The 48262-nt window shown below is 60.6% G+C and carries 36 protein-coding genes, 2 tRNA genes and 1 riboswitch; of the genes, 22 read left to right on the forward strand and 16 right to left on the reverse strand.

Translation table 11 applies throughout. From position 1 onward, the window contains the following. Nucleotides 1–156: 156 nt before the first annotated feature. Nucleotides 157–232 (reverse strand) — tRNA-Asn (locus tag HK439_RS23720). 297 nt (nucleotides 233–529) lie between these two features. After that, nucleotides 530–761, forward strand: a riboswitch (cobalamin riboswitch). A gap of 38 nt (nucleotides 762–799) precedes the next feature. Here HK439_RS23720 and HK439_RS23725 point away from each other — a divergent pair. From HK439_RS23725 to HK439_RS23760, 9 genes are all read left to right on the forward strand, one after another. After that, nucleotides 800–1003, forward strand: a complete 204-nt coding sequence (locus HK439_RS23725; RefSeq protein ID WP_190293976.1) for a CbtB domain-containing protein — start codon at nucleotides 800–802, stop codon at nucleotides 1001–1003. A 27-nt stretch (nucleotides 1004–1030) separates the two neighbouring features. After that, on the forward strand, nucleotides 1031–1783 hold the full coding sequence (locus HK439_RS27010; RefSeq protein WP_268956963.1) for a CbtA family protein: 753 nt from the start codon (nucleotides 1031–1033) through the stop codon (nucleotides 1781–1783). 1 nt (nucleotide 1784) lies between these two features. Further along, a complete protein-coding gene (gene cobU, locus HK439_RS23730) occupies nucleotides 1785–2333 on the forward strand; it encodes a bifunctional adenosylcobinamide kinase/adenosylcobinamide-phosphate guanylyltransferase (RefSeq protein ID WP_328804232.1) in 549 nt (182 codons plus the stop codon). Continuing rightward, nucleotides 2330–3424 carry a cobalamin biosynthesis protein CobW gene (gene cobW / locus HK439_RS23735; RefSeq protein WP_190293978.1) on the forward strand — a complete coding sequence of 365 codons (1095 nt, stop codon included), beginning with the start codon at nucleotides 2330–2332 and terminating at the stop codon, nucleotides 3422–3424. The genes cobU and cobW overlap by 4 nt, the downstream gene beginning before the upstream one ends. A gap of 4 nt (nucleotides 3425–3428) precedes the next feature. Then, nucleotides 3429–7181: a cobaltochelatase subunit CobN gene (gene cobN / locus HK439_RS23740; protein ID WP_190293979.1), complete on the forward strand. Its 3753-nt coding sequence runs from the start codon at nucleotides 3429–3431 to the stop codon at nucleotides 7179–7181. A gap of 33 nt (nucleotides 7182–7214) precedes the next feature. Then, entirely contained in the window at nucleotides 7215–7826 is a 612-nt protein-coding gene (gene cobO, locus HK439_RS23745; RefSeq protein ID WP_190294008.1) for a cob(I)yrinic acid a,c-diamide adenosyltransferase, read from the forward strand. Between the two features lie 24 nt (nucleotides 7827–7850). Then, nucleotides 7851–8153, forward strand: coding sequence for a YrhK family protein (locus tag HK439_RS23750; protein WP_190293980.1), 303 nt, complete (start codon nucleotides 7851–7853; stop codon nucleotides 8151–8153). A gap of 29 nt (nucleotides 8154–8182) precedes the next feature. Continuing rightward, complete coding sequence (locus tag HK439_RS23755) at nucleotides 8183–9634, forward strand: cobyric acid synthase (protein ID WP_190294009.1); 1452 nt, start codon at nucleotides 8183–8185, stop codon at nucleotides 9632–9634. A gap of 116 nt (nucleotides 9635–9750) precedes the next feature. Further along, nucleotides 9751–10188: a dual specificity protein phosphatase family protein gene (locus HK439_RS23760; RefSeq protein ID WP_190293981.1), complete on the forward strand. Its 438-nt coding sequence runs from the start codon at nucleotides 9751–9753 to the stop codon at nucleotides 10186–10188. Nucleotides 10189–10210: 22 nt separating this feature from the next. Here the strand turns inward: HK439_RS23760 and HK439_RS23765 are convergent, their stop codons facing one another. The 4 genes from HK439_RS23765 to cobD form a co-directional block, all read right to left on the reverse strand. Next, nucleotides 10211–11293 (reverse strand): class I SAM-dependent methyltransferase, encoded by a 1083-nt coding sequence (locus HK439_RS23765; RefSeq protein WP_190293982.1) that lies wholly within the window; start codon nucleotides 11291–11293, stop codon nucleotides 10211–10213. A gap of 96 nt (nucleotides 11294–11389) precedes the next feature. Next, complete coding sequence (locus HK439_RS23770; RefSeq protein ID WP_190293983.1) at nucleotides 11390–12004, reverse strand: DUF938 domain-containing protein; 615 nt, start codon at nucleotides 12002–12004, stop codon at nucleotides 11390–11392. 13 nt (nucleotides 12005–12017) lie between these two features. Further along, the gene (cbiB, locus tag HK439_RS23775; RefSeq protein WP_190293984.1) at nucleotides 12018–13016 is read right to left on the reverse strand and encodes an adenosylcobinamide-phosphate synthase CbiB; all 999 of its coding nucleotides are present in this window, start codon (nucleotides 13014–13016) and stop codon (nucleotides 12018–12020) included. A gap of 9 nt (nucleotides 13017–13025) precedes the next feature. Then, on the reverse strand, nucleotides 13026–14027 hold the full coding sequence (gene cobD, locus HK439_RS23780; RefSeq protein WP_190293985.1) for a threonine-phosphate decarboxylase CobD: 1002 nt from the start codon (nucleotides 14025–14027) through the stop codon (nucleotides 13026–13028). A 597-nt stretch (nucleotides 14028–14624) separates the two neighbouring features. Between cobD and HK439_RS23785 the strand changes: the two genes are divergently transcribed. After that, on the forward strand, nucleotides 14625–15878 hold the full coding sequence (locus HK439_RS23785; protein WP_190293986.1) for a hypothetical protein: 1254 nt from the start codon (nucleotides 14625–14627) through the stop codon (nucleotides 15876–15878). Then, the gene (locus tag HK439_RS23790) at nucleotides 15871–16053 is read left to right on the forward strand and encodes a hypothetical protein (protein ID WP_190293987.1); all 183 of its coding nucleotides are present in this window, start codon (nucleotides 15871–15873) and stop codon (nucleotides 16051–16053) included. The genes HK439_RS23785 and HK439_RS23790 overlap by 8 nt, the downstream gene beginning before the upstream one ends. Nucleotides 16054–16281: 228 nt before the next feature. Here HK439_RS23790 and HK439_RS23795 read toward each other — a convergent pair. After that, nucleotides 16282–16355: transfer RNA gene (locus tag HK439_RS23795), tRNA-Cys, on the reverse strand. A 273-nt stretch (nucleotides 16356–16628) separates the two neighbouring features. Here HK439_RS23795 and HK439_RS23800 point away from each other — a divergent pair. The 5 genes from HK439_RS23800 (at nucleotide 16629) to HK439_RS23820 (ending at nucleotide 23920) form a co-directional block, all read left to right on the forward strand. Next, on the forward strand, nucleotides 16629–17291 hold the full coding sequence (locus HK439_RS23800) for a protein-L-isoaspartate O-methyltransferase family protein (protein WP_190293988.1): 663 nt from the start codon (nucleotides 16629–16631) through the stop codon (nucleotides 17289–17291). Nucleotides 17292–17794: 503 nt separating this feature from the next. Then, complete coding sequence (locus tag HK439_RS23805; protein WP_328804233.1) at nucleotides 17795–19168, forward strand: TolC family outer membrane protein; 1374 nt, start codon at nucleotides 17795–17797, stop codon at nucleotides 19166–19168. A gap of 273 nt (nucleotides 19169–19441) precedes the next feature. Beyond that, entirely contained in the window at nucleotides 19442–20194 is a 753-nt protein-coding gene (locus HK439_RS23810; protein WP_190293989.1) for a PopZ family protein, read from the forward strand. A gap of 175 nt (nucleotides 20195–20369) precedes the next feature. Then, nucleotides 20370–23225 (forward strand): valine--tRNA ligase, encoded by a 2856-nt coding sequence (locus HK439_RS23815; protein WP_190293990.1) that lies wholly within the window; start codon nucleotides 20370–20372, stop codon nucleotides 23223–23225. Nucleotides 23226–23437: 212 nt separating this feature from the next. After that, the gene (locus HK439_RS23820) at nucleotides 23438–23920 is read left to right on the forward strand and encodes a DUF2155 domain-containing protein (RefSeq protein ID WP_235988088.1); all 483 of its coding nucleotides are present in this window, start codon (nucleotides 23438–23440) and stop codon (nucleotides 23918–23920) included. A 63-nt stretch (nucleotides 23921–23983) separates the two neighbouring features. Here HK439_RS23820 and aat read toward each other — a convergent pair whose 3' ends face one another. The 5 genes from aat to HK439_RS23845 form a co-directional block, all read right to left on the reverse strand. Then, on the reverse strand, nucleotides 23984–24664 hold the full coding sequence (aat, locus tag HK439_RS23825) for a leucyl/phenylalanyl-tRNA--protein transferase (RefSeq protein ID WP_190293992.1): 681 nt from the start codon (nucleotides 24662–24664) through the stop codon (nucleotides 23984–23986). A 36-nt stretch (nucleotides 24665–24700) separates the two neighbouring features. Then, the gene (gene accC / locus HK439_RS23830; protein WP_190293993.1) at nucleotides 24701–26047 is read right to left on the reverse strand and encodes an acetyl-CoA carboxylase biotin carboxylase subunit; all 1347 of its coding nucleotides are present in this window, start codon (nucleotides 26045–26047) and stop codon (nucleotides 24701–24703) included. Between the two features lie 13 nt (nucleotides 26048–26060). Next, the gene (accB, locus tag HK439_RS23835; RefSeq protein ID WP_190293994.1) at nucleotides 26061–26531 is read right to left on the reverse strand and encodes an acetyl-CoA carboxylase biotin carboxyl carrier protein; all 471 of its coding nucleotides are present in this window, start codon (nucleotides 26529–26531) and stop codon (nucleotides 26061–26063) included. Between the two features lie 227 nt (nucleotides 26532–26758). Beyond that, a complete protein-coding gene (locus tag HK439_RS23840) occupies nucleotides 26759–27574 on the reverse strand; it encodes a DsbA family protein (protein WP_190293995.1) in 816 nt (271 codons plus the stop codon). 76 nt (nucleotides 27575–27650) lie between these two features. Continuing rightward, entirely contained in the window at nucleotides 27651–29102 is a 1452-nt protein-coding gene (locus HK439_RS23845; RefSeq protein WP_190293996.1) for a M48 family metalloprotease, read from the reverse strand. Between the two features lie 175 nt (nucleotides 29103–29277). Here HK439_RS23845 and HK439_RS23850 point away from each other — a divergent pair, with 175 nt between their 5' ends. After that, nucleotides 29278–30441 carry a pyridoxal phosphate-dependent aminotransferase gene (locus HK439_RS23850; RefSeq protein WP_190293997.1) on the forward strand — a complete coding sequence of 388 codons (1164 nt, stop codon included), beginning with the start codon at nucleotides 29278–29280 and terminating at the stop codon, nucleotides 30439–30441. Between the two features lie 70 nt (nucleotides 30442–30511). Here HK439_RS23850 and HK439_RS23855 read toward each other — a convergent pair whose 3' ends face one another. Further along, on the reverse strand, nucleotides 30512–33100 hold the full coding sequence (locus HK439_RS23855; RefSeq protein WP_190293998.1) for an Rne/Rng family ribonuclease: 2589 nt from the start codon (nucleotides 33098–33100) through the stop codon (nucleotides 30512–30514). Nucleotides 33101–33835: 735 nt separating this feature from the next. On the opposite strand from HK439_RS23855, the gene HK439_RS23860 reads away from it, so the two are divergent. The 3 genes from HK439_RS23860 (at nucleotide 33836) to prfB (ending at nucleotide 39011) form a co-directional block, all read left to right on the forward strand. After that, nucleotides 33836–35071: an N-acetylmuramoyl-L-alanine amidase gene (locus HK439_RS23860; protein ID WP_190293999.1), complete on the forward strand. Its 1236-nt coding sequence runs from the start codon at nucleotides 33836–33838 to the stop codon at nucleotides 35069–35071. Between the two features lie 235 nt (nucleotides 35072–35306). Beyond that, on the forward strand, nucleotides 35307–37751 hold the full coding sequence (locus HK439_RS23865; RefSeq protein WP_209012039.1) for a penicillin-binding protein 1A: 2445 nt from the start codon (nucleotides 35307–35309) through the stop codon (nucleotides 37749–37751). Between the two features lie 128 nt (nucleotides 37752–37879). Then, nucleotides 37880–39011, forward strand: a protein-coding gene (prfB, locus tag HK439_RS23870) for a peptide chain release factor 2 (RefSeq protein ID WP_190294001.1) whose coding sequence is annotated in 2 segments (ribosomal slippage) — nucleotides 37880–37948 and nucleotides 37950–39011 — 1131 coding nt in all. Because the reading frame shifts where the segments join, the coding sequence is not laid out codon by codon here. A 75-nt stretch (nucleotides 39012–39086) separates the two neighbouring features. Here the strand turns inward: prfB and HK439_RS23875 are convergent. The 3 genes from HK439_RS23875 to bcp form a co-directional block, all read right to left on the reverse strand. Further along, nucleotides 39087–40313, reverse strand: a complete 1227-nt coding sequence (locus HK439_RS23875) for a M23 family metallopeptidase (RefSeq protein ID WP_190294002.1) — start codon at nucleotides 40311–40313, stop codon at nucleotides 39087–39089. A 180-nt stretch (nucleotides 40314–40493) separates the two neighbouring features. Next, entirely contained in the window at nucleotides 40494–41330 is an 837-nt protein-coding gene (locus HK439_RS23880) for a ferritin-like domain-containing protein (protein ID WP_190294003.1), read from the reverse strand. A 21-nt stretch (nucleotides 41331–41351) separates the two neighbouring features. Continuing rightward, nucleotides 41352–41819, reverse strand: a complete 468-nt coding sequence (gene bcp, locus HK439_RS23885; protein ID WP_190294004.1) for a thioredoxin-dependent thiol peroxidase — start codon at nucleotides 41817–41819, stop codon at nucleotides 41352–41354. A 372-nt stretch (nucleotides 41820–42191) separates the two neighbouring features. Between bcp and HK439_RS23890 the strand changes: the two genes are divergently transcribed. Continuing rightward, entirely contained in the window at nucleotides 42192–45323 is a 3132-nt protein-coding gene (locus HK439_RS23890; RefSeq protein WP_190294005.1) for an AsmA-like C-terminal domain-containing protein, read from the forward strand. Nucleotides 45324–45387: 64 nt separating this feature from the next. On the opposite strand, the gene tyrS is transcribed toward HK439_RS23890, so the two are convergent. Next, nucleotides 45388–46641 carry a tyrosine--tRNA ligase gene (gene tyrS / locus HK439_RS23895; protein WP_190294006.1) on the reverse strand — a complete coding sequence of 418 codons (1254 nt, stop codon included), beginning with the start codon at nucleotides 46639–46641 and terminating at the stop codon, nucleotides 45388–45390. A gap of 209 nt (nucleotides 46642–46850) precedes the next feature. Here tyrS and HK439_RS23900 point away from each other — a divergent pair, with 209 nt between their 5' ends. After that, nucleotides 46851–48062 (forward strand): hypothetical protein, encoded by a 1212-nt coding sequence (locus HK439_RS23900; RefSeq protein WP_190294007.1) that lies wholly within the window; start codon nucleotides 46851–46853, stop codon nucleotides 48060–48062. The last annotated feature ends 200 nt before the right edge of the window (nucleotides 48063–48262 follow it).

The following is a 48262-nucleotide window of genomic DNA, read 5'->3' on the forward strand; positions in this document are numbered from 1 at the left end:
AATTTGGCTGATCAGCTTCATGAGCTATGATCTGGGATACATCGACCTGGAGCAGAGAACACTACAGACAATCGACAACCCGTTCGGCACGAGGTTGTAACCCATGTCTCCGGTACAAACTGTTACCCATGTCTCCGGGTCGGACAGAAGGGCGGGTGGCTCCCCAGGCCGGACTCGAACCAGCGACCCAGCGATTAACAGTCGCTTGCTCTACCAACTGAGCTACTGGGGATCACCACCGGACGGTGGACTTGCGTCCGCCGCGTCAGTGGGCATGCGTATATCAAAGGCTTTGGGCGTTTGCCAAGCCCTCTGTGAAGATATTTTTGCCGAAAACAGGAACCAATCCCGGCCGGTGTGGAAAACTTTCGTCATTACAATGATCTAGCCGTTAAGCCGGCTGATCGCGGGACGTGTTGAACAGACCCTTTCGGGCTGCGGTCCCGGGACATCTCTCCCGGCGGTGACGCGGCGATTTCTTTCCGCAAGGAAGCGCGCAACTGCTCCTTGTTTGCCGGGGAACAAAAGGCTAAAGTCTTCGGGTCACGGTTCCCCGAAACGGGCAAAGCCCAAGGGGATCAAACGGGAATAGGGTGCGGGACGACTCAAACAGAGGTCCTTACTCCCTAGCTGCCCCCGCAACTGTAAGCGGCGAGTTCCGTCGCCATTGTGCCACTGGACAGACTTTTAGTCTTCCGGGAAGGCGCGGCGAGAACCAGGACCCGCAAGCCAGGAAACCGGCCGGACACGGACTGATGATACTCGAACAGCCGTCGGGTGGACGGCAGGGAGACTGACCATGAAGACTTATTCCAAGCCGGCCGCTACCGCTGCATCCGTTCAGGCTGTCAACGTGTCCGACAGGGCCGCGGCTCTGCCTGTGATCCTGACCACGGCTCTTCTGGGCGCCTTTGTGATTTTCGGTGTGGGCTTCGCCCATTCCAATGTCCTGCACAACGCGGCCCATGACACGCGCCACGCGACAGGCTTTCCCTGCCACTGAGCGGGGAAACGCTTCTGAACAATTCGGATGTTCGGCCGGATCATGTGGCCAGCCCTCGGTGCGGGATGTGCCGCGGGCGTGGTCTTTGCCGTGTTGCAGATCTTCCTGACGACACCTCTCATCCTGCATGCGGAGCGCTATGAAGCCTCGCTGAGCGGGTCTCATTATGCACAGGTCGTTCCCTCCGTTCTGAAAAGCGGTACCGCGGATGGTGCGCAGCTTTGGCAGGTGCACGGGGATGCGCATACGGAGCAAGCCTGGGAACCTGAAGACGGCCTTGAACGCATGGCCTATACGGCGCTGACAGCCGTGTTGACGGGCGTTGGCTACGGCCTCCTGCTTGTCTCGGCAATGGCCTTGAAGGGCGGGGCTATTTCTCCGCGGTCGGGTCTGGCCTGGGGAGTGGCGGGTTTCATCGCGTTCGCAATGGCGCCTGCCATGGGCCTGCCGCCGGAGTTGCCCGGCAGCGCGGCGGCGGATCTCATGTCCCGTCAGATCTGGTGGGCGGGAACGGTCATCGCCACAGTCATCGGAATCGCCGGTCTCGTCTTTGCCCGGAACCCGGTCTGGAGTGCAGCGTCGGTCGTCCTGATCGCGATCCCCCACATCGTCGGCGCGCCGGAAGCGGGCGGCTATGTGTCGGATGCGCCGGCGGAGCTCGCAGCGGAATTCGTGTCGGTTTCGCTGGGGGCCTCTCTTGTGTTCTGGGCCGTGCTTGGCTCTGTTGCCGCGCTCCTGTGGACGCGGGGAGAGCCAGGCCGCAGTCCGGTCGGGGCATAGCGTGTCCGGAAAGCACACATACGGAAGCCTTGTTCTCGGCGGCGCCCGGTCGGGCAAGAGCCGGTTCGCAGAGGATCTGGCAATCCGGTCCGGCCTTGCCCGGGTCTATGTGGCGACGGGTACCGCCTTCGACGGTGAAATGGAAAGGCGGATCGAGGTTCACAAGGACCGTCGCGGTACCGGCTGGCGCACGGTGGAGGAGCAGACGGACCTTGCCGGGGTTCTTAGCCAGGAAGCCAGGCGCGACACGGTGCTGCTCGTTGACTGCCTGACGCTGTGGCTCAACAATCTGATGATGGCGGACAGGGATTTGGCCACAGAAAGTGCGCGGCTGTGTGACGCGGTCTCCACGCTTGCCGGCCCTTGCATCTTCGTCTCCAACGAGGTCGGCATGGGCATTGTCCCGGATAACCGCCTGTCGCGGGAGTTCCGCGATGCCCAGGGGCGTCTCAATCAGGATATGGCGGCGGCCTGCGGCAAGGTGATTTTCGTTGCCGCCGGCCAGCCGATTCTTCTCAAACCGAATCAACAACCGGATATAACTCTATGAAACCCGGACAGAAAATTCCCGCGACCATCGTTACCGGCTTTCTCGGCGCCGGCAAGACGACCCTGATCCGCAACCTGCTGCAGAACGCGGCGGGCAAGAAGATCGCCCTGATCGTCAACGAGTTCGGCGACATGGGCTTCGACGGCTCGCTGGTCAACGGCTGCGCCGATCCGGATTGCGCGGCGGAAGAAGTGGTCGAACTGACCAACGGCTGTATCTGCTGCACGGTGGCCGACGATTTCCTGCCGACGATGGAAATGCTTCTCGCCCGCGACGAGCCGCCGGAGCATATCGTCATCGAGACGTCCGGACTGGCGTTGCCGCAGCCGCTGGTCCGCGCCTTTTCCTGGCCGAGCGTCAAGCCGAAGGTGACGGTGGACGGCGTAGTAACGGTGCTGGATGCGGCAGCGCTTGCCGAAGGCCGGATCGCGCTCGACGAAGAGGCGCTTCAAGCCCAGCGGGCTGCCGACGAGGCGCTCGATCACGACAGCCCGGTGGAGGAGTTGTTCCACGACCAGCTCGCCTGCGCCGATCTGGTCGTGCTCAACAAGGCGGATCTGATTTCCGAAGAGGCGCTCGCTGACATTCAGCAAAAGATCGGCGCGGACGTGCGCCCGAACGTGCACATCGTGGCGTCGGAGAAAGGCACGCTGCCGATCGAGGTGCTGCTGGGGCGGGGCTCGGCGGCCGAGGACGATATCCATAACCGGCACGAGCATCACCATCATCACCACGATCACGATGACGATCATGATCATGACGACCACGACGATCATGATCACCACCATGACCATCATCACCACGACGATTTCGAAAGCCACGTGCTGCCGGTCGCTGGTTTTGCCAGCCTGAAGGATGTCGAGGCCAGGGTGCTTGAGGCAATGGCGCTGAAAGGGGTGCTGCGCATCAAGGGCGCGGTCGCCATCGACGGCAAGGCGGCGCCCGCGATGGTGCAGGCCGTAGGCCCCCGGGTGGAAACCTGGTTTGCCGCAGGCGCCGAAAGCGCTGGCAAGCTGGTGGTGATCGGCTTGAAGGGGCTGGATCTGGGTCAGGTGCGCTCTGTCCTCGACAGGGCAGAGGCTGCAGCCTGACATCATGCATATCCTCGCCAGCCAGACCCGCAGGATCGATGACGGGGGAGATGCGGTCGATCTCGGCCAGTCGCCTGCCGATATCGTGTTTCTGTCGGCGGCCGATACCGAGCTCGGGTCCTTTGCGGCCGCCCATCATGGTCTGGGCGAAGGCCGGGCGAGCCTCAGGCTGGCGAGCATCATGGCGCTCGGCCATCCCTATTCGGTCGATCTTTATGCCGAACAGACCGTGGCCCACTCGAAGCTGGTGGCGGTGCGCCTGCTCGGTGGCATCGAGTACTGGCGCTACGGCGTCGAGCGGCTGGAAGAGGAAGCGCGCGCCTCGGGCGTGAAGCTGATCCTCGTTCCCGGCGACGACAAGTGGGACGAGGCGCTGGCGTCGCGCTCGACCGTGCCGCTGGAGGACGCCCGCCGCTTCTGGCGCTATTGCGTCGAGGGCGGCAGCGGCAATTACGCGAATGCGCTTCGGTTCCTCGGGTTTCTGGCAGGCAAAGCGGAAGACCCTCTGCCGCCCGTACCCCTGCCGCGGGCTGGCATCTATCTGCCGGGCATGACGGCGCCCGACATCAAAACGCTGAAACAGACCTGGACCGATCCGGCGCGGCCGGTTGCGGCGATCACCTTTTACCGGGCGCTGGTGCAGGGCGCGCAGACCGCGCCGGTCGATGCGCTGGTGGCCGCGCTCGACCGAGCCGGGATCAATGCCTTGCCCGTCTTCGTTTCCAGCCTGAAGGAAGCCGAATCCGCGGCCGTGCTGGAAAGCCTGTTTGAGGCGGCAAAACCGGATGTGGTCATCAACGCCACGGCCTTTGCGGTTTCCAAGGCGGGCGTGGCCCATGAAACGACGCCGCTCGACGCGCCGGGCAAGCCGGTGCTGCAGGTGGTGTTTTCCTCGTCCTCCAAGGAGGGCTGGGAGGAGAGCGACCAGGGCCTGTCGATCCGCGATCTCGCCATGCATGTGGTGCTGCCGGAGGTGGATGGCCGTATCCTGAGCCGCGCCGTCTCCTTCAAGGAGGAGGGCGCCTACGACGAGGCGACCCAGTCGACGCCGGTGCGCTTCACGCCCGTGCCCGACCGGATCGATTTCGTTGCCGGGCTTGCTGCCAACTGGGCAAAGCTGGGGCATATCGGGGCTGCGGACAAGAAGACCGCGCTGATCCTTGCCAATTACCCGAACAAGGACGGGCGGCTTGCCAACGGCGTCGGTCTCGATACCCCGGCGTCCTGTGCCGGTCTTCTGCAGGCGATGGGGCAGGCGGGCTACGAAGTCGGCGAGGCTCCGGCGACGTCAAAGGCTCTGATGGATGTACTAACCTCCGGGGTGACCAATGCCCTGGAATACCGTCAAGACCGGACCGCTTATCAGAGCCTGAGCCTGGCCGACTATGAGGTGGCCTTCGCGGGTTTGCCGAAACGCCTCCGTGAGCAGGTGAGCGAGCGCTGGGGCGCTCCGGTCGACGATCCGCATGTGATCGACGGTTCCTTCCGCCTCGCGCTGCACCGGTTCGGCAATCAGGTGGTCGGGATCCAGCCCGCGCGCGGTTACAACATCGATCCCAAGGAAACCTATCACGATCCGGACCTTGTGCCGCCGCACCACTATTTCGCCTTCTACATCTGGCTGCGGGAAGTGTTCGGCGCCGATGCGGTCGTTCATCTGGGCAAGCACGGCAATCTGGAATGGCTGCCGGGCAAGGCGCTGGCCCTGTCGGAAGGCTGTTATCCGGAAGCCGTGCTCGGGCCGGTGCCGAATATCTATCCCTTCATCGTCAACGATCCGGGCGAGGGCGCCCAGGCCAAACGCCGGACGGCTGCGGTTATCGTCGATCACCTGACGCCGCCGCTGACCCGGGCCGAAAGTCACGGCGTCTCCGGCGAACTGGAAACTCTGCTCGACGAATATTATCTAGCCTCCGGCGTCGATCCGCGCCGGCTGAAGGCGCTGACCCGCGATATTCTCGATGTCGCCGCCCGGCACGGCCTCGACAAGGACATTGGCCTCACAGCCGACATGGACGAGTCGACGCGCCTTGCCCGGCTCGACGCCCATCTGTGCGATCTGAAGGAACTGCAGATCCGCGACGGGCTGCATATCCTGGGCGAGAGCCCGGAGGGCGGATTGCTGAGCGACCTGCTGGTCGCGCTCGCCCGTGTGCCCCGCGGAGCCGAACCGCGACAGGCCAGCCTGCAGCGAGCGCTCGCAAGAGATCTCGGCTTCGACGGGTTCGACCCGCTCGATTGCGATTTTTCGGCTGCGTGGGCGGACGCTAGGCCTACGGTTCTGGCGGATCTTTCCAGCGATCCGTGGCGGTCCGCGGGCGACACGGTGGAACGGATCGAGCTTCTGGCACAGAAGCTGGTGAGCGGAGAGCGCGCACCCGACGATGACTGGGCTGCGACCCAAGCCGTTTTGGAGGAAATCGAGACTCATCTTAAGCCGGCGGTCACCTGCTCCGGCCCTGCCGAAACGCAGGCCGTGCTGACCGCACTTGCCGGCGGGTTCGTCGTACCTGGGCCTTCCGGTGCGCCGACACGGGGCCGTCCGGACGTGCTGCCGACGGGCAGGAATTTCTACTCCGTCGATGTGCGCGCGGTGCCGACCGAAACCGCGTGGCGGCTTGGGCGGCAGTCGGCATCCCTTGTTGCCGAACGCTATTTCCAGGAAGAGGGCGAGTGGCCGACGGCGCTGGTGCTGACCTGCTGGGGGACTGCCAACATGCGCACCGGCGGCGACGACATCGCCCAGGCGCTGGCGCTGATCGGCGCGCGTCCGGTCTGGGAAGCAGGCTCCGGCCGGGTCACCGGGTTCGAGATCCTGTCGCTTGCCGAGCTCGAACGGCCGCGGATCGACGTGACGCTCCGGGTCTCCGGCTTCTTCCGCGACGCCTTTCCGCATCAGATCGACCTGTTCGACAGTGCGGTACGTGCCGTTGCCGCCCTGGAGGAACCGGAAGAGGCCAATCCGCTTGCCGCGCGGGTGTTGAGAGATCGAATCAGGTTCGAAGCCCAGGGCCTTGATGCCGAAGAGTCACGTCGCCGCTCCGGGTTCCGGGTGTTCGGCTCCAAGCCGGGCGCCTATGGCGCCGGACTGCAGGCGCTGATCGACGAGGGCATCTGGGACGAACGTGGCGATTTCGCGGACGCTTTCCTCGACTGGGGCGGCTATGCCTATGGCGGCGGCGCGGCCGGGACCGCGGCGAGGGGCGAGCTCGAAACGCGGCTTTCTAAAGTTGACGCGGTTCTGCACAATCAGGACAACCGGGAGCATGACCTGCTCGACAGTGACGATTACTACCAGTTCGAAGGCGGGCTGGCGGCGACGGTCGAGACGCTGAAAGGCGAAGCGCCGAAGGTCTATCACAACGACCATTCCCGCCCCGAGCGGCCGGTGGTGCGCAGCCTGTCGGAAGAGATCGGCCGGGTGGTGCGCGGCCGGGCGGCCAATCCGAAATGGATCGCGGGCGTCATGCGCCACGGCTACAAGGGCGCGTTCGAGATGGTCGCCACGCTCGACTACCTGTTCGCCTTTTCCGCGACCACCCATGCAGTCGGTGATCACCATTTCGACCAGCTGTTCGAAGCCTATCTGGAAGACGAGAGGGTGCGGGAGTTTCTTCAAGAGGCCAATCCGGCGGGCCTGGGCGAGATGATCGCCCGGTTCCAGGAAGCGATCGAACGGGGGCTGTGGACGCCGCGCCGCAACAGCACCCATGCTAGACTTTCCGAAATTCAATCAGGAGCCCGGCAGACCGGGTAGGGGGAGACAGTCGTGAGCGACAAGCATCAGGACATGACCGAGGAAGAGCTGAACGCCCGCCATGCGGAAAAGATGCGCAAGAAAAAGGCCGCGCGCGACAAGATCATGGCGACCAAGACCATCGAGAAAGGTCTGGTGATCGTTCATACCGGCAAGGGCAAGGGCAAGTCGACGGCCGGCTTCGGCATGGTGTTCCGTTCTCTCGGCCACGGTCACAAGGTCGGCGTTGTCCAGTTCGTCAAGGGGCGGATCGAGACCGGCGAGCGCAAGGCGCTGGAGCGGTTCTCCGACCTGGTGACCATCAAGCGCATGGGCGAGGGCTTCACCTGGGAAACCCAGGACCGGCAGCGGGACATCGATGCGGCCCGTCAGGCCTGGGAAGCGGCGAAGGGGATGATCACCTCAGGCGAGTACCGGCTGGTGCTGTGCGACGAACTCAACATCGTCCTTCGCTACGACTACCTGCCGATCGAGGAGGTGGTCGACTTCCTGAAGAACGAAAAGCCTGAGGACGTCCATGTCGTCATCACAGGGCGCAATGCCAAGGATGAACTGATCGAGGTCGCCGATCTGGTAACCGACATGACCCAGGTGAAGCATCCCTTCCGTTCCGGCGTGAAGCCGCAGGAAGGGATCGAGTTTTAACAGTCAGGGAAACGGGTCGGTTTCATGAAATTTTTCAACCAGCGTATTCGGGCCGCGTCCAGATCGCATGCGGAGATTGTCCGCAGGTACGAGATCGCCCGTACGGTGGTCGAGTTTCTTGCGGCCGTCACCTTTATCATCGGCAGTATCTTCTTTTTCTACGAAAGTCTGCTTTTTGCGGGAACCTGGCTGTTCCTGATCGGCTCCATCCTGTTTGCCGTTCGGCCCTCCATCCGGCTGCTCCTGGAATTGCATCTGGCGCGCCTGCCGGTGCCGAAGGAATTCCGTCCCTATGGCGCGGACGCCGATGACGGAGACGCCCAGTGAGCAGAAGCTCAGGCCGACCCCCGGCGCTGATGATCCAGGGCACCGGCTCGAATGTGGGCAAGAGCCTGGTCGTGGCCGGCCTGTGCCGGCTGTTCGCCAACCGGGGGCTGAAGGTCAAACCGTTCAAGCCGCAGAACATGTCGAACAATGCCGCGGTCACCGCAGACGGTGGCGAGATCGGCCGGGCCCAGGCGCTGCAGGCGCAGGCCGCGCGCGTGCCGCTTTCGGTGCATATGAACCCGATCCTGCTCAAGCCGGAGACCGACACCGGGGCCCAGGTGATCGTCCAGGGCAAGCGCTTCGGCACCCTGCGCGCGCGGGAGTATGGACGTCAAAAAGCGCAATTTCTTCCGAAAGTTCTGGAAAGTTTCTCAGAAATAGAGTCCGGTGCGGATCTGGTGCTGGTGGAAGGCGCCGGCAGCCCGGCGGAGATCAATCTCAGAGCCGGTGACATCGCCAACATGGGCTTTGCCGAGGCCGCCGATCTTCCGGTCGTGCTCTGCGGCGACATTGACCGGGGCGGGGTGATTGCCTCTCTGGTCGGAACCCACGCGGTGCTGGAAGACGCCGAGCGGGCGCGGATCAAGGGCTTCTTCGTCAACCGCTTCCGCGGCGATCCGAGCCTGTTCGATGATGGCATGAGCGAAATTGCGCGCCGGACCGGTTGGGCGCCGCTCGGGGTCGTGCCTTGGTTCTCGGAAGCCTCCAAACTGCCGGCGGAAGATGCGCTCGGGCTGAGCGACGGGGCGGGACACGGCCCGGTCAGGATCGTCGTGCCGGTGATATCCCGGATCGCCAATTTCGATGACCTCGATCCACTGCGGATGGAGGACGGCGTCACCCTCATGCTGATCCAGCCCGGCGAACCGCTGCCGGGAGACGCGGATCTCGTCCTGCTGCCTGGATCGAAATCGACGGTCGGCGATCTCGAATTCTTCCGCAAACAGGGCTGGGATATCGATCTCAAGGCCCATCACCGCCGCGGCGGCCATATTCTCGGGATCTGCGGCGGCTATCAGATGCTGGGCCTGACCATTTCCGATCCCGAAGGCATCGAGGGACAGCCCGGAACGGTCGAGGGACTGGGATTTCTTGACGTCGACACGGTGCTGACGGCGGACAAGTCGCTGGTGGAGGCGACGGGCAAGCATCTGGCCACCGGTGCGGAAGTCTCCGGCTACGAGATCCACATCGGCCGCACGGAAGGCCCGGATTGCGACCGGCCGCTGCTTCACATCCGTGAGGCGGACGACAGCCCGAAGCTGGACGGTGCGCTATCGGTGGACGGCCGTGTCGCCGGCACTTATCTCCACGGTCTCTTCACCTCGGATGCCTTCCGCAGGGCCTATCTGAAGGGTTTCGGCGGGACCTCTGCGCTCGCCTATGCGCAAAGCATCGACGTCGTTCTGGACGATCTTGCCTCGCATCTGGAAGCCTCGATGGATGTGGAGCGGATATTGGAGATCGCGCGGGCAAGGTGAGGGACAGCTAATGGCCTCCCTATTTTCCGGCCTCCCAAATTCTGTTTATGAATAGGTCCTTTATGAAACCGTCCCTTTATTCCGTCGCCGTAAATGCTTCCGGACGCCTTTTCGTCATGCCGAAACCATCAGGTGACTGGCTGGAGGACGATATCGGCGTCCTGCGCGGGGAAGGCATCGATCATGTCGTTTCCATGTTGACCGGCGATGAAATCGAGGAACTCGGACTGGCCGAAGAACAGGATATTTGTCTTCGGTTCGGAGTCGCGTTTTCCCGGTTCGCAATCGAGGACCGGGGTGTTCCGGAGTTGGCGGAATTAGTGCCGGTTGTGGAGAGGCTCGTTCAGGATCTGACAAGCGGAAGGTCCGTCGCCGTTCATTGCAGAGCAGGTATCGGCCGTTCCGGATTGCTGGCTGCCTGTGTCCTGACCCGGTTCGGCCTTTCCGCGGAACATGCGATTGAAAGCGTCAGTCTAGCCCGCGGTGTGCCGATCCCGGACACGGCGGAGCAGGCTGAATTTGTCCATGCTTTTACCGGGCAATGCGGGCCGTAGCAGGCCGGATCCGGTGCCGTTTCTATTTCTCCAGAATGAAATAGAAATCCTTGTGATTGTCGGCGCTTATGATTTCATATTTCGAGAAACCGAAGTGTTCGACGGCCTTTTCCAGAATGTGTTTCATGCTGCCGGGATTGTAAAAATGGACATGAATGGAAAAACTCTTTGCCATCAGCTTGTCGACATCGAAGTCGTTGCCGCGTAGCTGATTGTAGGTTTCAAAGTGCCTGCGTTGCGGGGTCCAGATGCCTTCGTCGTATTCTTCGAGCAGGCTTTGATAGGTGCACGGCCGGGCCCGCCGGTCCTTCGTTCCGTCGAGATCCGGGACGACCGCCAGGATCCGGCCGCCGGGCTTCAGTTTTTCATGCCATTTTTGAAGATGACCCAGCGGATTTGCCAGGTGCTCGAAGACGTGGCTGCTGAAGATGAAATCCAGGCTTTCGTTTTCAAAGGGAATGTCCGATGCGGTGCCGATGATGTATTGGCTCCAGTCCGTCTTCTTAAGGTCTCTCTTGCCTTTGGAATCGTAAAGCGCCTGCCATTTTTCCTTCGGCATCTCCTCCACGTAGCTGACGTCGATTTTTCTGTCGTTGAAAATCTGCGGGGCGGCGCCTGGGCCGATTTCAATACCCTTACCGATGGCAAGGCTCGTTATCTGTTTCCGCTTCAGTCTCCGGTGGACGAGGATTCGGAAATCATGTTTTCCGGGCAGGATACTGTCGTAAAACCGGGCCTCCCGGCTGAAATGCAGGTGCAGTTGTGTTTCCGCACGAACGTCGCTCGGGTCGGTCGGCCACGGGATTCGAATGGGAACGGGCGATGATCCAAGGGTAATTCTCGTCGAGGCGACGACATCTTCATTGACCAGGCTGACATCGACATGCCCCTTGCCCCTGGCGGTGGCATACCAGCCGATTTCGGGAGGGAATGACTTCAATCTGTCGATATGACAGATGTCCGAAATTCTGATCTGGGCGGTATCGGAGGCCTTCAGTGTGATCGTGCGCCAATCCTGACCTTGCCACCTCTTGCTGCCGACACCGACATTTTCGTCTTTTTCCAGAATCTTGTCGTTTCGTTGAACTAGGTCGATCAGGTTCACTTACTAACTCCGTCTGGAAAGCTCCCCTGAAAGGCTTCCGGGACCTTTCCATTTGAGACCCATTCTGGTGCCGGTTTTATCCGAGACGCCCGAGCGTTAGCCCCGTTTCCACACCAGAAGCTGGTTGTTTGCCGGCATGGCGTGGTCGGCCACCAGGGTCAGGCCGAACTTTTGCGCCAGGTCGTTGACCGCCTCGAAATCGCGGATGCCGCTTTCCGGATCGCGGGCTTTCAGGGTCTTGTCGAAGGCTTCGTTGCTCGGCGTTGTGAACTTCCCGCCGTATTTGAACGGTCCGTAGATGCACAGCACCCCGCCTTCTGCCAGGGTTTCGCCGACGCCTTCGAAGAAGTCTTCGACCAGCGGCCAGGCGACGATGTGCAGGGAGTTGGCGGTGAAAATACCGTCATAGGCATCTTCGTAGTCGAAGGCGGAGACCGGCCAGGGCAGGTCGGAGATATCCAGTTCGATCGGCGACAGCAGGTTGTCGAGGTCGGCGTCGGCCTGGACGATGCGCTGGTCGATGGCCGGGAGATGCTCGGCAATGTCGCTCGGCCGCCAGTCCAGATGGGTGAGGTGTTCGGCGAAAAAGACGGCGTGCTGGCCGGTGCCGCTGGCGATTTCCAGGACGCGGGTTGCGTCCTTGAAGGCGTCGCGGAGTTTTTCGAGGATTGGGCGTTTGTTGTTTTCAGCTGCTGCGGAGAAGGGAAGCATCGGTTTTCTCGGGTCAAATCACAGCCGTACCATTCACTGCTGCGATGGCGGCTGCCAATACCAGAACAAATAATGCAAGCAATACGCAAGACCCTTTCAGCAAGTTTAGTGCACGGGAAATGTCCTGAACGGTGGCGGCCTTGCGTCCGTTCGCGTTCAGGAAGGGGTCTTCGACCGTATAGCCCGGGTAGGAACGGGGGCCCGCAAGCGCGATATCCAGGGCGCCGGCCATGGCCGCTTCCGGCCAGCCGGCGTTGGGGGACCGGTGCTTGCCGGCGTCCTGACGGATCGTCCGGAAGGCTTTGTTCGGCGACCCGCCAGCGAGGGGCGCCGAAAGTGCGATCAGAAGACCGGAGAGGCGGGAGGCCGGCAGGTTGATGAGATCGTCGAAACGCGCGGCCGCCCAGCCGAAGGCCCGATACTGTTCCGTCTTGTGGCCGATCATGCTGTCGGCGGTGTTTACCGCCTTGTAGGCGATCAGGCCCGGAAGTCCGAGGACGGCGAACCAGAAGACAGGTGCAACGACTCCGTCGGAGAAGTTTTCCGCGCAGGATTCGATGGATGCCCTCGAGACGCCGGATTCATCCAGCGTCTGCGGATCGCGGCCGACGATCATGGCGACCGCCTTGCGTCCGCCTGCCAGGCCATCGTTCAGCAGTCCGCCGCGGACGGCTGCGATATGCTGGTAGAGGCTTTTCTGGGCCAGGAAGACAGCGGCGACCGCCACGGTGAGAACCTGGCCGAAGGGCAGGAGGCGCGCACCGTAGTCGATGGCGTAGCCGATGATGAAACCCGTCACGATCAGCAGGATCAGGGTGAGCGTGCCGAAAAGCTTTCGCCGGCCTCGCGAAAAAACGGGCTTGTTGAGGGACACGTCCAGAAAACCGATGAGCTTGCCGATCAGGACCACGGGGTGGGGCCACCGGCGCCACAACAGGTCCGGATCACCGATCAGGGCATCGGCGATGAGCGCGGCGAACAGCAGGAAGAGCGCATCGGGAAAAAGCAGCATTTTCCCCGATTAGAGCTCTTTTACCGCGTCGGCAAGCGCTTGCCGCAACCGTTGAAGGTTCTCCTCCGATCCCGGCAGGCCGATGCGCATCCATGTCGGGGCGTAGTCGAAGATCCTTGTCCAGATCCGGCGGCGGGCCAGCGCTTCATGCAGGGCGGCGGCGTTGCGCGTGGCGGCAAGGGCAAAGAGCGGCGTGCCGCCGAAGACGCTCAGGCCCTGTTCGGACAACAGGAGGGTGAGGTCGGCCATTTCATCGGCCAGCTGTCGACACATGGCCTCTTGCCAGTTCGTGTCGGCAAGCGCCCGTCGGCCGATTTCCAGGGCCGGGCCGCTGACGGCCCAGCTGTCGAGCCTTTCGGAAAATCTCCGGGTGATCCGCCGCGGGCCTGCAAGAAAACCGAGGCGCAGCCCGGCAAGGCCGAAGAACTTGCCGAATGAGCGCAGGACCAGGATGTTTTCATCGCCGATCGCGGGAAGCAGGCTTGCTCCGGGAACGACATCGGCGAAGGCTTCGTCGATGATCAGATATCCGTCACGCTTTGCAAGCACCTGGGCGGCAGCCTGCAGGCTCGCCCTTGAGGTCAGGCGCCCGTCCGGGTTGTTCGGATTGACCACGACAGCGTAGCGTGTGGTGTCCGCGATCGCCTCCAGATAGCCGACTTCAAGTGGCTTTCTGCCGGAACGGGCCCAGGCGGCTGCGTGGCTGGGATAGGTCGGAGAGACAATGGCGACGTCCCCTTCGCCAAGCAGGTCCGGCAGCAGCGCGATCAGCGCCTGGGTGCCGGGTGCGGCGACCAGTCCGACAGTGTCCGGACAGCCATAGGCCTTGCGTGCGGCGCCGAGCAGCCGGTCGAGCGCGTTTTGCCCCGGAAGCCGTTGCCAGACCTCCGTGGTGAGGGTCTCCGGTACCGGCCAGGCATGGGGACTGATGCCGGTCGAAAGGTCGAGCCAGTCCTTTTCGGTGCCGCCGTAGCGGTCGATTGCCAGCGCCAGATCGCCGCCGTGCTGCATCTGTCCGTCTCTGTGTTCGGTGTTAAGGCGTTGCGCTATCTAGACGATTTGAGGGACGTAAGTACAGGTCCGGCAGCGGCATGAATTTGCGCGCAAGCGAATGAGCCGGGCAGAACAGGCGCGAACCTGCGCCTTCTGCGCTGTTGGAAGGCTGGAGACGGCAAACAGCGGCAACGGGCGATGCGCCCGGTCGAGCGGTGAGACTGACGTTGAAATGATCGGGAGAAGGGATTTGGAGGCCTCTGCCGGGTTAGATGAATTGTTATAAATCAATGACTTATAAGGATGGTGGGACAGTTTTTACCTCTATAGATATCAATAGGTTGTAAATTGGAGTGTCCCACTTTTTTATCCCTCCTATTTAGCAGAACACTGAAATGGAGCGAAAGGCGAAGGTTTAAGAGCGCTTTGCATTTAAATTTTTTGGAGCCGCAACTGCGCCTGGCCGATGAAGATTATTTTCCTTCGAAATACCTCGTTCGCATAATGGTGTTTCTTCTTTCGATATAAGGATCCGGCGAAATTTTACGTCGACAGGTAATTCTAATATTGAGATGCTGTTTGGAGTAGTTACCCAAAGATCGATGGATTTCTTAAATGACAGCAGAGGTTGCAATCATAAATAGATCAGGGATCGCCTTGGCCGCCGATAGTGCAGTCACAATTGGTCGCGATCGCGTTTGGAAGAACTCCAATAAATTGTTCCACTTGGCGCCGGCAAATGATGTCGGTGTGATGTTTTTTGGATCTGGCGATTATTGTGGTTTGCCTTGGGAGGTTGTCCTAAAGGAGTTCCGAAAAAAAATTGGAAAAACAACGTTCCCGCTGGTTACTGACTATGTCGATAATTTTTTGATTTTCTTAGATGATTTGGTCGTTCCCGATACGCCATTAAAAGATTTAAATAGGCTTTTTTTATTTCTAAACGCCATCAATGAATGCAAGAAAGCGATGACTGAAAAGGGAACGCTGAAACGTCGTGCCCAGTTGGTCGCGAAGATCGAGGAATTGTCTGAGGAAGCAGAAAATATACCGATCTTGTTTGACGGATACACGCGGGACCAATTTCGGAAAAAGCACTCCAAAGATATCAAACAATTCATGGAAGAAGAATTGGAAATGCATGTCACCAAGGGGATGCATTCCCACATGATAACGCTGTGCTTTGAACGTGCTCGTAGAGCATTTAAATCGCCAACAGAAACCGGTGTGGTTTTTGCTGGATATGGGGACAAAGAATTATTGCCTGTTGTCGTCCAATTGTGTGTGGACGGCGAATTGGACGAAAAAGTCAGAGCGTGGCAGGTGCAGGAAGAAAATATGAATACCGGCGAAACTTCTAGCGCCATATTACCCTTTGCACAGGCTGACATTGCGACGCTTTTCGTTGAGGGGACATTACCTCAAAATATTCGATTTACGGAAAAGACCTTACTTGGAGCTTTGGACAAAAAGACAGATGATTTGGTGGATGACTACGTTCCAGACGCTGAAAAGGTTGTAGAACGCGCGAGACAAAAAAGAGCGAATCGTGCGATGGTTAAGGAGTTTACGAAGAATTTTAAAGAATTCCGGAACTCGGAGTTTATTGATAACTTAATGCGAGTTGTAAACTCGCTGCCAAAGGAAGAAATGGCGGCTATGGCAGAAGCACTCGTGGAAATTACATCACTCCGGCGCAAGATGGACTCGAAGCTTGAGACTGTTGCCGGCCCTGTGGATGTCGCCATTGTATCAAAATCTGATGGGTTCGTATGGATCAAGAGGAAGCATTATTTTGACATCGCGCTGAACAGAGATTTTGTCGAAAGGCGAAGTGAAAAATATCAGGGAGAAATCGACAATGCGTAGGCTCCAGGTGAAATTAGACCAGAAAGAAGTGGTTCAAATCGAAGCGTCGCCAATCCCCGAACGACAGAGTGACCATCATGAAAAGTCAATCGATGAGTGGAGCGAGTTGACTGTAAAGAACATGTTCGAAGCTGCTGAGCGCGAATTGAACGAGAATGAAGCGGTTGCGCAGTAGTTCACTTGCTCAAAGCAAGGTAACTTTTACAAGCGACTGACATAATTTTAAGGAAAATTTGGGTGGTCGGGGCTTTGAAAATTCTACAAATTTAATCAGAGGCAATAACGCTTAGGATGCTGAATCCTCTGATTTTTTGAAGGTAAAATGGTTCAATAATTTTGTCCCACTTTTTGCAAAATCGCGGCGGGACATTTTTTCTCTTTAAAATCAATGACTTAAAGATGTTGGAGGCCTCTGCCGGAATCGAACCGGCGTACACGGATTTGCAATCCGCTGCGTCACCACTCCGCCAAGAGGCCGTGAGACGCGCTGTATCAATCACTTGGGGCCTCGTGTCAAGCAGGCGTTCGGCGTTTATCCAAAAAGCTGAGAGGCCGGTGCGGCTGCCCGGTCTTTCGCGCAAGAGGGCTTCCTGCCAGTGTTCCGGGTTGCGGTGTATGGACTTCCGAGCCGGTTCGGGTTCATTTGTTGCATTCCTTCCCGTGCATTGATGGCACCAGACGCTTGTCAGCCCCTTCGCAGATCGCTAATGAACCTGTGGAGAGAGGCCGGCAATCAAGATGAGGGTCGATATGACTGACTTTGAACAGTCCCGCAGGCGTATGGTCGACAACCAGCTGCGTACCAACGATGTCACGGATCATCGCATCCTGGATGCAATGGAAGACGTGCCGCGGGAACGCTTTTTGCCGGCTTCGAAGCGCGCGATCGCCTATATCGACGAAGATCTGCCGGTCGGGCCGGACGGATCCGGCCGCTATCTGATGAAGCCGCATGTCTTTGCCAAGCTGGTCCAGCTGGCAGAGGTCAGGCCCGATGACGTGGTTCTGGTGATCGGCACCGGTTCCGGCTACAGCGCGGCCGTTCTTTCCAAGCTGGCCGCCTCCGTCGTGGCCGTCGAGGAAGACGGCGAACTTGCCAGTGCGGCCGGTGAGACCCTCGTGGAACTCGGCATAGAAAACGCCGCAGTCGTGGAAGGCGTTCTGGCGGCGGGTTATGCCTCCGAAGGGCCTTACGACGTGATCGTGGTCGACGGCGCCGTCGATCAGTTGCCGGAGGGTTTGCTGAACCAACTCAAGACCGGTGGACGTCTGGTCGTTATCGAGGGCAGGGGCGGAGCCGCGACCGCAAGGCTCTACCGGTCCTCCGGCGATGCGATCAGCAGCCGTTTTGCATTCAATGCGTCGGCAGCCGTTCTGCCGGGCTTCGAGAAAGCTCCTGAGTTCGTATTCTGAGGCTGCTTTTGCGTCCTTTGGCGAGCTGACTCCAGATCGCCGGGATCATTTCTAAGTCCTTGCGGGACGGGTCAATTGTCGTCCCGCACCTGTTGCCCATTGGCCTCAGTCGCGATTTTAATCGCCTTGCAACGGCGTTTGAACAGCCTTTGACCGGATCGCGCGGTTGCGAACCTGCACCGGGCAGTTTACCAAAAGTACAGGCTGAGGATTCATATCCTGAGGCCGTCGGGTGCCGGATGGCAAAATCCTGGCGTCGTCTGAATTCAGAATAATGAAAATCGTTATTCCGAAGGCGGGAAGCGCCGGGGGTTTTGTGTGTTTGGTTTGCAGCAGGATGGATCGATCTGATCGGGTGGTAGCGTCTTGGACGCCGGGGGGCTGCCGTTACTTGTTCCGCTCCTGCGAAATTGCAGACCATCGGACGATCCGCTTGCCGGGCGTAGCTCCGTATATGAATCCTCAGCCTGTAAAGGGTGTCGTATCCGCGCAGGGAGCAACAGGTGGTATTGCGTTCAATCAAGAGGTCCGCAGCGTTTGGTCTCGTCGTGGCGTTGGTTTCGGGGACGGCGATTTCAGGCGCCATGGCCGAGACGATCGAAGAAGCTCTGGCATTCGCCTATTCCAACAACCCGACCTTGAATGCCGCACGTGCTCAACTGCGCGGCGTTGATGAAAATGTGCCCCAGGCACTCTCCGGCTGGCGGCCGACGGCAACCCTGTCCGGTACGGGCGGATGGACCCGCTCCAGCGCGGTCGGCACCGAAACCTACCGCAACAATGCCAGCATTTCCCTTTCGGTAAGCCAGGCCCTGTTTCGCGGCTTCCGGACCGTCAATTCCACGCGTCAGGCGGAATCGATCGTCAGGGCCCAGCGTGAAAGCCTGAGCTCGACGGAGCAGGATGTTCTGCTGTCTGCCGCACAGGCCTATGTGGACGTGATCCGCGACACGGCGCTCGTTTCCCTGCAGCGCAGCGACCTGCAGTTCCTGACCGAGCAGGTGCGGGCCGCAAAGGACCGGTTCGACGTGGGCGAGGGCACCCGGACCGACGTTTCGCAGGCCGTCGCACGCCAGGCGGAAGCCCAGGCGAACCTGAACACGGCAATGGCGAATTTGAACACCAGCCGGGCGGTCTACCGTCAGGTTGTCGGGATGGAGGCCAGGAATCTCTCGGCCAACACAACGATCAACGCGCTCGTCCCCGGGACCGTCGAGGCCGCGCTGCAGGCCAGCGAGATAGCCCAGCCCCTGATCCGGCAGTCGCAGCATCTGGTCGACGCGGCGATTTTCAACACCAAGGCCATAGAGGGCGAGCTTCTGCCGACGGTCTCCCTGAACGGCAGTGTCGCCAGAAACTGGCGGCCGTCCACTTCGGTGTCCCAGTCCAATTCGGCCACGATCTATGGATCCGTGAGCATCCCGCTTTATCAGGGCGGTTCCGTCTCCTCCCGGGTTCGTCAGGCGAAGGAAGAACTCGGCCAGGCCCGTTTGCAGCTGGACGTCGTGCGCGATCAGGTGCGGGCCAACGTCATTTCCGCCTGGGGCAACTATCAGGCCGCAAGCGCATCGATCAAGGCTGCACAGGCCGCGGTCGAAGCCCAGAAACTGGCGCTGGAAGGCGTGATCGAGGAACAGCGCGTTGGTCAGCGGACCACCCTGGACGTTCTGGATGCCCAGCGGGAACTGGTGAACCAGCGTGTGGGACTGGTCACCGCGCAACGCAACCGGATCGTTGGCGGTTATCAGCTGGTTTCGGCTATCGGCAAGCTGGATGCGGCTACGCTCGGGCTCAACGTCGCCCAGTACCGGCCGAAAGAACATTACAAGGCTGTTCGCGACAAATGGTTCGGTCTGCGGACGCCGGATGGCAGATAAGCCGAAACAGGCCGGTCCGGGCTCTGCCGGGGCGGCCGGTTTTGTTCATTCCTTGCAAGCATTTCCTAACCAAGGCTGACGGAAAGGCTCCAATCGGGGCCGGCTGCGTGTCAGAATTGCACAAGGTATGAACCAAAAAAGGGGATAAGGCGGTCAGTTTACGGACTGTTCCTTTTCGCTGAGCTATTTAGCCTTCTATAATTTCGGTTAATGAATCGTTCAGAAATGCTCTGGGCGATTCGGATAGTTGCCGATTTGTATCTGGGGGAATTCATGGCAAAGGCGAGTCAGGCCGCAGAGCCGTCGATGGAGGAAATCCTCGCATCGATCCGCCGCATCATCTCGGATGAAGAAGAGCCCGGCAACGATTCCAACGACGCGCCGCAGGCATCGAACCTGGAAGACAACCCCGTAGAAATCGAGGCGGCTGACGATATGGGCGACGGGTCTGAAATGTCCCAGGACGACCTGGACAAGCTATTCGACATGGACGATGGCGGGGATGATACGACGGATATCACCGCCGATGACGAAGTGGATGACATGGCGGCAGCCATGGCCGAGGCGGAATCCGAAGCGGAAGAAGATGACGTTCTCGAACTGACCGAAGAACTGGCAGTCGATGAGAGCGAGACCGCCGTTGTCGATGACATCGGAGACGCGCTCGTCGACAATGATATTGCCTTTGTCGAGCAAACCGGCGCCGACGACGAGCCGGATCTGGAGGATATTGCCGCCGCGCTGCAATCTTCGGAACCCGGAATGAAAACGGCTGCGGTCCCGGACTACGATCTGCCGGGAGTGGAAAAGGACGGTCCGCTGACATCGGACCAGACCGGTGAGGCGGTTCATGCCGCATTCGACAACCTGTCCCACATGTTCGTCGGCGGAAATGCCCAGACGGTCGAGGAACTGGTGCGCGACATGCTGCGCCCGATGCTGAAGGCCTGGCTCGACCAGAACCTGCCCGGAATGGTGCAGGAAATGGTGCAGAAGGAGATCCAGCGGGTGACCAGGCGGCGCTGACCTCCCGTTCCTCAGATGCAAACGCCGCCTTTTCGGGCGGCGTTTTTTATTGGATTTACGCTTCTCGCGCTAATTCGGCCGTTTGGCTGATTTGGCCTGTTGACTTGCCCGGTCTGTTCCGATTTACACGAGCCGTTCCAAGAAAAGTCCCGAATAATCCATATGAGTACCCCATATGCTTGACAAGACCTATGACGCGGCGGGCGTTGAGCCGCGGATTTACGAAACCTGGGAAAAGGCCGGCGCGTTCAAGGCCGGTGCGGGAGCCAAGGATGGAGCCCCGTCCTACACGATCGTAATTCCGCCGCCGAACGTAACCGGCTCGTTGCATATGGGCCATGCGCTGAACAACACGCTCCAGGACATTCTGGTCCGGTTCGAGCGCATGCGCGGCAAGGACGTTCTCTGGCAGCCGGGCATGGACCATGCCGGCATCGCGACCCAGATGGTGGTCGAACGCCAGCTCGCGGAACGTCAGGAACCGGGGCGCCGCGAAATGGGCCGCGAGGCTTTCGTCGAGCGGGTCTGGTCCTGGAAGGAAGAATCCGGCGGCATGATCTTCAACCAGTTGAAGCGCCTCGGTGCGTCCTGTGACTGGAGCCGGGAACGGTTCACCATGGACGAGGGCCTGTCGGAGGCGGTTCTGAAGGTCTTTGTCGAACTCTACCGCGAAGGGCTGATCTACCGCGGCAAGCGGCTGGTCAACTGGGACCCGAAATTCGAAACCGCGATTTCCGATCTCGAGGTGGAGAACAAGGAAGTCGACGGCCACATGTGGCACTTCAAGTATCCGCTGGCCGACGGTGAAACCTACGAATATGTCGAGAAGGACGAAGACGGAAACGTGACCCTGCGCGAAACGCGCGACTACATTTCCATCGCCACGACCCGTCCGGAAACGATGCTCGGCGACGGCGCCGTTGCCGTTCATCCGTCTGACGAACGCTACAAGCCGATCGTCGGCAAGCTGTGCGAAATCCCGGTCGGGCCGAAGGAGCACCGCCGCCGGATCCCGATCATCGTGGACGAGTACCCGGATCCGGATTTCGGCTCCGGTGCGGTGAAGATTACCGGCGCCCACGATTTCAACGACTATCAGGTCGCACGCCGCAACAACATTCCCCTCTACCGCCTGATGGACACGACGGCGTCCATGCGCGACGACGGCCCGGCCTATGCCGACTGCGCCGGCCAGGCCAGGGCCATCGTCGAAAGCGGGACATTGCCGGATCCGGCCGAGGTCGATGCCATCAACCTGGTGCCGGACGAATACCGCGGTCTCGACCGCTACGTGGCGCGTGAACGGATTGTCGCGGCGATCAACGCCGACGGCCTGGCGGTGACCGTCAAGGACGAAGACGGCAACGAAGTGCCGTTCGTCGAGAACAAGAAGATCATGCAGCCCTTCGGCGACCGTAGCCACGTCGTCATCGAGCCGATGCTGACCGACCAGTGGTTCGCGGACGCCAAGACGCTGGCCAAGCCGGCGATCGCCAGCGTGCGCGAGGACCGCACCCGGTTCGTGCCCAAGAACTGGGAGAAGACTTACTTCGACTGGATGGAGAACATCGAGCCCTGGTGTATTTCGCGCCAGCTCTGGTGGGGCCATCAGATCCCGGCCTGGTACGGACCGGACGGGGAGGTGTTCGTCGCCCATGACGAGACGGAGGCTGCGGCACTGGCGGAGGCGCATTACGGAAAATCCGTGGAGCTGACCCGGGACGAAGACGTTCTCGATACCTGGTTCTCTTCCGCGCTCTGGCCGTTTTCCACTCTCGGCTGGCCGGACAAGACACCGGAACTGGACAAGTACTTCCCGACGTCGGTCCTGATTACCGGTTTCGACATCATCTTTTTCTGGGTTGCCCGGATGATGATGTTCTCGCTGCATTTCATGAAGGAAGAGCCCTTCAAGGACGTCTACATCCATGCCCTCGTCCGCGACGAGAAAGGGCAGAAGATGTCGAAGTCCAAGGGCAACGTCATCGACCCGCTGGCGCTGATCGAGGAATTCGGTGCCGATGCCCTGCGTTTCACGCTGGCGGCCATGGCGGCCCAGGGGCGCGACATCAAGCTGGCGACCAGCCGTGTTGCCGGTTACCGCAATTTCGCGACCAAGCTCTGGAACGCTGCGCGCTTCGCAGAAATGAACGGCTGCGCCCGTGTCGAAGGCTTCGATCCGGCGTCGGCAAAGCTCACGCTCAACCGCTGGATTGCAACCGAGGTCGGCCGCTGCATCTCCGAAGTGACCGATGCTCTGGTGGGCTATCGCTTCAACGAGGCGGCAGGCACCGTCTACCGTTTCGTCTGGAACACCTATTGCGACTGGTTCCTGGAACTCGCCAAGCCTGTCTTCAATGGCGAGGACGAAGCGGCCAAGGCGGAAACGCGGGCGACCGCCGCCTGGGCGCTGGACGAGATCCTGAAGGTCCTGCATCCGTTCATGCCGTTCCTGACGGAGGAACTGTGGGAACGTCTCGGCGAGACGGGCGTGAAAGCCGACGGCCTGCTGATGCAGGCAAGCTGGCCGACGGCTGCCCTGGAAGACGAGGCAGCCGCCGGTGAAATCAACTGGCTGGTCGGGCTGATCTCGGAAATCCGGTCCGTGCGCGCGGAAATGAACGTTCCGGCTGGCGCGAAGGTGCCTGTGGTGATCGTCGGTGCCGGCGAGGAAACCAAGGCCCGGATCACGGCCCATGAAGCCGCGATCCTGCGCCTTGCGCGGGCTGAAAGCATCGAACTTGCCGATACGGCGCCTGCAGGTGCCGCGCAGATCATCGTCGGCGAAGCCACCGTCTGCCTGCCGCTTGCCGGCATCATCGATCTGGACGCAGAGCGCGGCCGCCTCGGCAAGGAAGCCGACAAGCTCGGCGGCGAGATTTCCCGGATCGAGAAGAAGCTCTCCAATCCGAAATTCGTCGAAAAGGCGCCGGAAGAGGTCGTCGAAGGCGAACGGGAAAAAATGGCGGAATTCGCGGAACGGCTGGAAAAGGTTCAGGTCGCCCTGAAGCGACTCGCCGAAATCGGCTGATCAAGGCGGCCCTCCGTGATTAGTTTTGGAAGGCCCGGTGAGGACGCTTGTCTTTTCCGGGCCTTATTCCGATGTTAGGTCGCTGCACAATTGAACGAATCCCATGAGAATCGGACGGCGAAATGAACCGGCAGTGTGGACCCAGGCGGCAATCAGGGACGATCATGAACAAGCTCTCGGGATATCTGGCACTTGCGGGGCTGTCGCTGGTCATGGCCGGTTCGGTCGGGGCCCAGGCCCAAGACGCGGAGAAGATCTCCAATCCGGTTGCCGTGTTTTCCGGTCTCGACAAGATCACCGGCCGGATCATTTCCTTCGATGTCTATATCGGCGAGACGGTTCAGTTCGGCGCGCTTCAGGTGACCCCGAGGGTCTGTCACACCCGCCCGGCGACCGAGAGCCCGCTGACGACGGCCTTCGTTCAGGTCGACGAAATCACGCTGAACAATGAAGTCCGCCGGATCTTTTCCGGCTGGATGTTTGCCGACAGCCCCGGTCTCAATGCCGTGGAACACCCGGTCTACGATGTCTGGCTGACGGGCTGCAAGCTTGCTTCAACCGTGCCGCCGCCGGCCGATTATTCCGGCCCGCCGATCCAGAAGGGTGCGGAAAAGGGACAGGATCCGCTTGCCGGACCGGACGACGGGGTCGATGCCGGGCCCGGCGTGCCGCGGAAAAAGCCGTTCCAGGAATAATTGGCATCTGATCGGTTCGCTGGAAATGTGCGGCTGGCGGCGGAGACGTTCAGCCGTCCGGCGTCACTCGCTGTGCCATTTCTCCAGCACATCCAGCACGTCCGCGCCGGTCGCATTGGTCGGAAAGGCCAGGAAATCGCCCTCCAGCTGCAAGGCTTCGTTCAGGAGGCGGTTATATTCCGCCTGCGGGACCTCGATCGCGCCGAACTTGCTCAGGTGATCGGTCACGAACTGGGTGTCGAGCAGGCTGTAGCCGCCAACAACCATCCGCGCGACCAGATGGGCCAGGCACACCTTGGAGGCATCGGTTGACCGGGTGAACATGCTTTCGCCGAAGAAGGCGCCGTTGAGCGCGACGCCGTACAGGCCGCCGACCAGGTCTCCCTCTTGCCAGGCTTCCACCGTGTGGCAATAGCCCATGTCGAAGAGCTCGCCGTAAAGGCGGCGGATTTCCCGGTTGATCCAGGTTTTCCTGCGGCCCGGCATCGGGGCCGCGCAGGCGTCGATCACGGCCTGGAAATCGGTGCTGATGCGGATTTCGAAAACGTCGGAGCGGATCGTGCGCCTGAGCCTGCGCGGCAGGTGAAAGCTGTCGAGCGGCAGGACGCCACGGCGTTCCGGTTCCAGCCAGAACAGGCCGGAATCTTCCGCCGATTCGGCCATGGGAAACAGGCCGCAGGCATAGGCTTTCAGCAGAACCTGCGGCGTGATTTCCATAACGATATCGTCGCTGTGACCCGCCATTCAGGGCACTTCCTTCAAGGACAAAGTCCAGGTGGGTCAGTCGGTCTTCCCGGCCAGATATTTCTCCAGCCAGTGAATGTCGTACTGACCGTTCGCGATGTCCTGATTGTCCACCAAATCGCGGAACAGCGGAAGTGTGGACTTGATATCGTCAACCACGAATTCGTCGAGGCAACGGCGCAGGCGCATCATGCATTCCACCCGGTTGCGGCCGTGAACGATCAGCTTGCCGATCAGGCTGTCGTAAAAGGGCGGGATCTTGTAGCCCTGATAGACGCCGGAATCGACACGCACGCCGAGGCCGCCCGGCGGATGGTAGTAGGTGATCATGCCGGGTGAGGGCGCGAAGGTGCGCGGGTCTTCGGCGTTGATCCGGCACTCGATGGCATGGCCTTCGAACCTGATATCGTCCTGGGTCATGTCAAGGCTGCCGCCGGCGGCGATGCGGATCTGTTCGTTGACGAGATCGATGCCGGTGATCATTTCGGTGACCGGATGTTCCACCTGCAGGCGGGTGTTCATTTCGATGAAATAGAACTCGCCGTTTTCATAGAGGAACTCGACCGTGCCGACGCCCCGGTACTTCAGCTTGCGCATGGCATTGGCGACGATCTCGCCGATCTTATTGCGCTCTTCGGTGTTGAGGCAGGGAGAGGGCGCTTCTTCCAGGACCTTCTGGTGGCGGCGCTGCAGCGAGCAGTCGCGTTCGCCCAGATGAATGGCGTTGCCCTGGCCGTCGCCGAGCACCTGGATCTCGATATGGCGCGGCTGGCCGAGGTATTTTTCCATGTAGAGCGCATCGTCGCCGAACGCGGCCTTGGCTTCTGCCCGGGCCGTGGAAAGCGCGGAATCGAGTTCAGCCTCGGTTGCGGCAACCTTCATGCCGCGGCCGCCGCCGCCCGCCGCCGCCTTGACCAGCACCGGATATCCGATCTCGCGGGCGATCGCATGGGCATCGTCACTGGGCGTCACGGCGCCGTCCGATCCGGGGACGACCGGAATGCCCAGGTCCCTGGCGGTCTGTTTGGCCTGGATCTTGTCGCCCATGATCCGGATGTGTTCGGAGGTCGGGCCGATGAAGACGATGTTGTGCGCCTCCAGGATTTCGGCGAAGCGGGCGTTTTCCGACAGGAAGCCGTAGCCCGGATGAACCGCATCGGCGCCGGTGATTTCGCAGGCGGCCAGAAGCTGGGGGATGTTGAGATAGCTGTCGCGGGCGGCCGGAGGACCGATGCACACGCTTTCGTCGGCCAGGCGCACGTGCATGGCGTTCGCATCGGCCGTGGAGTGTACGGCCACGGTGGAAATGCCGAGCTCCTTGCAGGCGCGCAGGATACGCAGGGCAATCTCGCCGCGATTGGCAATGAGGATCTTGGAGAACATCGCGGATGCGCTCCTATTCGACGATGATGAGGGGTTCGCCGAATTCGACCGGCTGGGCGTCTTCCACGAGGACTTGCTTGACGGTCCCGGACTTGGTCGCCGGAATGTGGTTCATGGTTTTCATGGCCTCGATGATCATGATCGTCTGGCCTTCGGACACCTTGTCGCCGACTTCGACGTAATTCTTGGCGCCGGGTTCGGGCGCCAGATAGGCCGTGCCGACCATCGGAGAGCTGATCGTGCCCGGATGCGGACCGGCGTCGGCTGCAGGGGCCGCCGGTGCCGCGGCAGGCGCTGCAGCCGCAGGTGCCGGAGCAGCTGCCGGAGCCGCCATCGTCACCGGTGCGTCGATATGCAACTGGCGGGCGACCCGAATGCGGAAATCGTCCTTTTCCAGTTCGATTTCCGAAAGGTTGGTCTCATCGAGAAGGAGCGCTAGGTCGCGGATCAGATCCGTTTCAAATTTCTTTTTATCTTCTGACATTTCTCAGGACTTTCCTGGTTCGGGTCGTTTGGGGCGCATCGTTGTGGTGTCTGCGTTCCACAAACCAATGCTGCCTTGATGAAGCGCGCCATCGCGTTCGATAAATTCAGCGCAAAATATCCGATGGTCCGGCATCGTTTCAGCCGGACCAGTTCCATGCACCTTATAAGGAACCAACAAGGTCAGGAAAAGCCCTTATTGTCTCTCACTTTATCGGGATACAAAATTTAGCAGGTCGTCGCGCCGCAGTCTTTCAAAGCGTCGACCTTTGCTTTCAGATGATCATAACCGACTGCGCCGGAAATGACTTCGTCGCCAATCACATAGGACGGTGTTCCGGTCAATCCCAGGCGGTTGGCCAGGGTATAGGATTCATCAATCGTCTGTCCCGCTTCGCCTGTGGACACGGCATTGGCGATCTCCTCGGCAGACAGGCCGATATCGGTTGCCGCCTTCAGCGCACTTTCCTTGTTGGCCCGGCCCCGGATCATGAGCAGAGCCTCATGGAATTCGCCGTATTTTTCAGGCGCGAGCATATTGACCGCGACGGCGATCTTGGCGGCTTCGACCGATCCTTCTCCAAGAACGGGAAACTCCTTGAGGACCATGCGCAGTTCCGGTTCCTCGTCGAGGAGCCTTACCATATCGGCGTGGGCGCGTTTGCAGTAACCGCAATTGTAGTCGAAGAATTCGACCAGGGTGACGGATCCCTTCGGATTGCCGAGGACGACCTGACGTGCGGAATTGAAGAGGATGTCGGCGGATTCAGTCAGTGCGGTCTTGCGTGCGGCTTCCTCGGCCGCCTTTTGACGCCGGTCCAGCTCCGTCAGGGCATCTGTGATGACTTCCGGGTTCTGGACCAGGTATTCGCGGATGATTTTCTCGATCTGGGCGCGATCCATTTCTTCGGCGGCAGCGCTGCGGATCCCGAACATGAGCGCGGTCAAGGCCAGCAGCGCGCTCAACGCCAGAATGCTGATGCGAAGGGCCGATAACGGGGCGGCGACTGCGCGGGATCGAAGTGCGCGTGATTGGTAGGACATCTTGGTCTCCTAAGGCCGCTTGCAGGCACGGCTGTCTTGACGTTTTGCGCTCAGCACCGGGCTCTGCCGGAGTAGGTCAGTTGTTGCCGAGGTGCGGCGGTTTGTAGGACACAATATCATCAGCTTGAAGCCATGCAGGCGATCCGCGCTTCAAATTCTTTTGAGCACGGGCGGCATATCGTTTCGCGGCGTCGAAATCGCCGGCGACCATCAGCCCCTTTGCAGTCGAAAGGTCTGCGTCCGCTTGTTTGCCCTGCCGGACCTGGGCAATGGCGAGCTGGCTGAAACCGATGCGTGAATACGGATCCTGCTGAACCCCTTTGCGCAGGATGCGTTCCGCTTCCCCAAGCACGTTGGGATCGTTGGAACCGACCAGGGCATAGCCGAGCCAGACCAGAAATTGCCCTTCGTTCGGACGCAGCGAAACGGCCTTTCGGAACGGTGCGACCGCCGAACGCGGATTGCCGCCTTCCAGAAGGACCTGTCCCTTGAGTTCATAAAGATACGGATCGTTCGGCAACTGCCGGATCATGGCGTCGACATCCTTGATCGCGTCCCGCCGCCTGGTTTTCATGGCCGCGATGGCCCGGGCATACTGCGCCGGAAGGCTTGTGTCGGAGCGGGGATAGGCGCGCGCGACCGCATTGGGATGGCTGGTGAAGGCGAAGAGTTTCGCTCTGACCATGTCGTGGCGGAACTGAAGCGACGCCGGATCCTTTTTGTTGAAATACGCGCTCTGCTCGGCAGCCGTTTCCAAAGACCGGTAACGATCCCTGGCCATCGGGTGGCTGACTGCATAGGGGTCGACATATTTGGCGATGAACATCTGTTCGTCGGCGAAGCGCTTGAAGGTGGTCAGCATTCCCTTCGCGCTCTGCCCGGTCGCATTCAGGTATCGCAATGCGGCCTTATCGGCGGCGGCTTCCTGGCCGCGCCGGTAGGCAAGGAAAGACCGTTGCCCGATCGCGCCGCCGGCCGCGGCCGCGGCCAGGCCGCCCTGGGAGATGCCCCCGGAACCGGAGGTGGCGCCCGCTGCGACTGCCCCTGCACCGAGGAGCATGCCGATGACCGACATGATTGCCGCGTTCGAGGCGGCGCCGCGAAGCTGGGCCAGATGGCGGCCGGCGATATGGCCCGATTCATGGGCAATGACGCCGATGACCTCGTTCGGTGTTTCGGATTCCATCAGAACGCCGACATTGATGAACATGCGTCCGGAATCGGGAACGAAAGCGTTGTAGCTCTTATCATTCACAAGAATGATGTCGGGTCTTGTCATGGCGATCCCGGCGGCCTTGAAGATCGGCATCGCGTAGTCGCGCAGGAGTTCTTCTGTCTCTGCATCGCGCACAACCGGAATTTTTCTGCCTTGCGCCTGTGCCGGTGCCGAGAGGAACGGAAAGGAGATAGCGAGCGCCATGGCCGTTGTCAGGACCCTGTCGCCGATTTTGCGGCCGGTCCGGCGGAACCGCCGGCTTTCATCGGCGCAAAGCGGGGATCCGCGGCGTGTGGCTGATAACAGAAGCATTTCCGGTCGGCCGTTCAAAAGGCTCTTCCTCCTAAGCGCGGTCGGGTGTTTCGGGACCGTATGTGAGTATGGGAGGCCATTATACAAGGTCAAGTCGCCGCACGCGTATACATTTCGGCCAGACAGATGCTAAAAGGCCTATGTGTTTTTTTTGTGCAATGCAATGGAGGTGCGGATGGCCTTTCGGCCTGGCCAGGTATCTAAACGAAGTAATATTGCCCCTTTTTTGGCAATGGAAGTGTTGATTGAAGCAGCCCGCTTGGAAGATCAAGGCAGAAAGATCGTCCATATGGAAGTCGGGCAACCCGGGGTACCCGCGCCCGAAAGAGCCCGTAACGCGGCCAAGCAGGCCCTCGATACGAAACTGATCGGCTATACGGAAACCGCAGGTGTCATCCCGTTGCGGGAAAACCTGTCCAGATATTACCTTGAGACCTACGGACGGGAAGTCGACAAGGATCGCTTCGTCGTGACGACCGGCTCGTCGGCCGGGTTCAATCTCGCCTTTCTCGCAGCTTTCGATCCGGGGGACCGGATCGTCCTGACGGCACCGGGTTATCCGGCTTACCGGGGGATCATCAGTGCCCTCGGGCTGGTTCCGGTGGAGATTGAGGTCGGTCCGGAAACCCGTTGGAGCCTGACGCCCGAGCTGATCGCGAAAGCGCAGGCCGATGGTCCGGTAAAAGGCGTTCTGGTGGCGAGCCCGGCCAATCCGACAGGCACGATGATGCCGCCCGAGAAGCTGGAGGAACTGGTCACCTATTGCGGCGAAGAGGGGATCTGGTTCATCTCGGACGAGATTTACCATGGCCTGGTCTATGAGGGTCGGCAGGAAACCGCTCTGGCCTATTCCGATCAGGTGATCATCATCAACAGTTTTTCGAAATATTTCTGCATGACCGGCTGGCGGATCGGATGGATGATCTTGCCCGAGGTCCTGCTGCGCCCCGTCGAGCGGCTGGCGCAAAGTCTCTATATCTCTCCGCCCGAGCTTTCGCAGATTGCCGCAACGGCGGCGCTCGAATGCCGCGACGAGCTGGAGGCCGTGAAGGCCGGTTATGCCAGAAACCGGGAGCTGCTTTTGAAGGGATTGCCGGAACTCGGTTTTAACAAGCTGCTTCCGGTCGACGGAGCTTTTTATATCTACGCCGACACCAGCGCCTTTTCCCCGAATTCGCTCGAATTCACCAAGACCATGCTTCACGAAGCCGGTGTGGCGGCAACGCCTGGGGTGGATTTCGATCCGGTACACGGCGCGGAATTTACGCGGTTTTCCTTCGCCGGGTCCTATGAGGACATGGAACAGGCGCTGGTCCAGCTGAAGCACTGGCTCGGCTGACGAAAGCGGCCATGGGGGGACAAAAAAAGCGGCCAAACGGCCGCTTTTCTTGTTTGTGTTCTCAGGACGATCAGAAGAAAGACCGCCGCTGCCACCAGCCGCCGCGTTTCGGCTTCTTGTCGGCATCGTCTTCGCTGTCCGAAGCCTTCTCGCTGGTAACCACCGGTTCGGCGGGTTCCGTCGCCTGAGCCGGGGTCTTGACCAGCGTTTCGCCCTTTTCCTCTTCGGCCGGAGCGGCCGGTTCCTCTGCGGCTTCGGAAACCTCAGCCTCAGCCTCGGCCTCAGCCTCGGCCACGGCTTCTACCGGGGCAGCCTCTGGTTCAGAGGGTACCTCACGCGTTTCGGTCTCTTCCTGAGCTTCGCCGTCTTCCGGGGTCTCGGCCCCGGTTCCGGTTTCTGCCTCGGTTCCTGCTTCAACCTCAAGGGTTTCGTCGCCGTTTTCACCGTTACGGCGTCCGCGACGTCCGCCCCGGCGGCCGCGGCGGCGCTTGCGGCGCGGCTCGTCGTCGGAAGATCCGCCTTCGCCTTCCTGGCCGCCGGCCCGGTCTGCGTCTTCGTCGCCGGTTTCGCCGCCTTCGCCGTCTTCCTCACGGGGAGCTCTGGCTTCAGCGCCTTCGGATGAGCCGTCGGCTCCGCCCCGGCGGCGTTTGCGCCGGCGCTTGCGGCGGCGATCCCGGTCGCCTTCGTCCTCGGAACGCTCCGGCGTTTCGGTCAGATCCTCTTCTTCTTCCTCTTCCGGAATGATCGTGTCCGGCTGAACAATCGGAACGACTTGCGGCTGACGGTCCCTGTCGACCGGATCGGCGCGTTCCAGCACGTAATGCTGGCCGTTGACCATGTCGTCGGCCTGCACCTCGATCCAGACGCCGAAGCGGGCTTCCAGATCGGACAGGTTCGCGCGCTTCTGATTGAGGATGTAAAGCGCTACCGGGGTCGTGGTGCGGATGACAAGATTGTGGGTCGCGCCCTTCAGCAGGTTGTCTTCCAACGAGCGGAGGACGTGCAGGGCGACCGATTCCACCGAGCGGATCATGCCCGTGCCCGAACAGTGCGGACAGGGGGTGGTTGAACTCTCCAGAACGCCGGTCCGGATGCGCTGGCGCGACATTTCCAGAAGGCCGAAATGCGAGATCCGGCCGACCTGAATGCGCGCCCGGTCGTTTTTCAGGCAATCCTTCAGACGCCGTTCGACGGTCCGGTTGTTCTTGTTCTCTTCCATGTCGATGAAGTCGATCACGACAAGGCCGGCAAGATCGCGCAGGCGCAATTGGCGTGTGACTTCCTCGGCCGCCTCCAGGTTGGTCTGGAGTGCGGTGTCCTCGATATTGTGCTCGCGGGTCGACTTGCCCGAGTTCACATCGATGGAGACGAGCGCTTCCGTCTGGTTGATGACGATGTAACCGCCCGATTTCAGCGTCACCTGGGGCGAGAACATCGCATCAAGCTGCGGCTCGACCCCGTTGCGGATGAAGATCGGCGAAGGATCGCGATACGGCTGGACGTTCTTGGCATGGCTCGGCATGAGCATGCGCATGAAGTCCTTGGCTTCGCGGTAGCCTTCGTCTCCGGCGACAAGAACCTCGTTGATATCCTTGTTGTAGAGATCGCGGATCGAGCGTTTGATCAGGCTGCCTTCCTCGTAAACGAGGCTCGGCGCGCTGGATTTCAGCGTCAGCTCGCGCACATTTTCCCAAAGACGCATCAGGTATTCGAAATCGCGCTTGATTTCGGCCTTGGTGCGGCTGGCGCCGGCTGTGCGCAGGATGACGCCCATGCCTTCCGGCACATCCAGCTCGGATGCGATCTTCTTCAGGCGCTTGCGGTCGGTCGGCTGGGTGATCTTGCGGGAAATGCCGCCGCCACGGCCCGTGTTGGGCATCAGAACCGAATAGCGGCCGGCGAGCGACAGATAGGTCGTCAGAGCAGCGCCCTTGTTGCCGCGCTCTTCCTTGACCACCTGGACCAGAATGACCTGGCGGCGCTTGATGACTTCCTGGATCTTGTACTGGCGGCGCGGCGGCGGGCGGCGCTCGGGCAATTCCTCAAGGGCGTCTTCGGCACCGACGGATTCGACCTGATCGTCGCCGTCCGCTTCGCCGTCATCGTCCTCGTCGGAAGCCCTGGCTTCCGTCTCGTCTTCCGTTTCCGCGGACCTGTCTTCCGTTACATCTTCGGACGTTGCGGCTTCGACCCCGGCGTCAGCCTGGTCGGCTTCCGCCGCATCTTCGGACTTTTCTTCCCGATCGTCACTGTCGACGGGTTCGGAGGCAACGGTTTCATCCGTCTTGCTGGCCGCGGCCTTGGAGCGTCTGCCTCTTCTGGGCTTGCGGGCCGGTGCTTCGTCCTCTTCGCCCGAATCGTCCTTTTGTTCGGCGTGGTGTTCCGCGTCGAGAAGGGCCTGCCGGTCGGCGACCGGTATCTGATAGTAGTCGGGATGAATTTCGCTGAAAGCGAGAAAGCCGTGCCTGTTCCCGCCGTATTCGACGAATGCCGCCTGGAGGGAGGGCTCTACTCTCGTGACTTTTGCTAGATAAATGTTCCCGCGTAATTGCTTTCTGTTTGCTGCTTCGAAGTCGAATTCTTCAACCCGATTGCCGCGTACGACGACGACCCGGGTCTCTTCCGGGTGGGCCGCGTCGATCAGCATCTTGTTCGCCATTGATGTTTGTCTCCACAGCAGCCCTGCGTCGTTCGCCGTAATAGGGCGCAACGCCCGAAGCGTGGTGGACTGCCGTATTGTTTATGATGTGCTGAGGTACAGACAATGCGTTGGGCGCGGTCGGGCGATCAATACAAGCGGCCGCCGAAACGTGGCCTGCTGGCATGTTGATCGTCATGTGCATCGCGCGTGATCCTTCGGGGCAACGCATGCCCGTTGTTAAAGTCGTTGTCATTCTCTGGGGCGCGAATCACAGGAACATGTTCGCTGAAACCGCATCCCGCCATGCGGACTGGCCGTTCACTTTTCCTATGGCTTGACATTCGGCCTTTGGAAGGTGAGACGATGCCGGGTCTGTTGTCCGTGCCTCCTCCGGTGTGACCGGGAGCTGGTTCAAATTGGGTCGATGGCCTCAAAAGTGACCCAATTGAGCTCCGAAATCACGATGACATGTGGATAGACCAGATGATCCGTCATCGGGGATGGTATCGGTGGCAGACCGAAATCCGTAAGGTACTTTTACGATCAGCAACGCGCCTTTGCAAGCAATGTAAAGCACATGCCCATAATTCCCCTTATGCTTGGGCGCCTTCGGGGAGCGCCGGGCGAATAGTCCGCGCAACCGGCTTGATGCAGGAAATGGCAAGAATCCATATGAATTCCGTCGTCAGTCATTGGAAAAAACACGGTTCGGGACTAGTCCGCCCGCCCATTTGGCGGTGGATCTTGCCGGTCATGTTCGCATTTGCACTGGCCTTCGCGCAGGTGCCGTCGCCGGCCCGGGCGGCCGCTGAAAATGAAAACCTCGTCCATGTCAGCGGCGCCAGGATTGCGGGCGACGAGGATCGCACCCGATTCGTTCTGGATCTGGACCAGCAGCTGTCGCCGGTCATTTCGGCCCTGGCCGATCCCTACCGGCTCATTATCGACCTGCCTGAAATCACCTTCGATCTTCCCGCGGACACCGGCAGGGAAGGGCGGGGCCTGATCAAGGCCTGGCGTTATGGTCTGTTTGCGAAAGGCAAGTCGCGCATCGTGCTGGATGTGTCCGAACCGGTCGCCATCGACAAGACATTCGTTCTGCCGGCCGTGGACGATCAGCCGGCCCGAATGGTGATAGACATTGTCAAAACCTCACGCGAGGGGTTCCTGAAATTCGTGCAGTCCTCGAGCGCAAAGCCTGTCCGCACGGCAAACCGCGAAGAAGGCGGAAAAGGTGACCGGCTGGCGAAGGCGGATCTGCGGGACAAGCCGCTGATCATGCTGGATCCCGGTCACGGCGGTATCGATACGGGTGCGATAGGGGTCGCCGGCACGCTGGAAAAGGCCGTGGTGCTCGAATTTTCCGACATTCTGAAGCGCAAGCTGGAAGAAACCGGCCGCTATACGGTTCGCATGACGCGTGACGACGACACCTTCATCCCCCTGGGGGAGCGGGTGGAAATCGGCCATAGGCAGCAGGCCGACCTGTTTATTTCCGTCCACGCCGATTCCGTGGTCCGGGGCCGGAGCCTCGCGCGCGGAGCGACGGTCTATACGCTGTCGGACCGCGCATCGGACCAACTGGCACAGGAAATTGCCGAGAGCGAAAACATGTCCGACGTCATCGCTGGGGTGCAGCTCGAAGACGAACCGGCGGATGTGGCCGATATCCTGATCGATCTCGCCCGGCGGGAAACCCGCAACTTTTCCGTTTTCTTCGCCCGTTCGCTGGTCAGCGAGCTCAAGAGCGCGGTCCGGCTGATTCACAATCCGCACCGGTCGGCGGGATTTCGGGTGCTGAAGGCCAATGATGTCCCGTCCGTCCTGGTGGAACTCGGCTATCTTTCCAACAGTCATGACGAAAAACTTCTGATTTCGGATGAATGGCGCGAGCGCATGGCCGATGCCATGGTCGAGGCGGTCGATACTTTTTTCCGTCCCCGGCTGGCTCAGGACCGCAGCCGGGAAAGCGATAAGGTGTCGCAATAAAAGGGAAACGTGACCGGCGGGCGGAGGGGCAGGTGGCGTCCTGCCTCAGCATCGCCATATTGGTGGTTAAGGAAGTGCAATCGCACGCACACATGTGATCGGTATCATGTTGTATGCGCTAGTCCTGTGTTAAGGGACTGGCGGTAAGATTTTCGGGTCAGGTCCTCTTCGCACCGTTGTCAAAGAGGCCTCACACCGGTCGGGAAAGAAAGACGAGCCTCCTGGCATGAAATTTCTGGTGAAGTTTTTTGGCTACCTGTTCGGCATCGGCGCGGCCCTCGGCTTGCTGGTGGCTGCCGGCGTGTGGATGTATCTGGAACATCTGAGCGCGGACCTGCCGGACTATACCGCGCTGAAGAACTACGAGCCGCCGGTGATGACCCGCGTTCATGCGTCAGACGGTCAGCTCATGGCCGAATACGCGAACCAGCGTCGCCTGTTCCTGCCGATTCAGGCCGTGCCGGATCTCGTCAAGGACGCCTTCATTTCGGCGGAAGACAAGAATTTCTATCATCACATCGGTGTGGACCCGGAAGGGATCGCCCGTGCCCTCGTGTTCTATCTGAAGAACATCGGGACCGGACGCCGGCCCCAGGGAGCGTCGACCATTACCCAGCAGGTGGCCAAGAACTTCCTGCTGACGAACGAACTTTCCATCGATCGCAAGATCAAGGAAGCGATTCTGTCCCTTCGGATCGAGCAGGCCTACACCAAGGACCAGATCCTGGAACTCTATCTAAACGAGATTTATCTCGGCCTGGGCGCCTACGGGATTGCCGCTGCGTCGCTGGTCTATTTCGACAAGTCCGTGCATGAGCTGTCCATTGCGGAAATGGCTTACCTGGCGGCTCTGCCGAAGGCACCGAACAATTACCATCCCTATCGTCACAAGGCGGCTGCGATCGAGCGCCGGAACTGGGTGATCGACCGGATGGTGGAGAACGGTTACATCACTTCCGAGCAGGGCGAGGAAGCCAAGGCCAAACCGCTGAAGGTCACGCCGCGCGAAACCGGTACCCGCCTGTTCGCAGCCGAATATTTCACTGAAGAAGTGCGCCGCGAAGTGGCGGATATCTTCGGCGAAAAGCGCCTTTACGAGGGCGGGCTGTCCATTCGGTCTTCGCTCGACCCGAAACTTCAGGTCATGGCGCGCAAGGCGCTCCAGGACGGGCTGATCAAGTTCGATCACGAGCGCGGCAGCTGGCGCGGCCCGGTGGACAAGATCTCGATCGATGGCGACTGGGGACCGGAACTCTCCAAGATCAACGGACTGGACGACGTTCCCGAATGGTCCCTGGCCGTGGTTCTGAAGGCCGGAGACGGTAAGGCAGAGGTCGGGATCCAGCCTGACAAACTGCCGAGCGGGCAGTTGTCGGATGAGCGCAAGACCGGTCCGCTCTTCCTCGAGACGATGAAATGGGCCCGCGTGCACGGCCAGGCGCCGAAAGCGGTCTCCGATGTGCTGTCGCCGGGCGACGTGGTCTATGTGGAACAAAGCCCGGTAGCGCCCGGATCTTACGAGTTGCGGCAGGTTCCGAAAGTGTCCGGGGCCCTTGTCGCCATGGACCCCTATACCGGCCGTGTGCTTGCCCTGGTCGGCGGCTTCAGTTTCGCGCAGAGCGAATTCAACCGGGCGACCCAGGCTTATCGGCAGCCCGGATCGTCGTTCAAGCCGTTCATCTATGCGGCCGCGCTCGACAACGGTTACACACCGTCCTCCGTGGTGATGGATGCGCCGCTCGAAATCAGCCAGGGTCCGGGACTGGGCACCTGGCGGCCCCAGAACTACGGCGGCAAGTTTTACGGTCCGTCGACCCTGCGTACGGGGATCGAACTGTCGCGGAACGTGATGACGGTGCGCCTGGCGCAGGACATGGGCATGCCGCTCGTTGCCGAATATGCGAAGCGCTTCGGCATCTACGACAACATGCTGCCGGTTCTTTCCATGGCGCTTGGCGCCGGGGAGACCACGGTCATGCGCATGGCGACCGCCTATGCAACGATCGCAAATGGCGGCAAGAAGGTGCGCCCCACGCTCATCGACCGGATTCAGGACCGCTACGGCCGGACCATCTTCAAGCATGACAGCCGGATCTGCGACGGCTGCAGCCAGGAGGTCTGGGAAGGCCAGGACGAGCCGCAACTGATCGACAACCGCGAGCAGGTGCTCGACCCGATGACGGCCTATCAGATCACCTCCATGATGGAGGGGGTCGTGCAGCGGGGTACCGCGACCAGCGTCCAGGCTGTCGGACGTCCCGTTGCCGGCAAGACCGGTACCACGAACGACGAGAAGGACGCCTGGTTCATGGGCTTCACGCCGGACCTGGTGGTCGGGGTGTTCGTCGGTTACGACACGCCCAAACCCATGGGCCGCGGCGCGACCGGCGGTCATGTGGCTGCACCGATCTTCACGGAGTTCGTGAAGGAAGCGCTTGCCGGCAAGCCGCCGGTGGAGTTCCGTGTGCCGAAAGGCTTGCAGCTCATTCCGATCAACCGGCGCACGGGCCTGCGCGCCCAGGCCGGCGCGCCGGGCACCATCCTGGAAGCCTTCAAGCCGGGTATGGCGCCGCCGGACAGCTACTCGGTCATCGGGTTCCAGGACGAGATGGGCGTTCCGCGCGAAGTCTCTCCGGAAGCAGGCCAGGCGGTTCTGTCGGGCACGGGCGGCTTGTACTAGGCAATCCGCATTCCCACCTGAGTTTCGAGGTGTTTACACCGGACGAGGCCGGGGCTAATGTCCCGGCCCAATTCATTGCCTGCATTCCGGACCGGAATCAGGTTTCTCACAACAGCAAGAGGTATTCGATGCGCGCCGAAACGGAAGCCGTCGTTGATGACATCAAGCAGGCCATAAGCCTGCTGAGGAGGCATCTTTGACTGGGATCAGGCCCTGGTCAGACTGGATGAACTGAATGCGGCTTCGGAAGATCCGGAGCTCTGGAACGATCCTTCCCGCGCCCAGAAGCTGATGCGCGAGCGCCAGCAACTCGATGACGGCATCAGCGGCGTCAGGGAACTGGAGCAGGATCTTGCCGACAACATCGAGCTGATCGAACTCGGCGAGATGGAGGATGACAAGGGTGTCATCTCCGAGGCGGAAGACGCGCTCAAGGGCCTCAAGGACAAGGTCAACAAGCTGCAGCTGCAGTCACTCCTGTCCGGAGAGGCCGACGCCAATGACGCCTATCTGGAAATCAATTCCGGAGCGGGCGGCACGGAAAGCCAGGACTGGGCGTCCATGATGCTGCGCATGTACCGCCGCTGGGCGGAACGGCGCGGTTACAAGGTCGAGGTGCTGGAATATCACGACGGCGAAGAGGCGGGCATCAAGTCGGCGACCCTTCTGATCAAGGGCGAAAACGCCTACGGCTGGCTGAAAACCGAATCGGGCGTGCATCGCCTGGTGCGGATTTCGCCCTATGACAGCCAGGCGCGCCGGCACACCAGCTTCTCAAGCGCCTGGGTCTATCCGGTGATCGACGATTCGATCGATATCGAGGTCAATGAAAGCGACTGCCGGATCGATACCTACCGGGCCTCCGGTGCGGGCGGACAGCACGTCAACACCACCGACTCGGCAGTGCGCATCACCCACCAGCCTACGGGCATCGTGGTGCAGTGCCAGAGCGAGCGCTCGCAGCACAAGAACCGGGCGACCGCCTGGGCGATGCTGAAGGCCCGGCTCTACGAGGCCGAGCTGAAGAAGCGCGAGGAGGCCGCCAATGCCGAGCAGGCCAACAAGACCGATATCGGCTGGGGACACCAGATCCGTTCATACGTCCTGCAGCCCTATCAGCTGGTGAAGGACCTGAGAACGGGTGTCGAAAGCACGTCTCCGCAGGATGTGCTCGACGGCGACCTGGATCCCTTCATGGAAGCAGCTCTCGCCCAGCGTGTCTTTGGCGGGGAAGAGGTCGAAGTCGAAGACGTCGATTAACCGACGCTCCCTACGGACAGACGAAAGGCGCCGTGGTTCCCCGCGGCGCCTTTTTGTTGTCTTGCCGGCCGAAGTCTAATGCTTCAAGAGGGCGGCGATGCGATCGCCGGCCGTGACAAAGGGGGCCGGATCGATGGCCTCGTCGCTTTGGCGGACTTCGTAATGCAGGTGCGGACCCGTGGAGCGGCCGGTCGAGCCGACGTTGCCGATCAGGTCTCCGGCAACGATGTGATCTCCGACGGAAACCCGGATCTTGCTCAGGTGGCCGTAGCGGGTAATGAAACCGTTCGCATGGCGGATTTCCACCATCTTGCCGTAACCGCCTTTCCAACCTGCATGTTCAACCGTGCCTGAGGCAGCGGCAAAGACCCGCGAGCCGTAGGGCGCCTTGAAATCCATGCCTGTGTGCATGGCGAGCCGGTTCAGAAAGGGATCCGTCCTCGGACCGAAATGGCTGGAAATGGAGGTGCTGCGGGTCGGGCGGTAAAGCGGCAGGAGACGGGCCCGGTTCTTGACGTTATGCAGTGCCTTCAGAACCCGTTCGGTGCGGTTGACCCGATCCAGAAAGGTGCCGCCTGTAATCGGGACGAATGGGCCGCCGATCGCATCATCCGACCGGCCGTTCTTTCTCTTGATGAGCGTTACGCCCAGGGGCTTCGTTGCCGCCACGATCTTGTCGATCTGCTTTTCGGTTGCCACCGCGAGGGCGTCCAGAACGGCGTCGCTTTCACGTCCCATGACGTTCAAATCCTTATCGACGGCGTCAAGCGCTGCCTGTTCTTCCGGATCGATGCCCGGCTTCAGGTTCAGCTTGTCCGTTTCCGGATCCGGCTCTCCTCTCAGGCCAAGCGCTTTAACGGGATCCTTGACCGGCTGCGGCTCGCCACCGATCGCCGACGTATCGTCGTCGATATTCGCAAGCGTGCTTTCGCTCTGGACCGGTTTCTCGGCGGGCACCGGGCTCTGTGCCGCAATCCGGATGCCGCTTTCCTCCGCCCGTGCCATCAGTTCGGTGACGACCTCGTGCCGTTTGCTCAGCAGTTGCTGGCGGCGGAGGAGGGTGGTGACCTGCTGTTCCACGTTTTCGCGATCCACCATCTGGCGGCTGCTGAGACGTTCGATTTCGGATTTCAGCCGGTCGATGCGGTCCTGATACAGGGTTTCCATCTGCTTGCGTTCGGCTTGTGCCGAGGCGGCCATGTCGTCGCGGAGGAACCAGTAGGCGGTTGCACCGAAATAACCGAGGGACAGCACCAGGCAGACGGCCGCGGCTGCTATCAGCATCGACGGACGGATAATCATCGTCGTGGTTTTCGTCCCACGCGTAAACGTAATGTGAGGGGTGGTGGCGGTGCCAAATCCTTGGCTGCGGAATTCCCGGTGCTTTTGCATGGCCGCTGATATCACTCGTTACAGCTCGCTTGATCAGTGACCACGATTAGAAATTGGTAAGGTTAATAAATCGTCTTTCCGGCGGTCCGATTATCCGGTCAAACGGACAAGAGGCTTGTAGAAACCGGGAGTTAGCCCGGCTTCCGAGCGGGCCCGGTCGTTGAACGGCGGCTTCAATGCGCCCTTGAAATGGCGCCGGACATAGCCATGGAAGGCGGGTTCGGGGCGGATGCCGATTCTGTCACACAGGAATCGAAACCATTTCGCGCCGAAGGCGACATGGTTTTTCTCGTCCCGGTAGATCACCGAGAGCGCCCTGGCTGTGTCCGCATCGCCCAGCGATTCGGCTTTTTCGATCATCGGCGGTGTAATGTCGAGGCCGCGGGCCTCCAGGACGAGCGGAATGATCGCAAGCCGGGCCGCGAGGTCATGGCCGGTTTCCTGGGCGGCCTGCCACAGTCCGTCATGAGCGGGCAAATCACCGTATCGGGCACCGAGTTTTGCCAGACGGTCTTCCAGCATGGAGAAATGCTTGGCCTCTTCCAGGCCGACCCGGACCCAGTCGTCGTAATAGGAGCGGGGGAGGCGGATATCGGCGAAGCGGCCGATCAGATCCCAGGTGAGGTCGACCGCGTTCAACTCGATATGTGCAAGCGAGTGGATCAGGGCCAGCCGGCCGGCATCGCCGCCTAGCGCCCGCTTGGGCATGTCCCGGGGCGCCAGCAGGACGGGTTTGTCGGGTCGTCCGGGACGATCGGGCATCGCGCCGTCCCGGGACGGACTGCCGAGCGCAAGTTCCCTCCGGAACCAGGCCCGGGCGGTCGCGTGCGCCAGGCGCACCTTCTCGGACGTATCGCCTGCGCGGACAATGGCACGGGCTCCGGCAACCAGCGAGCCGGGAGGGCCGGTACGGTCTTCGGATGTCATGAATTGCGGCTCAATTACGCGTCAAAGGGCCTTTACGGCGTCCAGCACGGCTTCGGCATGTCCGGCCACCTTCACCTTCGGCCAGATCCGGGCGATCTTGCCCTCGGCGTCCACGAGAAAGGTGGACCGCTCCACGCCCATGTATTTTCTGCCGTACATGGATTTTTCCACCCACACACCGAAGGCTTCGCAAACGGCCTTTTCGGGATCGGCGGCAAGGCGGACGGTCAGATTGTGCTTTGCCTTGAACTTGTCATGCTTGGCGGCGGTGTCGGGCGAAATGCCGATGATTTTGGCTCCGAGCTTGGCGAACTCCGGTTCGAGACCGGAAAAGGCGATGGCCTCCTTGGTGCATCCCGGCGTGTCGTCCTTGGGATAAAAATAAATGACAACGGGCGATCCCTTCAGCGCGGCCATGGAAATCTTCGTGCCGCCATCGCCTTCCAGTTCGAATTCAGGGGCCGTATCGCCGATCGTCAGTTCACTCATCATGCCTTCCTTATGTCACACTTAGCTGTTTAAGCCATTCTGCGGGAATGCGTACACGTTTCGTTGGAATTCGCAATTTCCGGCATTTGGTACGTAACATAGACAGGCTATCGTTCCGTTCAACGACGAAGCCCGCATTCAATGACAGGTTGCTTGAGAGCAAGTAACATCTGACGGTCGCAGAAGACGGCCGCCTCTGAGATTTCGGAATATATGGATAAAGCGCCCAAGCCTCACAAAGTACCGGCACGTCGTTCGAGATGGCTCCGACGGATCGGGCTCGTGCTTGCCGGGGTGGTGCTCATCGGAGCAGGGTGGCTCACCTACCTTTTGAGCAGCGGGCCCGTTCATGTTCCCCTTCTTGCAAGTTTCATGTCGGAAAAGGCAAGTAACGGCCCGGCGCGCCTGACCATTGCCGATACCCTGATCGATGTTTCTGCCGGCGACGGCGTCCGCGTGATCGTCAGGGAAGCCCTTTTGACCGTGGCGGGCGAGGTACCCGTCGATGTGTCGCTGCCTCTGGTCGAGGCCCCAGTCGATTTCGGCGCCCTGATGAGCGGAAAGATCGAGTTCTCGTCGCTGACGATCGACCGGCCGCTGGTCACGATCGGGGTCAAGGAGGGCGGCGAACCCGTTCTGCCGAAGATGAATCTGACAATGGAGGCGGTCAACAGGGTCAGCAATGTGGTCGAAGGGGCGTTCTCCCGCCGAAAACTGGAACACGTGTCGGTGCAGAACGGAACCGTCGTCGTGCAGGGGGCGGTTGCACGCAATTTTTCCGGTATCGATGCGCAGATTACCTGGGACCAGGACCGGACCATCCACGCCAAGGCGAAAGTGGCGGGACGGGTTGAACCCTGGACAATCGAATTCCTCCGCAAGGCTCCCCTTGACGGGAAGGACCGTTCAATCGCCATGGTCGTCGACGGCATTTCCCTTGCCGACCTGGTGAACCCCGCCAAGGTGCCGAGATCGGGAATGGATCTCGGAATTCCGCTGCAGATGAAATTTGAAACCGGCCTGTCGGGCGATGGCGTGTTCCGCTATGCCAATTTCGTCGGCCGGGTTGCAGAGGGCGTGTTTCACATCGGGCCCACGCCGATTCATTTCGACGATGCGGCGCTCTCGCTGGTATGGACCGGGGATGATCCCAAGATCAAGGTGACCCGGTCACATGCGATCAACGGCAACACCCAGATATTCTTCACCGGGGAAATCGCTCCTCCGGACGGAGAAACAGCCGACTGGAACATCCAGCTCTCGACCGATTTCGCTCAGTTCGGTTCGTCCGATGTGCCTTTGCCGCCGTTCATCGTCAACGACATGACCTTTTCGGGACGGTTCGAACAGGCAAGCAGGACGCTCTTTCTGGACAACATCCTGATCGCGGCCGGCAAGGCGAGAGCCTATATGGCCGGTTCGGTGCAAATACGCGATGACGGGCCCTATCTGGCGCTGGCGATTGACGGCGAGCGGGTTCCCGTCGGTCTCGCCAAGCATCTCTGGCCGATCACGGTGGTGCCGCCTGCGCGGCAATGGGTCATCGAGCGCATCAAGTCGGGCATGATCGAAGAGGCCCGTGCCGATCTTTCCCTCCGTCCGGCCGCTTTCAATCCGGACGACCCGGATCCGGGCTGGTCCGGCGACGACATGACGGTCAGCCTGAAATTCAGCAATGCGCGCATTGCGCCGGTCGGGGAGGTGCCGGACGCCTATAACCTTTCCGGCACGATGAACGTGGAAAATGAGGTCATGACCGTCCATGCGGGCGGCGGTCTTATTTACACGGGCAGCGGCGCCCAGGTGTCGGTTCCCGATGTGACCTTCCAGATCCAGCGTTTGCGGGAAAAGGTCGACAAGCTCGGCGTGCTGGATCTGGAACTCGACGGCGGCGTCCGGGAGATCGGGCGGATCTTCAACAGCAAACCGTTCCGTGTTCTGGAGAAAAGCGGCCTGACACCCGGTGCGATCGCCGGCAAGGGCCGCTCCTGGGTCCACGCCGAATTCCCCGTGCGCAAAAATATCGACCTGTCCGCGGTGAAATGGGATGCGAAAGCGGAATCCGCCAATTTCAGTCTGAACAAGCCGGTCAGGGGACACACGATCAAGGACGCGGAAATCAAGCTGAACGCGGACCGGGAGCAGGTGGCCATCACCGGAAAAGGCATTCTGGACGGGTTGCCGGCCGACATCGACCTTTTGTTCCCCCTTGGCGATTCCGGCGTGGAAGGCCGTCAGGGCGTGGTCCTCAATGTGACTGCCAAGCAACTCAAGCAGAACGGTATCGATCTCTCGGCCTTGCTCGAAGGCCCGATGACATTGACCGTCGATGACGCCAATGGCGGCCAGGCGTTCAACGTCGACCTGACGAAGACCGTCGTCCGGCTGGATGCTCTCGGCTGGACGAAGGGTGCCGGCGTTCCTGCAACTGCGCAATTCCTGGTGAAGACGAGCGACCAGGGCTACCACGTGCAGGACTTCACCCTTCGTTCCGAAGGTGTCGATGTGAACGGATCGATGACGCTTTCCAAGTCCGGCGAACTGGAAACCGCCTCCTTCGCGACATTCCAGCTCAGGGCGGGCGACGAGGCCTCGGTCAGCGTTCAAAAGACAAAGGGTGGCCGGTACAAGGTGGCGATGATCGGCAACTCCTTCGATGCGAGGGGGCTGATCCGCGAACTCCGCAAACCATCGACCGGAACCGACGACCAGGGCAGCAGCGGATTGACCAAGGGGCTGGCGGTGACGGCCAGCCTGAGCCGGGTGACGGGCTTTAACGGTGTCCGCCTCAATGATTTCGTCGGGTTGATCGAGGCCAACAAGAACGGGGTCACCAAGGCGGACCTGAGCGGTTCGCTCGACGGCCGCTCGCCTTTCAAGTTTTCCCTGCAGGCTGCAGGGACGGGGAAGGTGGCGGATGGCGATTTCGGAGATGCCGGAGCCACGCTCAAATTCCTCGACCTCTACGAACGCATGCGCGGCGGACAGGGAAAACTGCGCGTCAACATGTATGACACGAAAACCTGGGACGGCAGTTTCCGGGTCCGCGAGCTTTCCATAACCCAGGATCCGGCGCTCAAGCGCTTGAGCTCCGATCCCAGCCTGGTCCGCTCGCAACTCAGGAACGACGGCGGCCTCAAGCTGCCGGCCGCCCAGAACGGGGAATCCTCTTTCCAGACGCTCGATATCCTGTTCACCCGGGCCGGCGATCTGCTGACCATCCACAAGGGCGGGCTGAAGGGCGCGGTCTTCGGGGGAACCGTGTCCGGGACCGTCGACCTGGCATCCCAGACCATGGACCTGACCGGAACCTTCGTGCCGATTTTCGCCCTCAACAACATCTTTTCCAAGATCCCGATCCTCGGGTTCGCCCTGGGCGGCGGATCGGGCGAGGGCCTGATCGGCGTGACCTATCGTGTGACCGGGGAGGTCTCCGATCCGAAACTGTCGGTCAACCCGATTTTGGCGATCGCGCCCGGCATCTTCCGCAAGATGTTCCAGTAACGAAAAAGGCCGGACGCTGGGTCCGGCCTTTCGTTATTGTCCGCGCGATCGTATCGCCGTCAGCTCATACGGGCTGCAAAAGGACGTGTTTCTTCTTGCCGAGAGACAGCTTGATCACACCGTCGGCTGTGACATCGTTCGGCCCGAGCTGGCGTTTGTCATCCTGTTCGGCCTTGTCGTTGATCCTCACTGCGCCGCCCTTGATGTTGCGGCGAACGTCACCGTTGGAGGCGCACAGGCCGGCGGTCACAAAGGCGTTGAGAATACCCAGACCGGCTTCAAGGTCGGCCTTCGGGATTTCGACGGTGGGCAGGCCCTGGGCCATTTCGCCTTCCTCGAAAGCCTTGCGCGCTGTTTCCGCAGCCGCCTCGGCCTTTTCCCGGCCGTGAATGAGAGCGGTCGCTTCCGTCGCCAGGATCTTCTTCGCTTCGTTGATCTCCGAGCCCTGAAGGGCCGCAAGCCGGGCAATCTCATCCATCGGCAGCACGGTGAAAAGCTTCAGGAAGCGTTCCACATCGGCATCTTCGGTGTTGCGCCAGTATTGCCAGTAATCATAGGCGGAAAGCTGTTCGTCGTTGAGCCAGACGGCGCCGGCGGCGGTCTTGCCCATCTTGGCGCCGGAGGCCGTGGTCAGGAGCGGCGAGGTCAGGGCGAAGACCTCCACGCTTTCCAGCCGGCGGGTGATGTCGACGCCGGACAGAATATTGCCCCACTGGTCGGAGCCGCCCATCTGCAGACGGCAGCCGGTCCGGCGGTAGATCTCCAGATAGTCGTAGCCCTGCAGGAGCATGTAGTTGAATTCCAGGAAGGACAGGTGCTGCTCGCGCTCAAGGCGCAGGCGCACACTGTCGCGCTGGATCATCTGGTTGACCGAGAAATGCCGGCCGATGTCGCGCAGGAAATCGACGTAGTTGAGTTTCAAAAGCCAGTCGGCGTTATCCAGCATCAGGGCATCGGTCGGACCGTCTCCGAACGTGAGGAGCTTCTCGAAGACCTTGCGGATGCCCGCCTTGTTTGCCTCGATGTCGTCCTCGGTCAAAAGCTTGCGGCTTTCGTCCTTGCCCGAAGGGTCGCCCACGCGGGTGGTGCCGGAGCCCATCAGCGCGATCGGACGATGGCCGGTCTGCTGGAACCAGTAGAGCATCATGATCGGCACGAGCGAGCCGGCATGGAGGCTGGGGGCTGTGCAGTCGAAGCCGATATAGGCGGTGACCGTCTCCTTTGCGCAGAGTTCGTCGAGGCCCTGGGGGTCGGAAATTTGGTGGATGAACCCGCGCTCCGACAGGGTTTTCAAAAACTCCGACTTGAATTCGCTCATTTTCCGCTTCCGTGTCGTGCTCGAGGCTTCTTGGGGCCGTCCGTTCTTTTCCCGGGGCCCCCTATATCGGAACTGGCGTTGAATTTCACGAAAGAAGAAAAAAAATTTGGCACCCGGTTTTCTGCGCGGAGGATTTCGGCGAAAACGGGAGGACGCAAGAAGCAAAGCCCGTCCACATCCGGAAAAACGCTTTCACAACGGAGCAGCACTTGAAACGGCTCGTCGTCTATTGTCCAGGGTACGATTTGCGCCCGGTAAACCAGAGCTTTGCACTCATCAAGTCGGAATTCCGGAATTTCCTGAAGATAAGACAGGTTGGCGGATCGCTCACGTCTGCAGAGACCGGTTCGGATTCCGGCGACGGCACGGCGACATGGGACGGGCGAGTTGACTGGCCGGAAGGCACAGTCGAAACGCGATTTGTGCAACTCGGCTGGCGGGACGTGATCAAGCCCGACTTCGAACGGGGCTGGTTTCGCATCATGACGGACGCCCTTTGGTCCTTCTATCTTTACGCGCGGGCCGGCGGATATGGAGCCGTGCTCAAGAGCAACTGGGCGCACAGCATCTTCGTTCTTTATCCGGCGGTCGGTTTTGCCCTTTATTGCGCCGTCAGTCTTGTTCCGCCTCTTTTGCTGGCACCGTTTGTGCTCGAGAACGTCGGGGCAATTGCGCCTGCGGGAATAAAGAGCTCCATTTCCTGGCTGGTCCTGCTTGTCGGCAGCGGGTTGTGGATGGCGGCCGTCTACGGTTTCACCCGGCTGATCGAACCCTGGACCTATTTCTGGTACCTGGTGAACAGCTGGTACTTCATGGCCAGGCTTGCGCGTAACGCGCACCCGGACATTCTGGAGCGTATCGAGGAATTCGCCGACACCATCGCAGCGCTGAGCGAGCAGGCGGATGACGACGAAGAACTGGTCCTCGTGTCGCACAGCTGCGGGACTTTCGTCGCGATCTACATTCTCGCCGCCGTGTTGCGGCGGAAACCGGATATCGGACAGCGCGCCGGCGGGTTCTCTTTCGTAACTTTGGGACCGGCATTCGAATGCCTTGGCGGTTTTGGGGCTGATCAGGGGTTCGGCCAGGCAATGGCCACGGTCGCCAGGGCCGAAGTCGACTGGACGGATATCTACGGGCCCCAGGATATCGTTTGCGGCGGGCGGACTTCGCCCGTTGCGCGCTATGCGTCCAGGGCAGGCAAAATCCGGGCATCGCGTGAGCCGCGGCGGTTCAGCGTCTGTATTCCCGAAAGGATGCCCGCGGAGACATTACGGTATCTGCGCTTCCGCTTCTTCCGGCTGCATTTTTGTTATTTCCTCGCCTCGCTCCGGCCTGACCTTTTCGACTTTTACAGGCTCATGCTCGGGCCTGAGCCGGCCGTAAAGCAGCTTCAGGCCTGGGCCGGCCACAAGGGATAAGCCCGGCCGGATTGATTGGTAAGGAGCGGCTGCCGGCGATCGGCAAACAAAAAGGCCGGGCTGATGCCCGGCCTCAGACTGCTGACAAACCCCTGGCGTTAGCCGGGGGTTTTTGATTCACTGTTTTGATGTTGAAGAAACCCGGTCCGGATCAGACAGCGCTTGAGATGGTCACACTCGACCAGCTTGTTCCCGCCGAT

The sequence above is a fragment of the Roseibium aggregatum genome, assembly GCF_014692675.1.
GTDB classification, from domain to species: domain Bacteria; phylum Pseudomonadota; class Alphaproteobacteria; order Rhizobiales; family Stappiaceae; genus Roseibium; species Roseibium aggregatum_C.

What these genes read in the sequence shown, in the direction of transcription:
- HK439_RS23820 (WP_235988088.1), top strand. Translation starts at nt 23,438, where the DNA reads ATGGCCGGTTCGGTCGGGGCCCAGGCCCAAGACGCGGAGAAGATCTCC.
- cobD (WP_190293985.1), bottom strand. Translation starts at nt 14,027, where the DNA reads ATGCAGCACGGCGGCGATCTGGCGCTGGCAATCGACCGCTACGGCGGC.
- HK439_RS23800 (WP_190293988.1), top strand. Translation starts at nt 16,629, where the DNA reads ATGACTGACTTTGAACAGTCCCGCAGGCGTATGGTCGACAACCAGCTG.
- cobW (WP_190293978.1), top strand. Translation starts at nt 2,330, where the DNA reads ATGAAACCCGGACAGAAAATTCCCGCGACCATCGTTACCGGCTTTCTC.
- HK439_RS23790 (WP_190293987.1), top strand. Translation starts at nt 15,871, where the DNA reads ATGCGTAGGCTCCAGGTGAAATTAGACCAGAAAGAAGTGGTTCAAATC.
- accB (WP_190293994.1), bottom strand. Translation starts at nt 26,531, where the DNA reads ATGTCAGAAGATAAAAAGAAATTTGAAACGGATCTGATCCGCGACCTA.
- aat (WP_190293992.1), bottom strand. Translation starts at nt 24,664, where the DNA reads ATGGCGGGTCACAGCGACGATATCGTTATGGAAATCACGCCGCAGGTT.
- HK439_RS23760 (WP_190293981.1), top strand. Translation starts at nt 9,751, where the DNA reads ATGCCGAAACCATCAGGTGACTGGCTGGAGGACGATATCGGCGTCCTG.
- cobN (WP_190293979.1), top strand. Translation starts at nt 3,429, where the DNA reads ATGCATATCCTCGCCAGCCAGACCCGCAGGATCGATGACGGGGGAGAT.
- cobO (WP_190294008.1), top strand. Translation starts at nt 7,215, where the DNA reads ATGACCGAGGAAGAGCTGAACGCCCGCCATGCGGAAAAGATGCGCAAG.
- HK439_RS23880 (WP_190294003.1), bottom strand. Translation starts at nt 41,330, where the DNA reads ATGACATCCGAAGACCGTACCGGCCCTCCCGGCTCGCTGGTTGCCGGA.
- HK439_RS23755 (WP_190294009.1), top strand. Translation starts at nt 8,183, where the DNA reads ATGATCCAGGGCACCGGCTCGAATGTGGGCAAGAGCCTGGTCGTGGCC.
- HK439_RS23860 (WP_190293999.1), top strand. Translation starts at nt 33,836, where the DNA reads ATGTTCGCATTTGCACTGGCCTTCGCGCAGGTGCCGTCGCCGGCCCGG.
- HK439_RS23770 (WP_190293983.1), bottom strand. Translation starts at nt 12,004, where the DNA reads ATGCTTCCCTTCTCCGCAGCAGCTGAAAACAACAAACGCCCAATCCTC.
- accC (WP_190293993.1), bottom strand. Translation starts at nt 26,047, where the DNA reads ATGTTCTCCAAGATCCTCATTGCCAATCGCGGCGAGATTGCCCTGCGT.
- HK439_RS23725 (WP_190293976.1), top strand. Translation starts at nt 800, where the DNA reads ATGAAGACTTATTCCAAGCCGGCCGCTACCGCTGCATCCGTTCAGGCT.
- HK439_RS23875 (WP_190294002.1), bottom strand. Translation starts at nt 40,313, where the DNA reads ATGATTATCCGTCCGTCGATGCTGATAGCAGCCGCGGCCGTCTGCCTG.
- HK439_RS27010 (WP_268956963.1), top strand. Translation starts at nt 1,031, where the DNA reads ATGTTCGGCCGGATCATGTGGCCAGCCCTCGGTGCGGGATGTGCCGCG.
- tyrS (WP_190294006.1), bottom strand. Translation starts at nt 46,641, where the DNA reads ATGAGCGAATTCAAGTCGGAGTTTTTGAAAACCCTGTCGGAGCGCGGG.
- HK439_RS23855 (WP_190293998.1), bottom strand. Translation starts at nt 33,100, where the DNA reads ATGGCGAACAAGATGCTGATCGACGCGGCCCACCCGGAAGAGACCCGG.
- HK439_RS23785 (WP_190293986.1), top strand. Translation starts at nt 14,625, where the DNA reads ATGACAGCAGAGGTTGCAATCATAAATAGATCAGGGATCGCCTTGGCC.
- HK439_RS23750 (WP_190293980.1), top strand. Translation starts at nt 7,851, where the DNA reads ATGAAATTTTTCAACCAGCGTATTCGGGCCGCGTCCAGATCGCATGCG.
- bcp (WP_190294004.1), bottom strand. Translation starts at nt 41,819, where the DNA reads ATGAGTGAACTGACGATCGGCGATACGGCCCCTGAATTCGAACTGGAA.
- HK439_RS23850 (WP_190293997.1), top strand. Translation starts at nt 29,278, where the DNA reads ATGGCCTTTCGGCCTGGCCAGGTATCTAAACGAAGTAATATTGCCCCT.
- HK439_RS23890 (WP_190294005.1), top strand. Translation starts at nt 42,192, where the DNA reads ATGTCGGAAAAGGCAAGTAACGGCCCGGCGCGCCTGACCATTGCCGAT.
- HK439_RS23810 (WP_190293989.1), top strand. Translation starts at nt 19,442, where the DNA reads ATGGCAAAGGCGAGTCAGGCCGCAGAGCCGTCGATGGAGGAAATCCTC.
- HK439_RS23840 (WP_190293995.1), bottom strand. Translation starts at nt 27,574, where the DNA reads ATGTCCTACCAATCACGCGCACTTCGATCCCGCGCAGTCGCCGCCCCG.
- HK439_RS23845 (WP_190293996.1), bottom strand. Translation starts at nt 29,102, where the DNA reads ATGCTTCTGTTATCAGCCACACGCCGCGGATCCCCGCTTTGCGCCGAT.
- cbiB (WP_190293984.1), bottom strand. Translation starts at nt 13,016, where the DNA reads ATGCTGCTTTTTCCCGATGCGCTCTTCCTGCTGTTCGCCGCGCTCATC.
- HK439_RS23815 (WP_190293990.1), top strand. Translation starts at nt 20,370, where the DNA reads ATGCTTGACAAGACCTATGACGCGGCGGGCGTTGAGCCGCGGATTTAC.